Origin of the sequence: Streptomyces yerevanensis, assembly GCF_000716805.1 — a bacterium.
Classification (GTDB): Bacteria; Actinomycetota; Actinomycetes; order Streptomycetales; family Streptomycetaceae; genus Streptomyces; species Streptomyces flaveus.
Window position 1 is genome coordinate 114,278 of record NZ_JNWJ01000045.1, and the last position, 40,729, is coordinate 155,006.

The following is a 40,729-nucleotide window of genomic DNA, read 5'->3' on the forward strand; positions in this document are numbered from 1 at the left end:
GTACCTGGACCGGACACTGCGCCACCACGCCAGGTCCCTGGAGAACGTGGTCTCCGCCTACACTCGCAACGTCGAGCACCGCATGCCGATCCACCCCGAATACCCGGCGTCGATCCTCGACGAACTCGCCGACGACGACGCGGTGTTCACCGTCGACACCGGCATGTGCAACGTGTGGGCGGCCCGCTACATCACGCCCAACGGCCGCCGCCGTGTGATCGGTTCCTTCCTGCACGGCACCATGGCCAACGCCCTCCCGCACGCCATCGGCGCCCAGTTCGCCTACCCCGACCGTCAGGTGATCTCGATGTCGGGCGATGGCGGACTCGGCATGCTCATGGGCGAGTTGCTCACCGTCAAACTGCACAACCTGCCGGTGAAGACGATCGTCTTCAACAACTCCTCGCTCGGCATGGTCAAGCTGGAGATGATGGTCGACGGCCTGCCCGACTACCAGACCGACCACGAGCCGGTGGACTACGCCGCCATCGCCGCCGGGGCCGGAATCCACTCGATCCGCATCGAGAAGCCGGGCCAGATCCGCGAAGGCCTGCGGGAGGCGCTGTCGTACGACGGACCCTGCCTGGTGGACCTGGTCACCGACCCCAACGCGCTGTCGATCCCGCCGCACATCTCCGGCGGCCAGGTGAAGGGATTCGCCTTCTCGGCAGGGCGGACGGTGCTCAACGGGGGCGTGGGGAAGATGCTCGACCTGGCAAGGGCCAATCTGCGTAATGTCCCGAGGCCGTGAACCTGAGATGTCGCACGTAGCACGCGCCTGACTCCTGAGGGGCGTTGATGATGACGTGCACGCTCTCGATCCTTGAGTTCCCTTCGGAAACCATGCCCACGGTCCCGGCGTGTTCGTAACGCGTACCGCCCTCCGTCACACAGGCGCCATGAGGCCTTCCCTGACATTCGGTGCTCTTGGAACACTCACCCCACGCAGATCCCACCGTCTCGCACCACCGTCAGGACAAGAGGTCTCCTGCCCATGTCTGAAGTGAATCGGCGTCGTTTCCTCCAACTCGCAGGCGGCACCGCGGCGTTCACCGCGCTGTCGGACAGCATCGCCAGGGCCGCGGCGATCCCCGCCGGGTATCACCGCGGCACCATCGAGGATGTCGAGCACATCGTCGTCCTCATGCAGGAGAACCGGTCCTTCGACCACTACTTCGGCTCCCTCAGAGGCGTCCGCGGCTTCGGTGACCCGCGCCCGGTCACGCTGGAGAGCGGCAAGCCGGTGTGGCACCAGTCGGACGGCACGAAGGAGGTGCTGCCCTTCCACCCGGAGGCCGACGACCTCGGCATGCAGTTCCTGGAAGGCCTGCCACACAGCTGGCCCGACGGGCAGGCCGCCTACAACGGGGGCAAGTACGACAAGTGGGTTCCCGCGAAGGGCACCACGACCATGGCGTATCTGACCCGCGAGGACATCCCCTTCCACTACGCGCTCGCCGACACCTTCACGGTCTGCGACGCGTTCTACTGCTCGTTCATCGGCTCCACCGACCCGAACCGCTACTACATGTGGACGGGGCACACCGGCAACGACGGCCAGGGCGGCGGACCCGTCATGGGCAACGACGAGCTCGGCTACGACTGGACGACCTACCCGGAGCGCCTCGAGAAGGCCGGGATCTCCTGGAAGATCTACCAGGACATCGGCGACGGCCTGGACGCCGCCGGCTCCTGGGGCTGGATCCAGGACGCCTACCGCGGCAACTACGGCGACAACTCGCTGCTGTACTTCAACAAGTACCGCAACGCGGGGCCCGGCGATCCCTGGTACGACAAGGCCCGCACCGGCACCGACGTCAAGAACGGCGACGGCTACTTCGACGTGCTGAAGGCCGACGTCAAGGCGGGCAAGCTGCCGCAGATATCCTGGATCACGGCCCCCGAGGCCTTCTCCGAACACTCCAACTGGCCCACGAACTACGGCGCCTGGTACATCGCGCAGGTCCTGGACGCGCTCACCTCCAACCCCGAGGTCTGGTCGAAGACCGCGCTGTTCATCACGTACGACGAGAACGACGGCTTCTTCGACCACGTCGTACCGCCGCTGCCGCCGCGGTCCGCCGCACAGGGCAAGTCCACGGTCGACGTCACCCTGGACCTCTACCCGGGGGCCGCGAACCGCGTCGCCGGCCCGTACGGCCTCGGCCCGCGCGTGCCGATGCTGGTCGTCTCGCCCTGGAGCAAGGGCGGTTACGTCTGCTCCGAGACCCTCGACCACACCTCGATCCTCCAGTTCATGGAGCGCCGCTTCGGGGTGCGTGAGCCGAACATCTCGCCGTGGCGGCGCACTGTCTGCGGCGACCTCACCTCCGCCTTCGACTTCTCCCGCAAGGACAGCAGGCCGGCCGCCCTGCCGGACACCGACGACTACGAACCGGCCGACCGCGAGCGCCACCCCGACTACAAGCCGACGGTCCCCGCCGATCCCAGCATGCCGAAGCAGGAGCGCGGTCTGCGCCCGGCCCGCCCCCTGAAGTACGCGCCGAGGGTGGACGGTTCCGCGGACCCGGCGGCCGGCACGTTCACGCTCACCTTCGCCTCCGGCAAGAAGGCGGGCGCCACCTTCCACGTCACCTCCGGCAACCGCACCGACGGCCCGTGGACGTACACCACCGAGGCCGGCAAGAGCGTGTCGGACACCTGGAACTCCGCGTACTCGAACGGCTCGTACGACCTCACGGTGCACGGGCCGAACGGCTTCCTGCGCACGTTCAAGGGCTCCGGCAAGGCGGCCGGACCGGAGGTCACCGCGCGGCATGCCGGGGACGACGTGGAGCTGACCTTCACGAACAAGGGCTCCGGCACGGTGACGCTCAAGCTCGGCAACAGCTATGGCGGGCGGCCCAGGACGTTCAGGGTGCGGCCGGGCGCGACCGTGCGGCACACCGTGGATCTGCGGGCGAGCAGGCGCTGGTACGACCTGACGGTCGTCGCCTCCGACACCGACAGCTCGTTCCTGCGGCGCTTCGCCGGACATGTCGAGAACGGGCGGCCGGGGGTGAGCGACCCGGCGCTCGGTGCGGACAGCGGAATCTGATCGGGAATCTGATCGGGAAGGACGCCGGCCGTACGTCGGTCAGAGCGGCGTGAGGTGTCCCGGCGTGGTCTGCCGGGGCACCAACGCCGGTTCGTACGCCGCCGATTCGGGTTTCAGCGCCAGCACCGCGGCGACCGGGTGCTGCTCCTCGGGCTCCGGAACCGAACGGGGCGAGCGGGACAGCGTCACCACGCCCCGGGCCGCGACCGCCGCCCCCGCGAGCGCGAGCAGCACACCCGCCGCTCCGCCCCGCAGGCCCTCGCCGAGCAGGGCGAGGCCGATGATCGCGGCGGCCACCGGGTTGGCCAGCGTCACCACCGCGAGGGGTGCGCCGAGGCCGCCGCGGTAGGCGGTCTGCGCCAGCAGGAGCCCGCCCGCCGCGAAGGCCGCGACCAGCAGGGCCACCACGATCACCTGCGCGCTGAGCAGCGGACCCGAGCGGTCGGTCGCGGCCACCGTCACGGTCTGCGTGAGCGCGGAGGCGACGCCCGAGGCGAAGCCGGACGCGGTCGCGTGCCGTAGCCCGGGGTGTGCACCCGGCCGGGACAGGGCACCGATCACGACCGCGGTCACGCCCGCGACGGCGAGGGCCTCCGGCACGCTCAGTACGTCGTCGGGCGCCGGCCCGGACGCCGTGACGAGCAGCGCGGCGAGCCCGGCCAGTGTGAGCGCCGTACCGCGCCACTCGACGGCACTGACCCGCCGCCCCGCCACCCGCGCGCCCAGCGGCACCGCGGCGACCAGCGTGAGCGCGCCGAGCGGCTGGACCAGGGTGAGCGGTCCGTACTTGAGGGCGGCCACGTGCAGCAGCGCGGCGGACGCGTTGAGCGCGACCGACCCCCACCAGGCGCCGCTGCCGAGGAGGCGCAGCACACCGGAGTCGGAGGTCCGGGAGGCCAGCCGCTCCTGGGCCACGGCTGCCGCGGCGTAAGCGACGGACGAGAAGAGGGACAGGACCACGGCGAGGACGGTGGCGTTCATCGGACGGCTCCCACGAGTTCCGGTGCCTTGGCCGGTGCCATGGGCTTCGAGGGTTCGTTCGCGGTCGTCGTCCGGTGCGGCAGACGCACCACCGCGAGTACGCCGCCCAGCAGCGCCGCCGCCACGGCCGCGTCGAGCCAGTAGTGATTGGCCGTACCGACGATCACCAGCAGGGTGAGCAGCGGATGCAACAACCACAGCCAGCGCAGGCGTGACCTGGTGGCGACGATCAGGCCGATCGCCACCATCAGCGCCCACCCGAAGTGCAGCGACGGCATCGCCGCGAACTGGTTCGACAGCGAGTCCGCCTCCGGCGAGGCCCCGTACACCGTCGGCCCGTACATCTGCCCGGTGTCCACGAGGCCCGCCATGCCGAGCATCCGCGGCGGGGCGAGCGGGAACGTGAGGTGCACCACCAGGGCGGCGGCGGTGATCGCGGCCAGGGCGCGGCGGGCCCAGACGTAGTGCTTGGGGCGGCGCAGGTACAGCCAGATCAGGAAGGCCGCGGTGGCGGGGAAGTGCACGGTCGCGTAATAGGTGTTGGCGAGGTGCACGAGGGTGTCGCCGTTCAGCAGTGCGGACTGTACGGCGCCCTCGCCGGGCAGGTGCAGGGCCCGCTCCAGGTCCCAGACGTGGTCCGCGTTGCGGAAGGCCTCGTCGGTGTGGCCCGTCGCCAGCAGCCGGCCGAGCTTGTAGACGAGGAAGAGTCCCGCGACGAGCAGGAGCTCACGGAAGAGGGGCGGCCGCTGTATCGCGGTGACCCCGTCTCTTGCAGGCTTGGTTCGCGCTGCCATCCCCGGCCCCTTTGCTGTCCCATGGCTCATCGATACGCCACTGTACCGATACGACTTAGTATCGATACGCCACTGTACCGATACGACTTAGTATCGATACGCCACTGTACCGAAACGATTCTGTTTCGGTACAGTGGCGTATCGATGGACCTACGTCACACTGGAAGCAGGCCACGGAAGCAGGTACCGGGCCCCGGCCACGAGCGAGGAGACGAGCCCATGACGCCGCAGGCAGCGCACGAACCGGAGACGGTCGTCGCAGCGCGCCGCTCCAAGCTCACGCCCGAGCGTGAGCGGGAGTTCTTCGATGCCGCGATCGAGCAGATCCGCGAGTGCGGCTACGACGCGCTGAGCATGGAGGGCATCGCCGCCAGCACCAGGTGCAGCAAGTCCACGCTCTACCGGCAGTGGAAGACGAAGCCCCAGTTCGTGGCGGCGGCGCTGCGCGCCAACCACTGTCCACGGCTCGCGGGCATCGACACCGGCTCCCTCGCCGGCGATCTGCGCGCCGCGGCACGGGCCGCGGGCGAGCGTTCCGACGACGACACCAAGCTGGTGCAGGCTCTCGGGCACGCGGTCATGCAGGACGAGGAACTGCAGTGCGCACTGCGCGACGCGCTCATCGAACCCGAGCGCGCGGCACTCAAGGAGATGCTCCAGCGCGCGGTCGACCGCGGCGAGATCGCCGCAGACCATCCGGCCCTGGAGTTCGTGCCCGCGCAGCTGCTCGGCATGATCCGGGTCCGCCCGGTCCTGGAGGGGCGGTACGCGGACGCCGACTATCTCGTCCGTTACGTGGACGCCGCCCTGATCCCCGCCCTCGGACTGCCGGAGGTCACCTGAGACTCAGGCCGTCGGCTCCGTGGGACGACACCGGACGACGGCCTGATCGCGCCGCACCGTGGGGACGGGGGCGGCGCGCACCCCCGGCCGGGTGGGTGCCTCCAGAGCAGAGAGGCACCCCACCCGGCCGGATCCATGTCAGACCCGCTCCCCGCTGCCGCCACTGCCCTCGGCCTCCTTGATGCCCTTGGTGATCTCGTCGATAACGGACAGCTTCGGGGCCTTCTCGTTCTCGTCGAAGCCGAAGCGGACGATCACGAGCATCTTCGGGTTGGCGGGGGAGGGGAAGGCGAGCGACTCCACATAGCCGTCGTCGCCCTTGCTGGTGACGACCTTCCAGCGGACCGCGTAGCCCTTCTCGCCCGCCACGGTCACCGCCTTGGAGGCGAGTTCGTCATGCGAGGTGATCTTGCCGTAGGTCGCGCCGCCGTACGATTCCTGGGCGTTCTTGGAGATGTCCTCCTTCGCCGCCGCCTCGGCGGTGGTCGCCTTGATCTCCAGGGCCGCGGCTGGCGCCGAGTTGGCCCCGCCGCGCACACACTGCTGAGACGTGTCACCGGGACAGGGGTACGGCTCTGTCGACACCGAGCCTCCGACCTGCCTGGACGTGCCGGTCCAGCCGTCGGGCACGGGAATGCTGATGCCGCTCAGCGCGTCGGTGGCGTAACCCTCCTCGGTCTGCGGTCGTTCGGGCTGCCCCGGAGCCCCGCTCTCACCGCCGTCCGGCCCGCCCTGACCGCCGCCGTCCTGCCCCTGGGGGCCGGGAGAGGTGGGTGCCGGGCGGGCGTTGCTCTGATCGCCGCCGCCCGAACCGTCGCCCGCGGTCAGCGCGTACACCCCGCCGCCTATGCCCGCGAGGACCACCACCGCCGCGGCGATCGCGATGCCCATCCGCAGGCCGCGGCGCGGAGAGCCGGACGGCGGGCCCGGATACGCCCCGGCGGACGGCGCACCCGGGTACGTCCCGGCGTACGCCGCGTACGCCGGCGGCCCCCATCCGGCCGCCGCGTCGGCGGGACGGGTCTGCTCCGTCCACGCCTCTCCGTCCCACCAGCGCTGTGTGGCGGGGCCGTCACTTGTCTGCCCGGGGTCGGGGTACCAGCCGGGAGGAGTCGCGTGGGTCATGGGGACACCGTATGCGGCTCGTGTGAAAGCGGGATGAGAGGACCCGGCCAACAGTCCAATGTATTCGGGCCGACTGCCCGGGCATCCCTCCGACTCTCGCGTGCAGCCCGCCTGTTGACGCTCGACAACATTCGCCGGGCCTGGTCGACGGCCCGTTCCGTCGCCTCTCGTCCGCGACCGTCACCCATGTCGGCAACAGGTGGTCCGACCAGGCGCCAGGACGGCTCGGGGAGGACTAGGCTCGTGGCCTGTACGTCATTTGGGCGACCTGGGGAGGTAGCGGGATGACGGAGTCTCCCCTCCGGGAGCGCGACGCGGAACTCTCCGCGATCGCGGAGGCCGTCGACGAGCTGTGCGCCGGGTCGGCCGCGGGCAGCGTGCTGGTGTTCAGCGGCGAGGCCGGCATCGGAAAGACCGCACTGCTCGCCGAGGCCCGCCGGATGGCGTTGGACCGTCGCTGCACGGTGTGGTCGGCGCGTGGCGGCGAGACCCTCACGTCCGTTCCCTTCAATGTCGTACGGCAGTTGCTGCAGCCCGCGCTCGTCTCGCTCATGCCGGACGAGGCGCGCGAGTACTTCGGCGACTGGTACGACATCGCCGGACCCGCCCTCGGCATAGCCGAAGCGGGCGAGCGCCGGCCCGATCCGCAGTACGTGTGCGACGGACTGGTCGCGGCGGTGCGCAGGCTCGCCCGGCGCGAGTGGCCGCTGGTGCTGCTCGTGGACGACGCGCACTGGTCCGACGAGGAGACCCTGCACTGGCTGGCCGCGTTCACCGACCGCCTCGACGACCTGCCCGTCCTCGTCGTGGTCGCCCGCCCCCCCGCAGGAGCCACCGGCGAGAGCGCCCGCCATCTCGACGCGATCGGCTCCAAGGCCGACCGGACCGCCACCCTGCGCGCGCTGACACCGGACGCCACGGCCGCACTCACCCGCGCCACGCTCGGCGAACACGCCGACACCCCGTTCTGCCGCGAGGTGTGGGCGGTCACCGGCGGCAACCCGTACGAGACCGTGGAACTCCTCGCCAAAGTCCAGGACAGCGACCTCCAACCGGTCGAGAGCTCGGCCACCGAACTACGCGGACTCAACCGGTCGGCGCGCGGCCGAGGCCTGGTCGACCGCCTCGAAGGCCTCGGCGTCGACGCCACCCGCTTCGCCTGGGCCGCCGCGATCCTCGGCACCCGGATCTCCCTCGACCTCGCGGCCGAACTCGCCGGGATGCCGCTGGACGAGGCAGAGCGCTGCGCGGAGCTGCTGGGCGCGGCCCGTATCCTCACCGGCGCCGACCGGGCGAACGGCGAAGTGACCGACGGCGAGCTGGAGTTCGTCCATCCGCTGATCGCCGGCGCCGTCTACCGCTCGATTCCGGACGGCCTGCGCACCGCGATGCACGGCGTGGCCGCCTCGGTCGTCACCGCCTCGGGCCTTGGTGCCGCGGCGGCCTCCCGCCATCTCCTCGAAGTACACCCGGACGACGACCCCGAACTCGTCGAGCAGATGCGCGAGGCCGCCCGCGAGCACCTCGCCGTCGGCGCCCCGGAGGCGGCCCGCCGCTGTCTGGAGCGCGCCCTGCTCGAACCCCCGCTGCCCGAGGTCCACGCGCGCGTGCTCTACGAGTTGGGCTGCGCCACCCTCCTCACCTCACCGGCCACCACGATCCAGCACCTGCGCGAAGCGCTCACCCTGCACGGCCTCGATCGCGAACTGCGCGTGGACGCCGTCTGTCGTCTCGCCCAGGCGCTCGTCCACAACGACCAGTTGGAAGAGGCCGTCCGCACCATCGACGAGGAGGTCACCCGGCAGAAGCCGGGCCCCGACCGGATGCGGCTGCAGGCCGTGCACTACATGTGGGAGGGCCTCCACGCCGGCGAACAGGACGCGCCCGGCCGCTCCCGCCGCCTCGCCGAACTCGTCAAGCCGCTCACCGGCCGCGACAACTCCGAGCGCGCCCTGCTCATCCTGCGCGCCTTCGACGCCACGACCCGCGGGGAGAACGCCGAGGAGGTCGTCGAACTGTGCGACCGCGCCCTCGTCAACGGCCGCCTCGCGCCCGGACTCGGCTGGACCGACACCGAGTGGACCTTCGAGCTCCTGATGATGCTCGGCGTCTCGTACACGCTCGCGGACCGCCTCGACCGCGCCGAGAGCCTCTTCGCCGACGCCCGGCGGTCGTACGAGATCGCCGGCTGGAGCGGCGGCCATCTCGCCCTCGCGCACGCCTACGGCGGCTATGTGCACCGCAGACGGGGCCGCCTGAGGGACGCGGAGGACTTCCTGCGCGAGTCGCTGCGGCTCGTCGACCGTGTGGGCCGGCGCCTGCCCATGCACTGGTCGGTGGTCTGCATGCTCATCGACACGCTGCTCGCCCGCGGCCACGTCGACGAGGCCGAGGAGATCGCCGAGCGGTACGCCTTCGAGCCGCCCCACCCCTCCACGAACGTCACTCCCGACACCCACTCCATCCGCGGCCGCCTCCTGATCGCCACCGGGCGCCTCGAGGAGGGCGTGAACGAGCTGGAGGTCGCCGAGAAAATGGCCGCCTCCCGCGGCGGTCACAACACCGTGATGGCACCCTGGGCCGGCGAACTCGCCCGGGCACTCGCCGCCTCGGACCCCCGGCGCGCCGCGGAGATCACCGCCGACCTCCGCGCCCAGGCCGAGCGCTTCGGCACCGACACGGCCATAGGAGAAGCCCTCCGCTGCGCCGCCGCCCTGGAGACCGGCCCCCGCGCGGTCGCCCTCCACGCCCGGGCCGCCGCCTATCTGGAAGCGTCCCCCTCCTCCTACGAACACGCCCTGGCCCGCGTCGACTACGGCATCGCGTCCCGCTCCGTGTCGGAACTCGAGCATGGCTTGACCCTGGCCCGGTCCTGCGGCGCGGACGGCCTGGTGACGAGGGCGCGGGAGGCGCTGGAGAGGCTGCGCTGACTGTTTTGTCGGCCCGGCCGGGAGGGTCCGGCCGGGCCGAGTGGGGCCGGTGCCGGATTCTGTGCGGTCGGCCCGCATCATCCGGTCAACAAGCCATTCAGCGGCCGAAGTTGAACCAGTTGACGTTGACGAACTCCTGGGACTGGCCGCTGGTGAAGGTGAGGTAGACGTCGTGGGTGCCCGTGACGCCGCTGATGTTCGCCGGGATCGTGCGCCAGGACTGCCAGCCGCCCGTGTTGCCGACGGCGAAGCTGCCGACGGGGGTACTCGTACGGCTGTCGAGGCGGACCTCGACCAGGCCGCTGACGCCCGATGCGGCACCGCTGGCGACGCGGGCCTGGAACTGGGTGGCCGTCGTGGAGCCGAAGGTGACGCCCCGGTAGAGCGCCCAGTCGCCGCCCGCGAGGGCGCCGATGTTCTGGCCGCCGCCCGAGTCGGAGGTGGACTCGGTGCTCACGCCGCTCTGGCTGTCGTACGACTCGGCCTGGATGGCGCTGTACGCGTCACGGTTGCCCGACGGCGGGGGCGTGGTACCGCTCCCACTGGCCGACAGCACCTGGACGTAGTCGACGACCATGGGGTGGCCGGGCTGTGTGTCGTTGTCCAGACCGCCGCCGAACGCGGCCGGGAAGGCGCCGCCCATCGCCACGTTCAGGATGATGAAGAAGCCGTGGTCGGTGGCGTTGGCCCACGTCGTCGCGTCCACCTGGTTCGCCGTGACCGTGTGGAAGTTGGTGCCGTCGACGTAGAAGCGGATCGCCTCCGGGCTCACCGAGCGGTCCCACTCCATGGAGTAGGTGTGGAAGCCCGACTGGCATGTGGTGTTGGGGCACGTCGTGTTGCCGGCGAGACCGGTGGTCTCGTTGCACGGGCCGCCCGGGTTGGTGCCGCAGTGCATCGTGGCCCACACGCGGTTGAGGCCCTGGACGTTCTCCATGATGTCCAGCTCGCCGACGCTCGGCCAGTTCTGGTAGTTGCCGCGGTAGGGCGCGCCCAGCATCCAGAACGCGGGCCAGTAGCCCTCGGCGGCGGTGCCGGTGACGTTCGGCATCTGGAGGCGGGCCTCGACGCGGAGCTTGCCGCCCGCCGGGGGCTCGAAGTCGGTGCGGTTGGTCTCGATGCGGCCGGAGGTCCAGTTGCCGGAGGCGTCGCGGCGGGGCGTGATGCGGAGGTTGCCGTTGCCGTCGAGGGGGCGGCGGGGGTGCGGTCGCCTGCGCGGCCGAGGCTCCGGCCGCGGCCAGGCTCAGCGCGCTGACGAGGGCGAGGAGTGTGCGCCGGAGAGGGCCGCGTCTCGCGGTTCCGGGGGCTGTCGCTCTGAGGGTTGTCCTCATGAATACCTCTTTGTGTACGGAGTGAGGTGCGCGGGTGGTGGTGAGAGCGCCCTGGGGAAGGCCGTTCTTGAGAGCGCTCTCAACAAGAGGTGCGGGGTCAATGTGCTCCCGGTCACGCGAGCCGTCAAGAGGTGAAGCGGTGAAACTTCCTTGCGGGAGGGCGAGTTCAGGTTCTGAAGAAGTCCTCGTTCGCTGAGGGCGGTGGCGTCGCCGGTCTCGTAGGGGACCCTGTTCTGTTACGCGTCGGACACGTGTCCCGTGCCGGGCGCGGGGCCGGGCAGAGTACGGGTATGGGGAGACGCGGGGGAGTTGTGGGATGTGTTGCGAACGGCTGCTTGGTTCTGAATGTTCTCCTGCTCCTCTTCGTCGGCTATGTGGTGACGTCGATCTGGCTGAAGGACCGCCAGGCCGAGGAGCAGGCCGAGGACGAGGTGACCGCCGCCGTGCAGCAGACGCGTAGGCTGCTCTCGCGCGAGGCTGAGGACGGTTCGCTGCTGGGTACGGAGATCCAGCGGGCCGTCGTGAGCCAGCAGCGCCAGGTCAAGGTGCGCAGCGAGGTCCGTCGGGACGGTCGGCGGGTGACCGTGACGGTGTACTACACGGGGTTCGCGGGCGGTTGGTTCGGTCCCTCCGGTGACGACTCCGGCTGTTATCGCTTCGCAGTGGTCCCTGCCGCCGCTCTGCCGCCCGTCTCCGTGAGGGAACTGCCGGAGGAGGAGTGCGGGTTCCGTACGGAGCCCCGCCGCCGTCGCCCGTCGGCGGACGTTGTCGAGGACGTCACCGCCGAGCTGCGGACGGCGGTGGCCGAGGGCGGGCCGGAGGCCGCCGCGGAGGACGACGTCTGGCGGACCGACGGCGTCCGTATCGAGACCACCGAGATCAGGGACGGTCAACTCACCGTCCTGGCCTGGCTGTTCGGGGAAGACGGCATCAGGAGCAAGTACTGCTACGAATTCCGCGCGAGCGACAAACCTGTCACCGTCACGGCCAAGACGCTGGACGAGGCCGGGTGTTATCGCATCGAGCCGAGGGCGGGCCGCCAGGGGTGAAGCGCCGCGGTGCGCGCAGGTCCGCCTGCGGTTCGCGCATCCAGTTGTGACCTTGGGCCAGGGCAGGGTGCGGTGTACTGGACGCAATGGAGCGCCCTCAACTACCGCTTTTGCTGGGGTAGTTGAGGGCGCAGGTCCGTACCGGACAGGGGAGGCCGGTACGGGGGGGGCAGTGTTACTGCCCGTGCGCCTCTCAGTGTCCGCTCGGGGCGGGGGAACTCATCCGCCTCACCCCATCCCGTCCTCCTCGGCCAGCACCCGCTGAGCCACCGCGAACGCCGAGTTGGCCGCCGGCACCCCGCAGTACACAGCCGTCTGCAAGAGCACTGCACCTATCTCCTCGGGCGTGAGCCCGTTGCGGCGCGCGGCGCGGACGTGCATGGCCAGTTCGTCGTAGTGCCCGTGGGCGACCAGCGCCGTGAGCGTGATCAGGCTGCGCTCGCGGCGTGACAGCGTGTCGTCCGTCCAGATCTCCCCCCACGCGTAACGCGAGATGAAGTCCTGGAACCGGGCCGTGAACGCAGACTGCCGGGCCTGCGCGCGGTCCACGTGCGCGTCACCGAGCACTTGGCGGCGTACCTCCATGCCCCGCTTCGCGCCACCGTCGAAGTGCCCGCGCAGAGCGGTGAGTACGGCCTCCGGCCGTTCGGCGGGGGCCAGGTGCGAGGCGCCCGGGATCTCGGTGAGCGCGGCACCGGGCACGGCGTCGGCGATGTCCCGCAGATGTGCGGGCGGGGTCGCCGGGTCCTCGCGGCCTGCGACGAGCAGAGTCGGCGCGCCGATCCGCGGCAGTCGGTCGCGGATGTCGAAGGCCGCGAGTGCGTCACAGCAGGCGGCGTACGCCTCCGGGGCCGCCGTACGGTGGTCCTCGACGAGCTCCGGAACGGTGAAACCGGGCGTGAACCAACGGGAGTTCGCGTTTGCCGCGAGCTCGCCAAGACCCTCCGCGCGGACGAGTGCGGCCCGCTCCTCCCACGGCTTGGAGCCGTTGAAGTGGGCCGAGGAGCAGATCACGGCGAGGCGGTCGATCCGCTCCGGGTGGTACGCCGCGAGTTGCAGCCCCACCGCACCGCCGAGCGAGACCCCCGCGTACGAGAAGCGGTCGATGCCGAGTGAGTCCGCGAGGGAGAGGACCAGCGAGGCCAGGTCGGCGACGGTCGCGCCGGGTCCGATCAGGTCGGCGGGGGAGCTGCCGTGGCCGGGCAGGTCCCAGCGTATGACCCGGTGGGTTATGGAGAGTTCGGGCGCGACCTGGTCCCACAGGGCTGTCGACGTGCCGAGGGATGGGCCGAGGAGCAGCGGGGGAGCGGTGGCGGGTCCCTCGGCGCGGTGGTGCAGTTGCTTACCGGTCGGGGTCGGCTGGGTGGTCAACGTCGCTCCAGGGCACGGTCGGTGAGGGCTCCCGCGGAGCCGGTGTATTCGGTCGGGTCCGTGAGGGCAGCCAGGTCGAGTTCCTTCAACTCGGGCTCCTCGGCGAGGAGTTCGACGAGCGGCCGGTTCTCCGCCGTGGCCTGCTCGGCGGCCCGGGTGAGCAGCTCCTTCGCGCGGGCTCGCCCGAGCACCGGCGCGAGTTCGGCGGACAGCCGCTCGGAGACGATCAGGCCATGCGTGAGGTCCAGGTGGGCGCGCATCACGTCCGCGTGCACGCGAAGGCCTTCGGTCAGCTCGGCCGCATCGCGTGCCGCGCCGCCGACCAGGCGGAGCAGCTCGCGCAGGGGCTCCCACTCGGCATGCCAGGCACCGGCGGGGCGTTCGTCCTCGGCTGCCAGGGAGCCGTATAGCGTCGCGGCGAGCTGCGGCGCACGGCGGGCCGCGGCGGCGATCAGCGTGGCGCGCACGGGGTTCGCCTTGTGCGGCATCGCGGAGGAACCGCCGCCGGAGCCCTCGCTCAGCTCGCGGATCTCCGTACGGCTGAGCGTGAGCACGTCCGTCGCCGCCTTGCCGAGGGCGCCCGCCGTGAACGCCAGCGCCCCCGAGAGATCGGCGACCGGAGTGCGCAGGGTGTGCCAGGGCAACACCGGTGCGGCGAGGCCGACTTCACGCGCGTACGCCTCGACGAGCGCGCCAGTGTCCGAAGCCCCGTATGCGGTGAAGGCCGCCAACGTGCCCGCCGCACCCCCGAGTTGAGCCGGGAGAGTGTCGCGTACCGCCTGGAGGCGATCCCGGGCGTCCAGCACCAGGGACCGCCACCCCGCCGCCTTGAGACCGAAGGTCGTCGGCACCGCGTGCTGCGTCAACGTCCGCCCCGGCATGGCCGTGTCCCGGTGCTCCCGCGCATGCCGGGCGAGCGCAAGCTCCGTACGGGCCAGGTCCGACAGGACGAGGTCAAGGGTCCGCGCGGCCACCAGCATCGTGGCCGTGTCCATGATGTCCTGGCTGGTCGCGCCACGGTGGACGTACGGGGCGTACTCCGCATCCGCCGCGCCGACCGCCGCGGTCAGATCCGCGACCAGCGGGATCACCGGATTGCCGCCGCCCCGCGTGCGCAGCGCGAGGTCATGGACGTCGAAGCGCGCCGCGTCGGCCGCTGAGTCCACAGCCGCTGCGGCCTCCGCAGGCGCGAGGCCGAGCGCCGCCTGCGCACGCGTGAGCGCCGCCTCCGCGTCCAGCAGCGCCTGGAGATAGGCGGTGTCGCCGGTCGCGGACGCGGCGGGGGAGCCTGCCCACCCGGGGGCGAGCAGGCTGTCGGTGTCGCCGAGGGTCACTGGAACTCCAGGAAGACCGTTTCGCCTTCGCCCTGAAGGCGGATGTCGAAACGGTACGTGCGCCGCTCACCGGGCTGCGCGACCAGCGTGGCCCGGCGCCCGTCCGGCAGCGAGTCGAGCAACGGGTCGGCGCCGTCGGCCAGATAGGCCCGCGTGTACAGGTGGTGCAGCAGGCCGCGGGCGAACACGCACACGCTGATGTACGGCAGCCCGGCGTTGCCCGGCGGCAGCGTATACAGCGCGTAGTGCCCGTCGGCGTCCGTGGCGACCCGCCCGAAACCGGTGAAGTCGGTGCCGTTGCGGCCGAGATAGCCGCCGGTCACCGGGTTGCGGCGCAACGAACCCGGCGCGCCCTTCAGGGAACCGTCCGGGGCCGCCTGCCAGAACTCCAGGATGGCGTCCGGGATCGGCTTGCCCTCGCCGTCCAGTACGTACCCGTGCAGCGTGATCTGGTCGGGGTGCCCCTTCGGAGCCACCTGCTCACCCTCGGGGAAGGGCAGTGCGTACCCGTAGAAGGGGCCGACGGTGTGGGAAGGGGTGGGGAGGACTTGCCCCGTGGTGTTCTCGGTCATGCTCAGCGACCTTCCTCGATCCAGGTGGCGGAGGGACCGTCGAGAACGATGTCCCACTCGTAGCCGAGCGAGAACTCGGGTTGCGAAAGGTCGTGGTTGTACTGCGCGACCAGGCGGTTGCGGGCCGACTCGTCGGTCACCGAGCGCAGGATCGGGTCGTACGGGAAGAGCGGGTCGTTCGGGAAGTACATCTGCGTCACGAGCCGCTGCGTGAACGCCGTGCCGAACATCGAGAAGTGGATGTGCGCGGGGCGCCACGCGTTGGTGTGATTGCGCCACGGGTACGCGCCCGGCTTGATCGTCCGGAAGAAGTACCGGCCCTGATCGTCCGTCAGGGTCCGTCCCACACCGGTGAAGTTGGGGTCGAGCGGCGCCGGGTGCTGGTCACGCAGATGCGCGTACCGGCCCGAGGCGTTGGCCTGCCACAGCTCGATGAGCTGGCCGCGCACCGGGCGCCCGTCGCGGTCGAGCAGCCGCCCGGAGACGGTGATGCGCTCGCCGAGCGGCTCGCCCTGGTGCTGCACGGTGAGGTCGTTGTCGATCTCGGTGATGTCGGTCGGACCGAACACCGGACCGGACAGCTCGACCGTCTCCGGGTCGCCGCTGTTCACCGCGACCAGCGGCTGCTTGGGGTGACGCAGCACGGAGCTGCGGTACGGGGCGTAGTCGCGCGGCGGGTGGTGCTGGACCGGGGCGCCGCCGGCGACGGCCTTGTCGTACGCGTTCTGGGCGTCGTTGATCTCGATGTCGATGTCTGACTGGGTGAGCGTCATGAGGATTCCGATTCCTACGGGTCCTGGGCGGTCTTAGCGTTCGAGGACGAGGGCCAGGCCCTGGCCGACGCCGATACAGAGGGTGGCGACGCCGACTCCCGAGCCCTTGCGGGCGAGTTGGTGGGCAACGGTCCCGGCGAGCCGGGCACCGGAGGCGCCCAGCGGGTGGCCGAGGGCGGTCGCACCGCCCTGCGGGTTGAGGATCGCCGGGTTGAACTCGGGCCACTCGGCTACGCAGCCGAGGACCTGGGCGGCGAACGCTTCGTTGAGTTCGAGAGTTGACAGATCGCCAAATCCCTTGCCCGCCTTGGTGAGGGCGCGGTTGACGGCCTCGACAGGTGCGAGCCCGAAGTAGTGCGGGTCGATCGCGGAGACACCGGAGGCGGAGACGCGGGCGAGCGGCTCGCGGCCGGTGGCTCGCAGGCCGTCCTCGTCGACGAGCAGCAGGGCCGCGGCCCCGTCGTTGAGCGGCGACGCGTTGCCCGCCGTCACCGTCCCGTTCTCCTTGCGGAAGGACGGCTTGAGCTTCGCCATCGCGGCGAGGGACGCGTCTGCGCGTACGCATTCGTCGGCGCCGAAGACGACCGGGTCGCCCTTGCGCTGCGGGATCGACACCGGGGCGAGCTCGGCGTCGAACAAGCCGTCCGCCTGGGCGCGGGCCGCCTTCTGATGGGAGGCCAGCGCGAACTCGTCCTGCTGCTCCCGGCCGATCTTGTGCTTCTCGGCGATCAACTCCGCGCTCTCGCCCAGCGGGACGGTCCACTGCGGGTCCATCTTCGGGTTGACCATGCGCCAGCCGAGCGTCGTCGAGTACAGCTCGGTGTGCCCGGCCGGGAAGGGCTTGTCGCTCTTCGGCAGCACGTACGGAGCGCGGGTCATCGACTCGACACCGCCGGCCAGGGCGATGGAGGCGTCGCCGAGCGCGATGGCCCGCGCGGCCTGGATGACGGCTTCGAGCCCGGAGGCGCACAGCCGGTTGACGGTCACCCCGGGCACGGACGTGGGAAGGCCCGCGAGGAGGGCGGCCATCCGGCCGACGTTGCGGTTCTCCTCGCCCGCGCCGTTCGCGTTGCCGAAGTACACGTCCTCAATCCGGGACGGGTCCAAGTCGGGCGTACGGGCGAGGAGTTCACGGATGGCGTGCGCACCGAGGTCGTCCGGGCGTACGCCTGCCAGCGAGCCGTTGTACCTGCCGAACGGGGTGCGGACGGCATCGACGATGTAGACGTCCTTCATGCGATCTCCTCGGGAGTGCGAACCTTCGCGGCGGTCTTCGCGACGATCTCCTCGGTCTCGACACCCGGCGCGGTCTCCACCAGCATCAGGCCCTCGTCCGTCACGTCCAGCACACCCAGATCCGTGATGATCCGGTTGACGCACGCCTTGCCGGTCAGCGGCAGCGCGCACTCCTCCAGGATCTTCGGCGAACCGTCCTTGGCCGTGTGCGTCATCACGACGATCACCCTGCGGGCGCCGTGCACCAGGTCCATGGCACCGCCGATGCCGGTGATCAGCTTGCCGGGGATGGCCCAGTTGGCGAGGTCCCCGCCGGCGGACACCTGCATGGCGCCCAGTACGGCGACATCGATGTGGCCGCCGCGGATCATCCCGAAGGAGAGGGAGGAGTCGAAGTACGAGGCGCCGGGCAGGACCGTGACGGTCTCCTTGCCGGCGTTGATGAGGTCGGGGTCGACCTGGTCCTCGGTCGGGTACGGGCCGGTGCCGAGGATGCCGTTCTCGGACTCCAGGATCACCTCGACGCCCGGCGGGAGGTAGTTGGGGATCAGCGTCGGCAGTCCGATGCCGAGGTTCACGTACTGGCCGTCCTCCAGCTCGCGCGCGGCGCGGGCCGCCATCTCGTTACGCGTCCAGGCCATCAGGAACTCACCGTCCGCTGTTCGATCATCTTGGCGTTCGCCTGCTCGGGGGTCAGGGCGATCATCCGCTGTACGAAGATCCCCGGCAGATGCACCGCGTCGGGGTCGATCTCGCCCGGCTCGACGAGTTCCTCGACCTCGGCGATCGTCACCCGGCCCGCCATCGCGGCGAGCGGGTTGAAGTTGCGGGACGACTTGTTGAAGACCAGGTTCCCGTGCCGGTCGCCCTTGGCCGCCCGTACGAGCGCGAAGTCGGTGCGGATGCCGTGCTCCAGCACGTACTCCGTGCCGTCGAACTCCCGCACCTCCTTCGGCGGAGAGGCGAGCGCGACGCCGCCCTCACCGTCGTACCGCCAGGGCAGTCCGCCGTCCGCGACCTGCGTGCCGACGCCGGCCGGGGTGTAGAAGGCGGGGATGCCGGCGCCGCCTGCCCGCAGCCGCTCGGCCAGCGTGCCTTGCGGGATCATTTCGACCTCGATCTCGCCGGCCAGGTACTGGCGGGCGAACTCCTTGTTCCCCCCGATGTACGACCCCGTGACGCGGGCGATGCGGCCCGCCGCCAGGAGTATCGCGAGCCCCGACTCCATCGCCCCGCAGTTGTTGGAGACCACGCTCAGATCGGAGACCTCCCGCTCGTACAGAGCCTGGATCAGAACGTTCGGCACACCGCTCAGCCCGAAACCACCGACCGCGAGCGACGCACCGTCGGGTACATCGGCCACCGCCTCGGCGGCTGTGGCGACCACCTTGTCCATCCGTGAAGCCCCATCTCTTCCGAGCGGTCGGCGCCCTTATAGCGTCTATTACTCAGGGCACTGACTATTTATGCGAGGTTTCCCTCACGCTGCCACTCGCTGGTTCGGTCGTCAAGGTTTCATACGTACTGGCAGGTGAGGTGTGGGTCTCTCTGCGCAGACAGCGGTGTGGGGTGAGCGGTATCGTTCAGTGCACCGACGAATCCGAGGAGCGCACATGGCCGCGGTGGACCTCACCACCCACCCCGGGCACCTGGCCCGGCGGCTGCAGCAGGCGCACTACCTGCTGTGGAACACGATGGTCTCCGAGGAGATCACCTCGCCGCAGTTCGCGGTGCTGAACGCGCTCGTCGCCGAGCCGGGGCTTGATCAGCGCACCGTGGGGGAGCGGGTGGGTCTTGACCGGTCCACCATCGCCGAGGTGATCAGCCGGCTCGGCCGCCGCGGCCTCCTCGACAAGGTCCGCGACCCGCAGGACGGGCGCCGTTTCCTGCTCCGCCTCACGGACGAGGGGGCGCGTACGCATCGCAAGCTGACGGTACGGACGGCTCGGATGAACCAGGTGTTCCTGGCTCCCTTGTCCGCCGAGGAGCAGGCCGTGTTCTTCGAGCTGCTCCAGCGGGTGTCGGACGCGGCGGAGGGGCTTCGTAATCCGGGAGAACCGCTGGTCACGCAGCGCTGACCGGCGTCACGGTCACGCCTTCGCGTACACCACCCAGACCTGGCCCCGGGCGAACGGCAGCGGCTCGCCGTCCTGGGTCGTGAACCGCGTTCCGTCCTCGGCCGACGGGCGGCTCCAGTCGGCGTCGAAGGCGCGGCCGTCGCGCAGGACCGTCGCCGTGCCCGAGCCCACGGTCTCGGTGTACGGGGTGTTGTTGCCCAGGAAGTCCTTGAACCGGGACTTGCGGATCTTCACGTACTGCACGACCACCGTCGCGGCGGCCATCCGCGGTCCGTCGGTCGTCTCGGCCGGCCTGCCGTCCATCGACACCAGCCAGCGGTCCCGGCTCTGGGACCAGGTGAAGGTGAAGCGGGCCGAGGGGAAGCGCACGGTGTGCGAGGCCTCGGCCTTGCCGCCCGCGGGCAGCGCGCCGTACTCGAAGCCGGTGGTCAGCGCGTCCGCTCCGGGGGCGGACTTCATCAGCCGCTCGGGGCGCAGATACAGGTTGTGCGGGGCGGATCTGTCGGTGCCTCGGTAGTACGCCTTCGAGTCCGACTCCGGCGGTGCCGCCTTCAGCGGGGCCTTGTCGATCAGTGGCAGCAACTTGCCCTGCGCTCCCGAGAAGGCGAGCGTCGGCTCGTCGAACTGGCGCAGCAGCTCCAGGTCGGACTCGCGCGCGCTGCGCACCGGCCCGATCGCCTTCGGGAACTTGGTCGCGTACACCGCCATCAGCCGACTGAGGCCGCCCTCCACCTGCTCGGCGTACACGATGTCCGCCGCGTCGATGCCCGTGTGCGGCCGGGCCCGGCTCGCGTTGTCGATCTTCACGGCGAGTACGGAATCGGCGCCTGTGCCGTCGTCCCGCCCGCGACCGTCGTCGGTCTCCTCGGGCGTACAGCCCGCCATGGCGGAGCCCGCCAGTAGCGCGGCCAGTAGTGCCGTCACCAGCGTGGTGCGCCTCGTCCGACCCTTCAGCCCCGTCCGCCTCACACCTACACTGGCCACTGTGCCCCGTTTCGCCGCTTTTTCGATTTGGGATTCAATCAGGTCCTACCCAATCGGCCAAGATCGAAGGCGGTTCAATCGGCCGTGCGGGTAACGCTGTGCGGGTAACAGGGAACAGGCGCGGATGGGCGGTCCTGTCGGTCCTACGGCCCCAGGACCTCCTCGAGGTTGCAGCGAACCGGCTCCTCCAGCTGCACGTACGTGCAGTTCTCAGGCGTCCGGTCGGGGCGCCAGCGGCGGAAGCGGGCCGTGTGCCGGAAGCGCTGGCCGTTCTCCAAGTGGTCGTACGCCACCTCACGCCCGCTCCGGCCTGAGCGGCACCCAGGACAGGTCCTTCTTGCCCGACGCGAGCGAGGGCTGATCCGGCGCGGCGGGCCCCGGCCCTGCTCTCAGTTCCGAGCAGTACCGGGGCCCGCCGTGTGCTCAGGAGGTCCGGTGGACGAGCTGGCTGGTCAATTCGTATCGCGCGCCGACTATGACCAGGTCACCCGTGGCCACCTTGGCGGCGAGATCGGGCTCCGCCGCGAGCCGGGAGCGGACGAGTCCGACATTGGCATCGATCGTCGCGTCGATGCGAGCGTCGCCCTCCTTGCTGTGGTCGATGGCCGGGCTGATCTGATCAGCCAGGTACTGGATGTGGGCGGGCAGTTCCTCGCCGGACTCGTCTGCCTGGACCGCCGCCTTCACAGCGCCGCACGACTGGTGCCCGAGCACCATGACCAGCGGTATGCCCAGTTCGAGCACCCCGTACGCGACGCTGCCGAGCACGGCCTCGTCCAGGACCTCGCCCGCCGAGCGCACCGTCATCAGGTCGCCGAGGCCCTGGTCGAAAACCAGCTCCGGCGGTACGCGGGAGTCGATGCATCCGAGCACGACTGCGAAGGGGTGTTGACCCGACGTCAGCGCCAGCCGGACGGTCGGCGACTCGTCGGGGTGTCGTTCGCGGTACGTGCGCCAGCGGAGGTTGCCCGCCGCCAGTTCCCGCAGGGCTTCCTGCGCGGTGGTCGGCCGGGGGCGCGTGCTGCCGGTGGGAGTGGCGGCGGCGGAGGGGGCGCCGGCGGCGAGACCGGCACCGAGGGCAGCGGTGCCGGTCAGCGCGGCGCGGAGCAGAGAGCGCCGGGCGGGAGCGACCCTGCCGGCGGATGCCGTCGACGCGAGGCCGACAGCTCTGTGAGGTGGGATGTCAGAATTCACAGGGAGGAACGTACGTCTGGATCTGGCCGAAGATCGTTCACGTGGCCGGTTCTTGACGCTCCATGAACCAACCTTGGGTGAATCCATCCCGGATCGTTGTCGGGTCTTGTGACAACCAGGGTGATCGCTTCCAGCCATGTCCTGCGGGACCGTCCGCGCGTCGTGGAGTCCGAGTACCCGAGTACCGGATGGCTGCCGTCACCGACCGTCAAAGCCTGTCGATCTCGTCCGTCGTGCGCCCCAGACAGGTGACCGGCCCGGGGTCCGGCACCTCGATCTCGTGGAAGCCCAGACGGTCGTAGAAGGCCCTGGCCGGGGTGTTGGCCGTCACCATGGTCAGATGGACGGCCTGCACGCCACTGTCCCGCAGAGCCCGCAGGAAGCTCCGCATCAGTGCACGTCCGTGGCCGCGGCCCTGCCATTCGGGGAGCAGGTCGATGTGCAGGTGAGCCGGATACGCGGCGAGTTCCGGGACGACCATCCGCTCGGGGTGGTGCAACAGCCGGACCATCGCCTCGTCCGGGGTGCTTGGCGGACCACTGGGCTCCGGAAAGCGGTCCGCGACCAAGGGCAGCCACTTCGTGCGGAAGGCCTCGGCGAACCGGGGAGTGTCCGCGGTGCCGAGGATGTAGCCGACCGCTTGTCCCTGCCCGTTGTCCAGCACGAAGGCCAGCTCCGGCTCCAGATGGACATACGGAGCCGCGAAGATCGTCGGAAAGATCGCGGGATTCGCGTAGACGGGCCGGCTGTCCTGGCCGTTGTGCGCGGTGCGGACGCAGATGTCGTCGAGGGACTCTCGGTCCTCGGAGCGGTACGGGCGCACGGTGGGAGTCGGAGTCACCGCAGCATCCTGCCTCGTCCGGAGCGCTCCCACAATCTTCCGCCCACATGCGAAGCCAGCCCGGCACGCCTACCGTGGCTCGCATGGTGAAGTGGTGGAGCCGGCGGCGGGCGGGCGAGCCGAAGCGGGTACAGCCGAGCCGGGCGAAGAAGGCGGCGCCTCCACCGGAGGCGCCGCCCGCGGAACCTACAACTCCTTGATCCGGATGTCCCGGTACGAGATCACATCCGTCGTGCCGTGCACCTGGAGCCCGATGTAGCCGGAGGCGAACCGCCGCCCGTCCGTGCCCGGGTCGTCCGAGCGGGGCGGGGTGAAGTCCTGGCCGCCGATGTTGTCGAACTCGTTGATCAGGACGCCGTTGCGGTACACCGAGTAGTGCTGGTCGACCACACGGATCTCGTAGTCGTTCCAGGTGCCCTTCTGGGTGACGCCCGCACCGGCCAGGCCCACGCGGTCGAAGCCGTAGACCGAGCCGGACTTGTACATGTCGCCGTCCGGGCGGTCGTTGATCTGCAACTCGTGCCCGTACTTGATGGCGACCCACTCCGGACGCGACTCCTCCGGATGGTCGTGGACCCACGGGAAGCGCGCGAACACACCCGCGTTGGCGTTCCCGGTGCCCGGCGCGTCGTCACGCCACTGCAACTTCAGCGAGAAGTCGCCGTACTTGCGCTCCGGGAACCACAGCATGCCCATGCCCGAAACCGTGGTGCTGCTGGTCATCGAACCGTCCGCGTTCACCGCGAACCTGCCGCCGCCGACCTGCTGCCACTTCGCGAACGACTCCTCGGAGCCGTCGAAGAGCGTGCGATAGCCCTCGGTCTGGCCTGGCTTGCCGATGCCCGACTGCTTGGCGGCCTTGTTGATGAGGTTGTACTCGCGCTGGACGATGACGCCTTCCTTGAGGAGCGCGTCCAGGACGGTCTTCACGTGCTTCAGGAACAGCGCGTGGGACGTCCACTCCTTCTCGTCCTCGATCAACTCGTTGATGCGGCACCGGTTGTTGGTGACCCGGTTCGGCACACCCGTGTCGACCGTGCCGACGATGACGGTCAGCCGCTCGTCGTACTCGGCGCAGGCGGGCGCCGGCACCCCGCCGCCCGAGGCGACCGTGAAGCTCACGGTCCGCGCGTCGGAGGTGTTGCCCGCCTTGTCGCTCGCTCGGTACGCCACCCTGTGCGCGCCCGCGCGATCGACCACGACGGGCGCGGTGTACGCGAGATACGGCCCGCCGTCCAGCGAGTACTCGATCGTGGCGACCCCGGAACCATGGTGCTCGTCCGTCGCGGTCACCGTCACCTTGGCGCTGTTGATGTAGGCCCCGGAGGAGTTCTTCGTGCCCTCGACGCTCACGCCGGTCACCGGAGGAGTCTTGTCCTCGGCGGGCGGCGCGACGACCGTGAACGAGACGGACTTCTCCGCGGCGACATTGCCCGCCTTGTCCGTGGCCCGGTACCGCACCTTGTGCGCGCCCACCTCGTGGACCATCACCGGAGCCGTGTACGGCTGCCAGGCACCGGAGTCGCCGAGCGCGTACTCGATGGTGTTGACGCCGGAACCGTTGTCGGAGGCCGTCACGGTGACGGTCGCCATGGAGAGGTACGCACCCTCCGAGTTCTGCTCACCGGTCACCGAAGCCGACGTCTCCGGAGCCGTCGTGTCGTCCGTCGACGGCGACGCCACCGTGAACTCCTCCGCCTTCTCGGCGGCGACGTTCCCGGCCTTGTCGACCGCTCTGTAGCGGACCTTGTGGCCGCCCACCTGGTCGATCACCAAGGGCGTGGTGTACGGCTGCCAGGCGCCCGCGTCACCGATCGCGTACTCGATCCGGTCCACGCCCGAGCCCTCGTCGGTCGCGCTCAGCGTCACGGTCGCCGAACCCACGTACGCCCCGTCCGCGTTCTGCGTACCGCTCACGGCCGCCGAGGTCTCGGGCGCGGTCGTGTCCTCGCCGGTGCCCTCGGTGACCACGAGGATGCCCTGCATCTGACCGTGGCCCGGGATGGTGCAGTAGTAGCGGTACCGGCCGGGCGTCAGCGTCACCTCGGCCGTGTACTTGCCGCCCTGGTCGTCGTTCGGATTGGCCAGGATGTTGAGCGGGACGTCGTTGTTGTACTCCGGGTCGGAGACGTCGAAGGTCAACGTGTGCGGCATACCTGTGGTGTTGCCGGTCGCCGTGCTGTTCTCGAAGACGATCGTCGTCGTGCCGGCGACCGCGGTGGTCGGCGCCGACAGGTACTTGTCGATGTCGTTGCCGGCCGTCCACGTCAGCGTCTGCGCGGCAGCGCCGGCGGCTGCCGACGGGGTGCCGGCTCCGTCGGTCTGCCCGGAAGCCGACGTGGACGTCAGCCCGAGCACCATCAGCAGCGACGCCAGAAGCGCCGTCCACAGGCGCGCAGTTCTTCGCCCTCCTATGCGTACGCCCGTCACTGTGCCTCCCTGGCCAGCTGATCGGCGGCCGGCGTCGGAGCGCCGCCCTTGTAAGTGACCTGCCACAGCGCCGACTTGGCGTCCGAGGTGAAGAAGCCGCGGCCGTAGTCGAGGGCGTACAGCGTGCCGTCGGGGCCGAACTTCCAGTCCATGAGGTTCTTGATGCCGTCATTGCCCACGGGGATGATCTTCTTCAGGGACTCGGCGTGCACGGGAATGCCGCCCTGGCCCACGGTCTTGGGGTCGAGCAGGACCGCGTGACGCGGCTGGTCGGCGTCATAGAAGTCACCGACGAACCACTTGCCGTCCCAGTACGACGGCCATGCCCCCGCACCCGCGGATGCCGCGTCATAGCGGTAGACGGGTCCGTTCATCGCCGCCTGACCGCCGCCCTTCAGCCACGGCAGCAGGAACGTCTGCTCCTCCGCCTTGTACGACGGGACGCCGTTCGCGTCGCGCGGGAAGTCGGGGCCGCCGCCCTGGGGCGAGTACCAGATGGTGTTTCCGGTGACCGGCGGCAGGTTGACGAGGCCGTCGTTGTTCGGCGACTCGTTCTTCGGGGCGTCGCAGTCGTACCAGCCCAGCGGCTTCGACGGGTCGGGCAGGTTGCGGTCCCGGTAGGGCTGCTTGTTGCCCATGCAGTACGGCCAGCCGTGGTTGCCCGGCTTGGTGATCGCGGCGAACGTGTCGTACTTCGCCGGGCCCCAGGTCGTCGACGGGTTTGACGCGTCCGGGCCGACCCAGCCCGCGTACAGCGTGTCCGTCTTCTTGTCGACAGAGATGCGCGCGGGGTTCCTGACACCCATCACATAGATCTCGCCGCGCGTCTTGCCGCCGCCCTCGTCGGTCTCCTTGCCGGTGAAGAGGTTGCCCTGGGGCAGGGTGTAGGTGCCGTCCGGCTCCGGGTGGATGCGCAGGATCTTGCCGTTGAGGTTGTTGGTGTTGCCCGACGTCCGGCGCGCGTCCGCGAAGGAGACGCCCTTGTAGTTGGGCTGCGGGTTGTTGCCGGAGTAACCGTCGCTGAAGCCACTGGAGTTGTTGTCGCCCGTGGCGATGTAGAGGTTGCCCTTGGAGTCCCACGCCATGCCGCCGCCCGCGTGGCAGCAGCTGTGGATCTGCACCGGCCACTTCAGCAGGACCTTCTCACTGCTCAGGTCCAGCTTGTTCGTGGCGAGATCGAGCGTGAAGCGGGAGACGCGGCGCTCGGCCATCCGTGTGTCGCGGTTGATCTGCGCGTGCGGTGTGTAGTGCAGATACACCCAGCCGTTCTGCTGGAACGCCGGGTCCAGCTCGATGCCGAGCAGTCCCTCCTCGACCTTGATCAGCTCACCGCCGCCGCCCTTGTTGCCGAACACGGTGAGCGCGCCGGCCAGGGTGACCTTCTTGGTCTTCGGGTCGTAGACGTGGATCTCGCCCTTGCCCTTGCCGATGTCGGGGTTGTTCCAGTCCGTGACGACGGGCGCCGAGGCGTCCGCACCACCGCGGCCGATATAGATCACGCGCCCGTCGGGGGCGGTGACCAGGCCGTGCGGCTCGCCGATCTGGTCGTTCTGACCCGGCTGGTTGGGCTGGGTCAGCCGCTCCGCCTTGTAGTTGGCGTTGATCGCCGCCTTGCAGTCGGCACGGACGAGCCGCGTCGTCCACAGCAGCGCCCCGCGCAGATGCGCACGGAAGTCCGTTTCGTCGTACGAGGCGACCGTGCCGCCCATGCCCGTGTAGAAGGAACGTCCGCCGTCGTAGTCGCGGCACCAGGACACCGGGTGGTCGGCGCCGTTCTTGCTGTCGCCCGGCTGGTACGTCGACTCGCGCACCCGCGCCACGGTGTGCACGTCGCCAGAGGGGTTCTTGACCCAGTTCAGCCAGGCGTCGGGGCGCTTCCACTGAAGCGGCAGATCCTTCGTGGCCGGGTGCTGCCGGTCGCCCACCTCAACGGTCGCCCGCTGCACGGCAGTTGGGCTCGACGCGGCGGGACGGGCACCGACGAGTCCCGTGAACCAGTCCGAGTACGGCTCGGCACGGGCCGCGTCATGGACGCCGAGGAAGCCGCCCCCCGCCTCCAAGTACGCCTCCAGGCCCGCCTCCTGCTCGGCGTCGAGGACGTCGCCGCCGCCGGTCAGGAAGACGACCGCGTTGAAGCGGCCGAGCTTCGTCTCGTTGGTGAACACGGAGGCGTCGTCCGTGGCCGTCACCTTGAAGCGCTGGTTCGCCGGTCCGGTCAGCCCGATCTCCTCGATCGCCTCGATCCCGGCATTGACGACGGGCGACTCGTCCCCGCCCGCCGCGGAGCCGTGGAAGAGCAGCACCCGTACGTTGGCGCCGCCCGGCGGCGACTTGATCGACATCGTTGTCAGCGGCGGTTCGGGGGCCTGGACCGCACTCGCGGGACCGCCGGAGAGTAGCCCCGCGGTGACGAACCCGGCGGTCAGAACGGCCGCCCAGGCCCGTCTCTTCGCCCGTCTGTTTGTGGTCAACTCGCCTAAGGACAGGGATCTTTGATGCGACGCGAACCGCATGGGGTCATCCACTCCTCGTCGGTCACAGCAACAGCGCCAAGGAAGCTAGACCTCTTTGCCCGTCCCGCCAATAGGTACGACCGGAATGGCACGAACTTTGTCCTGAGTGTGGAAAAACGAATGCGGTGCCGCTACCGTCTCAGCGGTTCATCTCCGTAAATTCCGTACCAGGGTGGGGAGTTCGGCATGGACAGACGCGGCTTCAACAGGCGCGTACTGCTGGGCGGTGCGGCCGCCGCGACATCGTTGTCTCTGGCCCCCGAGTCCGTCGGCGCCGCGGAGCCGACGAAGACCGCTCCGGCCGGCGGCGAGGTCAAGCGCATCAAGCTGTACGCCGAGAAGCTCGCCGACGGCCAGATGGGTTACGGCCACGAGAAGGGCAAGGCGTCGATCCCCGGCCCGCTCATCGAACTCAACGAGGGCGACACCCTGCACATCGAGTTCGAGAACACCATGGACGTGGCGGTGAGCCTGCACGTCCACGGCCTCGACTACGAGATCACCAGCGACGGCACGAAGCAGAACAAGAGCGATGTCGAGCCGGGCGGGACGCGTACGTACACCTGGCGCACCCACGCACCCGGCCGCCGCAAGGACGGCACGTGGCGTGCGGGCAGCGCGGGTTACTGGCACTACCACGACCATGTCGTCGGCACGGAACACGGCACGGGCGGCCTCCGTAAAGGGCTGTACGGTCCGGTGATCGTCCGTCGCAAGGGCGACATCCTCCCGGACGCGACCCACACGATCGTCTTCAACGACATGCTGATCAACAACAAGCCGGCGCACAGTGGCCCCAACTTCGAGGCGACGGTGGGCGATCGCGTCGAGTTCGTGGTGATCACGCACGGCGAGTACTACCACACCTTCCATATGCACGGGCACCGCTGGGCCGACAACCGCACGGGGATGCTGACCGGCCCCGACGACCCGAGTCAGGTGCTGGACAACAAGATCACCGGGCCTGCCGACTCGTTCGGGTTCCAGGTGATCGCGGGGGAGGGCGTCGGGGCGGGGGCGTGGATGTACCACTGCCATGTCCAGAGCCACTCGGACATGGGGATGGTGGGGCTGTTCCTGGTGAAGAAGGCGGACGGGACCATCCCGGGGTACGAGCCACATGAGCCGCACGAGCACTGAGCGCGCCGCCGGCGGTGCTGTCTACGTCTACGCGAGAGCCCTGCCGGTTCCTTTCGCAGGGCGGCAGGGCTCTCGCGGTCGTACGAGCGTCAGGCGCCCTGGCCCTTCGAGTCCGGCTTCCAGTCCTGGACGAGGAGCCCGAGCAGCACCTCGTCCAGGAACTCGCCCATCACCCAGGCCGAGGAACGCAGCACGCCCTCGCGGACGAAGCCGTTGCGCTCGGCGGAGCGCAGCATCGCGGCGTTGTCCGACAGCGTCTCGATCTGCAGCCGCTGCAGGCCGCGCACGACGAAACCGTAGTGGCACAGCACCGCGACCACGTCGGTGCCGTAGCCCTTGCCGCGGGAGGACGGCAGCAGCCCAAGGCCGATGTGCGCGGACCGGTTGTGGTTGTCGATGTTCGATAGCACCGCGCTGCCGACCAGCGTGCCGTCGTCCAACTCCACCACGGAGAACGGGACGTGCCGCTGCTCCGTGTCGTCCACCACGAACTGCGCGTCCTTCGAGCCGGGTGTGCTCGGCCGCCACGCCCCGCCTACGGCCCGCGAGTAGTTGACCACGTCGTCGTGGAGCTCGGCCTGCAGGATCGGGATGTCGTCCTCGTGCCGGGCCCTGAGCCCGACCTTGCTGCCCATTAGCATGCAAGCTTCCTATCCGACCGGGCCGGCCGGCGGCAAACCAATAAAAGATCGCCTCAGTGACTGCGATGGCCCGGTGGACTCAGTGGAGGCAGAGACAGAACGGATGGCCGGCCGGGTCCGCGTAAATCCGCCAGTTGGCCTCCGGACGGAGCTGATCCGTCCGCTCCAGCACGGTCGCGCCGAGGGCGAGCGCCCGCTTCTCCTCTCCCTCGAGGTCGTCCACGTCGAAGTCCAGGTGGAGCTGCTGCGGGCGCTCCTGGCTGGGCCATTCGGGCGGTCGGTAGCCGTCCACCCGCTGGCAGGCCAGCGGCGTCCCCTCGAACCCGTGCACCTCGACCCAGTCGGAATCCTCCGGATCCGCGACCACCCGCCCGCCGAGCAGCTCCGCGTAGAACTCCGCGAGCCGTACCGGATCGGCGCAGTCCAGCGCGACCGCCTGCAGCTTTCGAATCACTTCCGACACCCCTCGCTCTTCGGCCGCTTCCGCGACGCCCCCGTACGGGAAGGGTCGTACCCGCCGCGGCGGTCGGCATGCGCGGCGGTACGCCGGACCGCCGCCGGGCTTCACCGAAAGGGGAGGCGGCGGCAGGATCCGCCATCCGGTATGGCGGCGGCCGCGAAGGCGTCGCCCCACGGGGAGCCATGAGCATCAAGGACAGCCGGGCGTTGAGTGGAACACTCGACTCCAGTGAGTCAGGCTGGTGGCCATGCGGTCACTTTTCCGCGCATCCAGCCCATCAGGAGCGGGCGGTCACAGCCGGGTCCTCTTCCGACTCGGGCAGTGTCTGCCGTTCGTGATCATACTGTTCGCGCTGGGCATCGAACTCTCGCCCGCACACGAGGTGATCACCGGTCCCATCCTCGCCGCGATACCGGCACTGGCGGCGCTGACGATGGGCCCGAGAGGCACCCTTGCGGCAGCGCTGGGAGCTTTCTCCGTCACCGTGATCACGGCCACCCTCCACCAGAGCTGGGGTGGCCAGGTCTACAGCAATCTCCTGTCCCTCATCGTGGTGTCAGTAGCCAGCATCACGATGAGTAGTGCCGTACGTGCGCGCAGACAGGGCGAACTGGACCAGGTTCGCCGGATCGCCGAGGCCGCACAACGAGTCCTGCTGAGACGTGTGCCGCCCCGGCTGGGGCCGGTGCGGATGGCCAGCCTGTACCACGCGGCAGAGGCGGGGGCGCAGATCGGCGGCGATCTCTACGCGGTGTCGCAGACCCGGTACGGGGTCCGGATGATCGTGGGTGACGTCCGCGGCAAGGGGCTGCCTGCCGTGCGCCTGGCCGCGGTCGTACTGGGTGCCTTCCGCGAGGCCGTGCACTACGAGGACGAACTGGTGGAGGTGGTGAACCACTGCGCGGCCGCACTGGAACGGGAGTGCGCGGTGCCGAGCGCGATCGATCCGACCGCTGCGGAACACGAGGCCGAGGATTTCGTCACCGCGGTCGTGGTCGAGGTGTCCGACAGCTTCGCGGTCCAGGTGATCAACCGAGGCCACCCGCCGCCGCTGCTACTGCGCCGCGGCAAGGTCGAGGCCTTGATGCCCACCTCGCCGCTGCCGCCCCTGGGACTGGAGGAATTCATCACCGCTCATCCCGCCAAGGCGGAGAGCTACCCGTTCACGCCCGGTGACCGTCTGCTGCTGCACACCGACGGCGTGATCGAAGCGCGCAGCCCCGACGACGGTTTCTTCGCCCTGCCCGAGGCCATGGAAGCGGCGCATAGGTGCAGCACGCCGGAGTTCCTGGAGCAACTGCACCAGGGGCTGATCCGCCACACCGGCGGCTACCTGGCGGACGATGCGGCGATGCTCCTCGTCGAACGGCTCGACGTAGGGGATTGACGGTCGGCGAGCGGGATGCGTCAGGACACCAGTCCGTCCAGTTCCTCACCGATCACCTCGCGCAGGGCGTCGTGCTGAGGACCAAGCGCATACCGCTCGTCGCTCCACCACTCTCGCGGATACAGCCACACGGGCCTCCACACGAGATCGGCCGGCTCCCAGTCGAACCGCGGCCACACATGCGCATGCAGGAACGGGTCGGTGTTCCCCAGAATCTCCAGGTTGACGCGGCGAAAGGCCGGGTCCAGCCGCTTGCAGACGCGTTCGACAGCCTCACCCAGCCTGTCCATGTCGGCCAGGAACGCCAGCCGCTTGCCCCGGGGCAGCTCCGACAGCCGCTGCACCGCAGGATCGTCCGCGAGGAGCACCGAGTATCCCGGGAGGAACTGAACGTCCCCGATCACCGCGAACCCGGCTTCCAGCCTCCGGAGCACCGTGGGATTCCCGCCCCGAAGCGCGCTGCCGATCCGGTCGCTCCGCCAGTCATCAGTCATGATCGGACCCTGCCCCCGACGGGGCCACCCGATGTGGATCCGGCAGGATCGGGGAGCGCTCTCAGCGATGCGGCGACCAGGAGTTATCCTGGCCCGGAACCGCTGCCCTGAGGAGTTCCGAGGTGTCCGAGTCGTCGACCGCGTCGCGCCCCACGTTGGAGGCGGTGGCGGCACGGGCGGGGGTCTCCCGGGCCACCGTGTCGCGTGTCGTCAACGGTGGTGACGGGGTGCGAGAGCCCCTCGTCGAGCGGGTCAGGCGGGCTGTCGAAGAGCTCGGTTACGTCCCGAACCAGGCCGCGCGCAGCCTCGTCACCCGGCGGCACGACGCGGTCGCCGTGGTGATCGCCGAACCCGAGACCAGGGTCTTCGCCGACCCCTTCTTCGCGCTCCAACTCCGGGGTATCAGCAAGGAGTTGACCGCCCACGACTCCCAGCTCGTACTGCTGCTCACCGAGGGTCGCGACGACCATGCGCGGGTGGGCCGCTATCTGGCCGGCGGCCATGTCGACGGCGCGCTCGTCTTCTCCCTGCACCTCGACGACCCGCTGCCCGAACTGATCCACGGCGCCGGCGTGCCGACCGTGTTCGGCGGGCGGCCCGGCTGGGGCGACGGGACGCGCAGCGCGGTCTACGTCGACAGCGACAACCGGGGTGGCGCACGCGAGGCCGTACGCCATCTCGTCGCGCTCGGCCGTACGCGCATCGCCCACATCACCGGCGCCCTCGACCAGACCTCGGCGGTCGACCGACTCGACGGGTTCCGTGACGTCATGGTGGACGCCGACCCCCGGCTGATCGCGGAGGGTGACTTCACCCCGGCGGGCGGCGAGCGTGCGATGCGTCAACTTCTGGACGGTTGCCCGGACTTGGACGGCGTGTTCGCCGCGAATGACTTGATGGCTTCGGGGGCTCTGCGGGTGTTGCGGGAGCGGGGGCTTCGGGTGCCCGAGGATGTCGCGCTGATCGGGTTCGACGACATGTTGCCGGTCGCGGAGCAGACCGACCCATCTCTTACGACGGTCCGTCAGGACATCGAGGAGATGGGTCGGTTGATGGCTCGGCTGCTGTTGCGAGGGCTGAACGCGGGTTCCGCTGGCGCAGGCTCGCAGGAGGGCGTGGGCGCGCCCTCCAGTGTCGTGCTGCCGACGACCCTGGTGCGGCGCGCGTCCGCGTAGGGGCTCGCGGACGCGTCTGCCTGGCAGGGTAGTTGGGCGGCTGCGGGCCCGTTGTGGCTGGTCGCGCCGTTCCCCGCGCCCCTTGGGGGCCTGCGGCCCCCTCGGGGTGCCCCTGACCGCTGCCTACCAGGGCTAGGAACCCACCGTCACCGTGAACCGGCGCGGGTTGCCGTCATGCGCCGCCCCCGATACATCGGGCTCGCCGTCCGGGCGTACGTCGTCGTACGGAAAGGCGTAACCGATGGGGGAGTTGGCGTGCACCACACGCGACCAATGGTTCGTGATCTCGCCCTTGTAGTAGTCGGCCGCCGTTGCGCCGTTCGGCTGGCTGGCGTGCGTGAGCATGATGGAGCGGTTGAAGCCGGCGGCGAGGCGGGCGAGGAGGCCCTTCTTGTCGTCGGGGTCGCTCGGGTTGTTGGTGAACGGGCCGTGGTTGCAGGTGAAGATGTCCTTCGACGTGGGCTTGGCGAAGGTGTGGCCGCCGTTGAAGGTGAGGGTGTCGCCGCTGACCCGGCCGGTGAACACGCCCCGCCCGCCCTGGAGATCGATCTTGAGGTCGGTCGTACGGTACTTCTCCCAGACCTGGTCGATGTAGCTGTTCCAGACGTCGCGGAACGGCATCTCGGCGGGGCGGTCGAAGTAGGGCGCCATCAGGTTCTGCGGGGAGATCACCCGGAGTACGGCACCACCGTCGCCCCGGATGACGAGCTTGTCCCAGGGCTGTCCGTCCTTCGCCGACTGCGCCGCGAGGTCGGAGGCGATCTTGTCGACGGCGCCGTCGGGCAGCGGGGCAACGGTGTGCGTGGCGTCGCCCTCCAGGGTCAGGCCGATCGGTAGGGCGGTCACCAGGTCGACGTAACTGATGTTGGCGAAGAGCTGCTGGGAGTTGAACGTGAACTCGCAGAACGACCAGGTCTTGCCGTAGTTCGCGTCGGTGGGCGTGGCGAAGGCCGGTTCCACCAGCCCGGGTCCCGGGTTGAGGAAGAAGTCAAGCGTGTCGTCGCGTACGAAGTAGACGCGGGCGCCGTACATCTGAGGCAGCGTCAGCACCTTCGGCGCGGAACCGGCGGCACCGAGCGGGATGGCGCAGTCGACGGGCAGCGGGGTCTGGGGCGCCGAGGGCGACTCGGGCCGGTAGACGCCGCCGTCGGCCCGCAGCAGCACCCAGTTGCCGGTGGACTGCTCGTGCCCGGTGACGTATGCGCGCACCGTGCCCGGCAACGAGGCGTTCTGCAGGGCGAGTTCGCAGGTGGCGGGGGCAGCCTTGGCATCAGGACTGAGAGCGCTTCCCCAAACGGGGTAGCTCGCAGCGGTCCCTATAGCGGCAGCAGTGGTCAGGAACGTTCTACGTGAGATCACGGAAGGTCTCCTGGGGTGTGGGGGGTTGCCGAGCGGGCCGATGTGTGGGGATCGGCTCCTGCGGTCTGCACCAATGTCCCCAGGGGGAGTTGAGTCGTCAAGGGTTACGACTGAGAGCGCTCCCAAAATCTTCACTCGTTCAGAAGTTGACCGCACCCCGGAAAAGCCCGCACCCCAGCCACGATGTGCCCGCACCCTTCCTCCGGCGGGAGGGGTCGTGGGCCGGTGTGTCGTATGCCCGTCGCTTAGCTCCGGTCTCGGAGGACCAGGACCTTGTACCGGGCCAGGGTCGTATGCCCGCCCTGCGACGGGCTGACGCACCGGCCCACGACCCCGCACCCCCCACCCACCCCAGGGGCGCGGGGAACGGCGCGACCAGCTGTGCGAGATGCGGTCCGCCTGCCTCCAGTACGCGCTCGCCAACGACGAACGGTTCGGCGTCTGGGGCGGCCTGTCCGAGAAGGAACGGCTCAGTCTCCGGCGGACACACCAGCAGTAGTCAGAGCTTCGTTTCTCGAAATTCAGTCCACGTGGCGGCCATGAGCATGCAGAATCCAGCGCATGCTCAGCACCCCGCAGCACGAGGCCGAGAGCTTGCTGAATGTCCTCGACCCGCTTCCGTATCCGCAGCGTATGCGCGAACTCGCCGCGCGCGTAAGGGACTTCCGCCACCCGCTGCGGCCCGTGCTGGAGGCACTCGAAGCCCGCGGCCCCTACGAGCGCGGGATCGCCGTCGTCGCGGCCTCCGTCGCCCGTGACGCCGAGTGGATCGCCGCACGCGTCGCCGACCCCGATCCGTACGTCCGGGGACACGCGTTACGCGTCGCCGACAGCCTTCAAGTTGCCGACTCCGTCTACGAGTCGGCGCTCGAGGACGCGCCCGAGGCCGTCCGCCGCGAGCTGCTGCGCGCGATCGTGACCGGTCGGCGCACCGCGCTCGCCGACCGGCTGATCGACGGGCTGCGACGTGACTGGGGCGATGCCGAAGCGGCCCGGCTGTGATGGCGCTTCTTGGAAATCACCACCCGCGCTCGGGGTGTTCGGCAAACCTGCTCAGTTGATCTCTCCACCCCTTGTGTGATCTCGCCCGGCGTGTCGAACTCGCGTCGGCGTGTTGTGGACAGCCTGCGTGCGCTTGAAGGTCGGCCTGTTCGGGGCCCGGATGCTCACACGGGAGGAAGACGTGGACGCTCATGCTCTGCGTCGTCAGGGGTGGACGATCTCGGCGATCGCCCGTCATCTGGGCCGTGATCGTCAGACGATCCGCGACTATCTGAACGGTAAGACGATGCCGGGGCAGCATCGACAGGCGCCGGACGCGTTCGTGCCGTTCGTGGAGTACTGCCAGCAACGGCTGGCCGATGATCCTCATCTGTGGGCGACCACCCTGTTCGACGAGGTGCGTGAACTCGGTTATCCGGGCGGCTATTCGACCTTCACGCGGGCTTTGCGCCGCTTTGAGGTGCGTCCGCACTGCGAGCCGTGTCACGGAGCCAGGGGCAGGGATGTCGCGATCATCGCGCATCCGCCGGGCGAGGAAATCCAGTTCGACTGGGTCGAGCTGCCAACTCCGCCAGAATCATGGGGAGTTGGTGAGCATGCCCATCTGCTGGTCGGGGCGCTCGCGTACTCGGGGAAGTGGCGGGCGGTGCTCTCGGAAAGCGCGGACTTCCCGTACCTGGTCCAGGCGCTGGACGCGGTGGTGCGCAAGCTGGAGGGGACCGCCCGGCGGTGGCGGTTCGACCGCATGTCCACCGTTTGCTGTCCCTCCAGCGGTCAGATCACCGCGGCGTTCGCGCCGGTCGCGAAGTACTTGAGGTTCCCCCGCTGCGCGGGAGTGGCTGACTAGCAGGTCAGGGCGGGGTGACGTGTTTTCAGCGCACGCCGTGGGAGGAACTGCGCGAGGCCCACCTCGCCCGGCTCGCTGCCCAGCGCCCGGCCGTCGCCTGATGGCCCCACGCGGCCGCCGTTCCCGGATCGCCTTCTCAGACTCCGCCGCCAAGCAGCTGGACTCCATCGCCAGCGAAGCCGAGCTCCACGCCCTGGACCGCGCCCGGGTCGTCATCTCCGTCGACCCCGACGTGGGCGAACCGCTGCCCGGCGACAGCACCGGCCCGCGGCTGCGCCAGTACGCCGACGACGTCGAACGCGTCCGGTTGCTGTACTGGGTCAGCGCTATGCGCACCGTGTCGTCGTCGCCTTCATCGAGGTCTAGCTGTAGCTCCGTGACTCCTCGGCGGCCTCAGGAGTTCCAGCCGCTCCCTCGACGGCTTTTTCGGAAGGCGGATAGGCGTCGCGCAGACGTTGCATGGTCGCCGTCACGACGGCACGGACGTCCGCCTCGTGCAATGGGGCGGAGAACAGCGCTGAACTGAACGAGAAGCCCTCGATCAGGGCGACCAGCAGGAGCGCCTCGCGGTGCAGTGCCTCCTCGTCGATCGCGCGGTCGGCCAGCGCATCGCGCAGCAACGAGCGGATGACCTCCGCGCCCGCGAGGGACATGGCAGCGATGTCGGCCGCGAGCTCCGCGTCCGTGCGCGCCATGACACGGTATTCGACGAGAGCGATGTTCTCCCGGCGCTCCTGCTCGCTGGTCGGAGCGGTGAATGCGATCACATCCACGATCCGTGCGACCGGGTCGTCGGACATCGTCGCGGCGCGGCGCGCGGCGCGCTGCATGAGGACGCCCAACGTGAAGCGCATGACCTCGCGGACGGTGTCGCCGAAGTAGTGTCGGATGCTCCCGATGGCCAGGCCGGTGCGTGCGGAGATCCGGGCGAGGGTCACCGAGCGGATCCCGTGCGCGGCGATCTCCTCGATCACGGCGTCGGCGACCTGCTCTCGGCGGACATCCGGGTTGGCTCTCTTGGACATGACCCCATCCTAGTCATCCTTTGGCATGCCCGTGCTACTTTGTCTAGCACGGGCATGCTAGAAAGGCGTCGTGGCGGTGCTCTGCCCCGTCACGACCCCGGACAGGGGAGACATGAACGACCGGCACGATCCCTGGACCGGTGCGGCGCGGAAGGATCCTTACGGCTTCGACGGGCTCGACGGCGATGCGGAAGCGTGGTCGACGCCCGCTCCGGAGCCGGGCTCACCGTTGCCACCGTTCCGCCCCTCCTTCTCACTGCAGCGCACACGATTCGCGATCGACCTCCCCGATGCCTCGACGGCGACGGTCGATGTCGATCACATGTCGGGCCGGGCCTCGCTCTACCGGGACGACCGGCACGTGCAGAGCTCCGACATGCCGGTACGGTTCGCGCTCGGAGCGGACAGCATCGAGGTCGCCGCGAGCAGGTACGGCATGCGGCGGATTCACCTGATCAGCGCGGACGACAGCCGACGACGTCTCGATCCCGCGCCGGGGACGCCCGAGCACTGGCGCGCCCAGCTCTCCCGCCGGCACCCCGGGGTCGGGCGAGCCCTCTCTGCCTGCGCCGTCATCGTGCTGACGATGAATCTGCTGATCCTCGCCCCGCAGCTGCTCGAGCTGGTTACCCACCTGCCGCTCTGGGCTGATCGCTTCACCCCGTTCGCCTCGCCCATCGACCTGCCGGCATGGGCGAACACGGTTCTCACCATCACGGCCGGCCTCGCGGGGATCGAACGAGCACTCACCTTCCGCCATCACCGGCTCCTGGACGCCGAGACCGACGGGATCGAGAGCTGACACCCCCGCACTGACCGGTCACGTTGCCGCCCTGTCGGCCACCTCAGCGCCCCGACCGAGAACAGTCCGTCAACCACCGCCGCACCCTCGCGCACGACCGCGGCTCGGCACAGGAGAAACGCATGCGCTCAGACCCTCGATCCCGATACCGCGAGACCGTGCTCGGCGCGGCCGCCACGGCTTTCCTCCTCCTGCTCGCCGGATGCGCGCCCGCCGCTCCTCCACCGGACTCCGGCGCGGATGCGGACCTCGGCGCCTATCTCGGGCAAGAGCTCGACTGGGTCGGGTGCGAGGACACCGCGACGAGCGCGACGGACGCCGAGCTGTCCGCGAACCCGGCGCTCGAGTGCGCCTCGGTCGAGGTACCGCTCGACTACGACAAGCCGGAGGGCGAGAGGGCGCACATCGCGCTCATGCGCCTCCCCGCCGCGGGCAAGGCCGAGGGCTCGCTGCTGCTGAACCCGGGCGGACCCGGAGGATCCGGCACCAGCCTCGTCGCGTCCACCCTGCCGTTGTGGCAGGCGAGTCCCGTCGCCGAACGCTTCGACATCGTCGGCTTCGATCCTCGCGGGGTCGGGTCGTCGACCCCGGCCCTCGACTGCTACACCGACGAAGAGTACGACGCAGGCGACGTGCCGCGATTCGGCGCGGTGTACGACATCACGAGCGCCGAGGAGGCGGGCGAGCTCGCAGAGCGCTGCACAGACGGCTCCGGCGGCATCGCGAACCTCGTGAACGCCGGGTCCACCAACGTCGTGCGCGACATGGACATCATGCGACAGGTGCTCGGTGACGACCAGCTGACCTACCTCGGCTACAGCTACGGCTCTGAGCTCGGCGCCATGTACGCCGCGACCTACCCCAAAAAGGTCCGCGCGATCGTGCTCGACGGGGCCGTCTCGCCCGACCTGACGGCGAGCGAGTCCCGCCTCTCCTCATTCACCGGACTGCAGGCACGGTTCGACGACCTCGCCGCACACTGCACAGAATCGCCCGACTGCGTTCTCGGCCCCGACCCCGCGGCTGCGAACAACCGCCTGCACGAGATCGTCCAGCCGCTCGTCGAGACACCAGCACCGACCACCGACGGCCGGGACCTGAGCGTCTGGGACGTCTACCTCGGCATCAGCGGCGGACTGTACTCCGAAAAGAAATGGCCCGACGTCATCTCCGCCCTGACCGCGCTCGAGGCAGGGAACGCCGACGAGATGCTCGCCCTGCGCGACACCTTCTACGCCCGCACGGCGGACGGCGCCTACGGCCAGGACTTCGACACGAACATCGCTGTGCGCTGCATGGACTCGCCCCGTCCGACGCCGGAGGAACAGACTGCGCTCGCACGCAAGATCGGGGAGGTCGCGCCAATGTTTGACCTCGACGTGTTCACGGCGGGCAACCACCACAGCGAATGCGAGGCGTGGCCCGCGCCGCCAACACGCGACGAGCCCTGGCTCGCCGATGTCGAAGGCCTCCCCGAGACGCTCGTCGTGTCGGTCACCGGCGATCCTGTGACACCGCACGAGGGCGGCATCGCGATGGCGCACGCTCTCGACGGAAGCCTACTCACAGTCGACGGCAAGCAGCACGGCGCCTACCTCCTCGGCGGCAGCAAGTGCGTCGACGACGTGGTCAATGAATATCTCCTCGACCTCGAATCCCCGCCCACCGACGCCCGTTGCAGCCTGTGACACGCTCGACTCCCCCGTAGCTGCCCCGGCCGGTGCTGGTGACTCGCGGGCCTGACCCGACAGGCCGCATGCCGGTTCGCAACCATGCCGCGGAATGGCGGGTACGGGTGATCGGCGGGCCGAGAAAGGGCTTCCCGGCTGAGTGTCGCGCTCGGGACGGCTTGTTCACCCACCGGTGGTGGGGGCATGTCGCAGCGGGTGACTTCGCCACGCCCACGGGATGACCTCACCCTTCTCCGAGAGCCTTCTCGAAGTGCTGTCCCGCAGTCATGCCGCCGACGAGGCGCGCCGGATGGCCGCGACGCTGCGCGAAGGCGGCAGCCGGGAGATGCGGGTGCTGGGCTTCGAGTCCTTCCTGCCCGGCGCCGAGGTCCGCGAACAGCTCGTCGAGGCTACCTGGCGTCCGGCCGCCGAAGACCGCGCCGAGGCCTGGCCATTCCTGATCCGCAACGCGGACCGCTCCGGCGACCCCGAGGCCGTCACCGCCGTACTGGAGGAGATGGGGCGGCTGCGCAACGAGCAGGACCCGGTGCGCGAGGCGGCCCTCGGAGCGCTCGCCCGGGTCCGGCCTGCCCTGTTCACCGAGGACGCGGAACCGCACCTCGACCGCATCGCCGTCCAGGCCCTCGACTCCTCGTCCGATACCCGGTACCACCTGAGTCGGCTCGCCGTCGGTGTGCTGCGCGAGCACGCGGCAAGCGGGCGGCGGGAGTTGGTGAACTGGGCGCTGCGCACCCTGGTGCGGATCTCCGGCAACACCGGCGCCGCCGATTTCGGCCGCCTCGACCACACACTGCGGCGCGGCCAGGAGCACCAGGTGTACGAGGCGCTGCGTCCCTGGATCAAAGCGGGTGCCGAGAAGTCCGACTACAGCGTCTCGGGAACTCTGTGTGTGCCTGAGGGTTTCAGGCTTTTCGGGCGCGGCGTGGCCGTGTGCCGCCGTGGTGGGGTCCGAACCTCGGGGTGAGGGGGTGGACCTCGGTGGCGTGCACGTGGTGGAAGCCGGTCCGCTGGGCGGCGCGGGTGCGCCGCCGACAGGTTCCGCGGGAGAGCCGCCCCCTTCCGCCCGGAGCAGGCTCCGGCCGGTTGTCGGGGGCGGGCACTCCATGACCTGACGCCGGACCATGAGGGTTCGGTGTCTGGGTGTCATGCCCCGCCGGACGCTTTACCACCCCGGTGGGGGTGGTGGCGGGGACCGTACGCACCTCGGGCATACGGCGGGAAGTCTGAGACCGGCCGGCCGGGGAGGGCCGGGCCGGGGTGGGGCGGGCC

34 protein-coding genes and 4 pseudogenes (1 of these 38 only partly in view) are annotated in these 40,729 nt (G+C 69.8%); 16 read left to right on the forward strand and 22 right to left on the reverse strand.

From position 1 onward, the window contains the following. Nucleotides 1-751 carry the 3' portion of a pyruvate dehydrogenase gene (locus OP79_RS35485; RefSeq protein WP_033326087.1) on the forward strand. The gene continues 989 nt to the left of window position 1, outside the view, so only the last 751 of its 1,740 coding nucleotides appear in the window; its start codon lies off the left edge, out of view; it ends in the stop codon at nt 749-751. 243 nt (nt 752-994) lie between these two features. After that, nucleotides 995-3,058, forward strand: a complete 2,064-nt coding sequence (locus OP79_RS35490) for a phosphocholine-specific phospholipase C (protein ID WP_033326089.1) — start codon at nt 995-997, stop codon at nt 3,056-3,058. A 39-nt stretch (nt 3,059-3,097) separates the two neighbouring features. Here OP79_RS35490 and OP79_RS35495 read toward each other — a convergent pair whose 3' ends face one another. Further along, a complete protein-coding gene (locus OP79_RS35495) occupies nt 3,098-4,039 on the reverse strand; it encodes a DMT family transporter (RefSeq protein ID WP_033326090.1) in 942 nt (313 codons plus the stop codon). After that, nucleotides 4,036-4,833, reverse strand: coding sequence for a phosphatase PAP2 family protein (locus OP79_RS35500; RefSeq protein ID WP_033326092.1), 798 nt, complete (start codon nt 4,831-4,833; stop codon nt 4,036-4,038). The genes OP79_RS35495 and OP79_RS35500 overlap by 4 nt, the downstream gene beginning before the upstream one ends. Before the next feature lie 219 nt (nt 4,834-5,052). Between OP79_RS35500 and OP79_RS35505 the strand changes: the two genes are divergently transcribed. Continuing rightward, nucleotides 5,053-5,676: a TetR/AcrR family transcriptional regulator gene (locus tag OP79_RS35505; protein ID WP_033326093.1), complete on the forward strand. Its 624-nt coding sequence runs from the start codon at nt 5,053-5,055 to the stop codon at nt 5,674-5,676. 138 nt (nt 5,677-5,814) lie between these two features. Here the strand turns inward: OP79_RS35505 and OP79_RS35510 are convergent, their stop codons facing one another. Then, on the reverse strand, nt 5,815-6,801 hold the full coding sequence (locus OP79_RS35510) for a DUF2510 domain-containing protein (protein WP_033326095.1): 987 nt from the start codon (nt 6,799-6,801) through the stop codon (nt 5,815-5,817). A gap of 284 nt (nt 6,802-7,085) precedes the next feature. Here OP79_RS35510 and OP79_RS35515 point away from each other — a divergent pair, with 284 nt between their 5' ends. After that, the gene (locus tag OP79_RS35515) at nt 7,086-9,731 is read left to right on the forward strand and encodes an ATP-binding protein (protein ID WP_033326097.1); all 2,646 of its coding nucleotides are present in this window, start codon (nt 7,086-7,088) and stop codon (nt 9,729-9,731) included. A gap of 97 nt (nt 9,732-9,828) precedes the next feature. On the opposite strand, the pseudogene OP79_RS35520 reads toward OP79_RS35515, so the two are convergent. Further along, nucleotides 9,829-11,062: pseudogene (locus OP79_RS35520) on the reverse strand (carbohydrate-binding protein). A gap of 335 nt (nt 11,063-11,397) precedes the next feature. Between OP79_RS35520 and OP79_RS35525 the strand changes: the two are divergent. Continuing rightward, the gene (locus OP79_RS35525) at nt 11,398-12,111 is read left to right on the forward strand and encodes a hypothetical protein (RefSeq protein ID WP_033326099.1); all 714 of its coding nucleotides are present in this window, start codon (nt 11,398-11,400) and stop codon (nt 12,109-12,111) included. Nucleotides 12,112-12,339: 228 nt separating this feature from the next. Here the strand turns inward: OP79_RS35525 and pcaDC are convergent, their stop codons facing one another. From pcaDC to OP79_RS35560, 7 genes are read right to left on the reverse strand one after another with little or no spacing between them, the layout of a single operon-like run. After that, nucleotides 12,340-13,482 (reverse strand): bifunctional 3-oxoadipate enol-lactonase/4-carboxymuconolactone decarboxylase PcaDC, encoded by a 1,143-nt coding sequence (gene pcaDC, locus OP79_RS35530; RefSeq protein ID WP_078492199.1) that lies wholly within the window; start codon nt 13,480-13,482, stop codon nt 12,340-12,342. Beyond that, nucleotides 13,479-14,816 (reverse strand): 3-carboxy-cis,cis-muconate cycloisomerase, encoded by a 1,338-nt coding sequence (gene pcaB / locus OP79_RS35535; protein ID WP_033326101.1) that lies wholly within the window; start codon nt 14,814-14,816, stop codon nt 13,479-13,481. The genes pcaDC and pcaB overlap by 4 nt, the downstream gene beginning before the upstream one ends. Beyond that, the gene (gene pcaG / locus OP79_RS35540) at nt 14,813-15,388 is read right to left on the reverse strand and encodes a protocatechuate 3,4-dioxygenase subunit alpha (protein ID WP_033326103.1); all 576 of its coding nucleotides are present in this window, start codon (nt 15,386-15,388) and stop codon (nt 14,813-14,815) included. Before pcaG ends, pcaB begins: the two co-directional genes overlap by 4 nt. 2 nt (nt 15,389-15,390) lie before the next feature. Beyond that, on the reverse strand, nt 15,391-16,161 hold the full coding sequence (pcaH, locus tag OP79_RS35545; RefSeq protein ID WP_033326105.1) for a protocatechuate 3,4-dioxygenase subunit beta: 771 nt from the start codon (nt 16,159-16,161) through the stop codon (nt 15,391-15,393). A gap of 33 nt (nt 16,162-16,194) precedes the next feature. Next, nucleotides 16,195-17,397: a thiolase family protein gene (locus OP79_RS35550; protein WP_033326108.1), complete on the reverse strand. Its 1,203-nt coding sequence runs from the start codon at nt 17,395-17,397 to the stop codon at nt 16,195-16,197. Then, nucleotides 17,394-18,038 (reverse strand): CoA transferase subunit B, encoded by a 645-nt coding sequence (locus OP79_RS35555; RefSeq protein ID WP_033326110.1) that lies wholly within the window; start codon nt 18,036-18,038, stop codon nt 17,394-17,396. The genes OP79_RS35550 and OP79_RS35555 overlap by 4 nt, the downstream gene beginning before the upstream one ends. Continuing rightward, the gene (locus tag OP79_RS35560) at nt 18,038-18,793 is read right to left on the reverse strand and encodes a CoA transferase subunit A (RefSeq protein WP_033326112.1); all 756 of its coding nucleotides are present in this window, start codon (nt 18,791-18,793) and stop codon (nt 18,038-18,040) included. Before OP79_RS35560 ends, OP79_RS35555 begins: the two co-directional genes overlap by 1 nt. 217 nt (nt 18,794-19,010) lie before the next feature. Here OP79_RS35560 and OP79_RS35565 point away from each other — a divergent pair, with 217 nt between their 5' ends. After that, entirely contained in the window at nt 19,011-19,475 is a 465-nt protein-coding gene (locus tag OP79_RS35565; protein ID WP_033326114.1) for a MarR family winged helix-turn-helix transcriptional regulator, read from the forward strand. A 12-nt stretch (nt 19,476-19,487) separates the two neighbouring features. Here the strand turns inward: OP79_RS35565 and OP79_RS35570 are convergent, their stop codons facing one another. The 6 genes and pseudogenes from OP79_RS35570 to OP79_RS35590 form a co-directional block, all read right to left on the reverse strand. After that, entirely contained in the window at nt 19,488-20,399 is a 912-nt protein-coding gene (locus OP79_RS35570; protein WP_245685558.1) for a DUF3048 domain-containing protein, read from the reverse strand. Between the two features lie 203 nt (nt 20,400-20,602). Continuing rightward, a pseudogene (locus tag OP79_RS52490) lies at nt 20,603-20,825 on the reverse strand (ATP-dependent DNA ligase); the annotation flags it as partial. A gap of 57 nt (nt 20,826-20,882) precedes the next feature. Next, nucleotides 20,883-21,653: a carbonic anhydrase gene (locus OP79_RS35575; protein ID WP_033326116.1), complete on the reverse strand. Its 771-nt coding sequence runs from the start codon at nt 21,651-21,653 to the stop codon at nt 20,883-20,885. Between the two features lie 208 nt (nt 21,654-21,861). Next, nucleotides 21,862-22,494: a GNAT family N-acetyltransferase gene (locus OP79_RS35580; protein WP_033326118.1), complete on the reverse strand. Its 633-nt coding sequence runs from the start codon at nt 22,492-22,494 to the stop codon at nt 21,862-21,864. 186 nt (nt 22,495-22,680) lie between these two features. Then, nucleotides 22,681-24,885, reverse strand: a complete 2,205-nt coding sequence (locus tag OP79_RS35585; RefSeq protein ID WP_033326185.1) for an OmpL47-type beta-barrel domain-containing protein — start codon at nt 24,883-24,885, stop codon at nt 22,681-22,683. Nucleotides 24,886-24,920: 35 nt separating this feature from the next. Further along, a complete protein-coding gene (locus OP79_RS35590) occupies nt 24,921-27,437 on the reverse strand; it encodes a ThuA domain-containing protein (protein ID WP_078492201.1) in 2,517 nt (838 codons plus the stop codon). A 186-nt stretch (nt 27,438-27,623) separates the two neighbouring features. Here OP79_RS35590 and OP79_RS35595 point away from each other — a divergent pair, with 186 nt between their 5' ends. Continuing rightward, nucleotides 27,624-28,577 (forward strand): multicopper oxidase domain-containing protein, encoded by a 954-nt coding sequence (locus tag OP79_RS35595; protein WP_033326122.1) that lies wholly within the window; start codon nt 27,624-27,626, stop codon nt 28,575-28,577. 89 nt (nt 28,578-28,666) lie between these two features. Here the strand turns inward: OP79_RS35595 and OP79_RS35600 are convergent, their stop codons facing one another. Further along, nucleotides 28,667-29,218 carry a GNAT family N-acetyltransferase gene (locus tag OP79_RS35600; protein WP_033326124.1) on the reverse strand — a complete coding sequence of 184 codons (552 nt, stop codon included), beginning with the start codon at nt 29,216-29,218 and terminating at the stop codon, nt 28,667-28,669. Nucleotides 29,219-29,297: 79 nt separating this feature from the next. Continuing rightward, complete coding sequence (locus OP79_RS35605; RefSeq protein ID WP_033326187.1) at nt 29,298-29,672, reverse strand: VOC family protein; 375 nt, start codon at nt 29,670-29,672, stop codon at nt 29,298-29,300. Between the two features lie 340 nt (nt 29,673-30,012). Between OP79_RS35605 and OP79_RS35610 the strand changes: the two genes are divergently transcribed. Next, nucleotides 30,013-31,065, forward strand: a complete 1,053-nt coding sequence (locus OP79_RS35610) for a PP2C family protein-serine/threonine phosphatase (protein ID WP_342669571.1) — start codon at nt 30,013-30,015, stop codon at nt 31,063-31,065. Nucleotides 31,066-31,085: 20 nt separating this feature from the next. Here OP79_RS35610 and OP79_RS35615 read toward each other — a convergent pair whose 3' ends face one another. Beyond that, nucleotides 31,086-31,559 carry an HIT family protein gene (locus tag OP79_RS35615; protein WP_033326125.1) on the reverse strand — a complete coding sequence of 158 codons (474 nt, stop codon included), beginning with the start codon at nt 31,557-31,559 and terminating at the stop codon, nt 31,086-31,088. Nucleotides 31,560-31,681: 122 nt separating this feature from the next. Between OP79_RS35615 and OP79_RS35620 the strand changes: the two genes are divergently transcribed. Continuing rightward, nucleotides 31,682-32,734: a LacI family DNA-binding transcriptional regulator gene (locus OP79_RS35620; RefSeq protein ID WP_033326127.1), complete on the forward strand. Its 1,053-nt coding sequence runs from the start codon at nt 31,682-31,684 to the stop codon at nt 32,732-32,734. Between the two features lie 132 nt (nt 32,735-32,866). On the opposite strand, the gene OP79_RS35625 is transcribed toward OP79_RS35620, so the two are convergent. Continuing rightward, nucleotides 32,867-34,093 carry a glycoside hydrolase family 64 protein gene (locus OP79_RS35625; protein ID WP_033326129.1) on the reverse strand — a complete coding sequence of 409 codons (1,227 nt, stop codon included), beginning with the start codon at nt 34,091-34,093 and terminating at the stop codon, nt 32,867-32,869. 382 nt (nt 34,094-34,475) lie between these two features. Here OP79_RS35625 and OP79_RS52495 point away from each other — a divergent pair. The 4 genes and pseudogenes from OP79_RS52495 to OP79_RS57350 form a co-directional block, all read left to right on the forward strand. Then, nucleotides 34,476-34,592 (forward strand): annotated as a pseudogene (locus OP79_RS52495) (WhiB family transcriptional regulator); the annotation flags it as partial. Between the two features lie 62 nt (nt 34,593-34,654). After that, complete coding sequence (locus OP79_RS51095) at nt 34,655-35,095, forward strand: hypothetical protein (RefSeq protein WP_063742060.1); 441 nt, start codon at nt 34,655-34,657, stop codon at nt 35,093-35,095. Between the two features lie 133 nt (nt 35,096-35,228). Further along, the gene (locus OP79_RS35635) at nt 35,229-35,942 is read left to right on the forward strand and encodes a transcriptional regulator (protein WP_245685559.1); all 714 of its coding nucleotides are present in this window, start codon (nt 35,229-35,231) and stop codon (nt 35,940-35,942) included. A gap of 100 nt (nt 35,943-36,042) precedes the next feature. Next, nucleotides 36,043-36,308: pseudogene (locus tag OP79_RS57350) on the forward strand (hypothetical protein). Here OP79_RS57350 and OP79_RS35640 read toward each other — a convergent pair. Next, complete coding sequence (locus OP79_RS35640) at nt 36,305-36,967, reverse strand: TetR/AcrR family transcriptional regulator (RefSeq protein ID WP_033326131.1); 663 nt, start codon at nt 36,965-36,967, stop codon at nt 36,305-36,307. The pseudogene OP79_RS57350 and the gene OP79_RS35640 sit on opposite strands and share 4 nt — an antisense overlap. A gap of 112 nt (nt 36,968-37,079) precedes the next feature. On the opposite strand from OP79_RS35640, the gene OP79_RS35645 reads away from it, so the two are divergent. From OP79_RS35645 to OP79_RS35655, 3 genes are all read left to right on the forward strand, one after another. Then, complete coding sequence (locus OP79_RS35645; RefSeq protein ID WP_051745158.1) at nt 37,080-37,769, forward strand: hypothetical protein; 690 nt, start codon at nt 37,080-37,082, stop codon at nt 37,767-37,769. Nucleotides 37,770-37,891: 122 nt separating this feature from the next. Further along, complete coding sequence (locus OP79_RS35650) at nt 37,892-39,457, forward strand: alpha/beta hydrolase (protein WP_033326133.1); 1,566 nt, start codon at nt 37,892-37,894, stop codon at nt 39,455-39,457. Between the two features lie 220 nt (nt 39,458-39,677). Next, nucleotides 39,678-40,424, forward strand: coding sequence for a hypothetical protein (locus OP79_RS35655; protein ID WP_033326135.1), 747 nt, complete (start codon nt 39,678-39,680; stop codon nt 40,422-40,424). Nucleotides 40,425-40,729: the final 305 nt, after the last annotated feature.

Bases quoted from the DNA above. Each gene is read 5' to 3' on its own strand.
- OP79_RS35490 (WP_033326089.1), top strand. From the start codon at position 995: ATGTCTGAAGTGAATCGGCGTCGTTTCCTCCAACTCGCAGGCGGCACC.
- OP79_RS35495 (WP_033326090.1), bottom strand. From the start codon at position 4,039: ATGAACGCCACCGTCCTCGCCGTGGTCCTGTCCCTCTTCTCGTCCGTC.
- OP79_RS35500 (WP_033326092.1), bottom strand. From the start codon at position 4,833: ATGGCAGCGCGAACCAAGCCTGCAAGAGACGGGGTCACCGCGATACAG.
- OP79_RS35505 (WP_033326093.1), top strand. From the start codon at position 5,053: ATGACGCCGCAGGCAGCGCACGAACCGGAGACGGTCGTCGCAGCGCGC.
- OP79_RS35510 (WP_033326095.1), bottom strand. From the start codon at position 6,801: ATGACCCACGCGACTCCTCCCGGCTGGTACCCCGACCCCGGGCAGACA.
- OP79_RS35515 (WP_033326097.1), top strand. From the start codon at position 7,086: ATGACGGAGTCTCCCCTCCGGGAGCGCGACGCGGAACTCTCCGCGATC.
- pcaG (WP_033326103.1), bottom strand. From the start codon at position 15,388: ATGACCGAGAACACCACGGGGCAAGTCCTCCCCACCCCTTCCCACACC.
- pcaH (WP_033326105.1), bottom strand. From the start codon at position 16,161: ATGACGCTCACCCAGTCAGACATCGACATCGAGATCAACGACGCCCAG.
- OP79_RS35550 (WP_033326108.1), bottom strand. From the start codon at position 17,397: ATGAAGGACGTCTACATCGTCGATGCCGTCCGCACCCCGTTCGGCAGG.
- OP79_RS35555 (WP_033326110.1), bottom strand. From the start codon at position 18,038: ATGGCCTGGACGCGTAACGAGATGGCGGCCCGCGCCGCGCGCGAGCTG.
- OP79_RS35560 (WP_033326112.1), bottom strand. From the start codon at position 18,793: ATGGACAAGGTGGTCGCCACAGCCGCCGAGGCGGTGGCCGATGTACCC.
- OP79_RS35565 (WP_033326114.1), top strand. From the start codon at position 19,011: ATGGCCGCGGTGGACCTCACCACCCACCCCGGGCACCTGGCCCGGCGG.
- OP79_RS35590 (WP_078492201.1), bottom strand. From the start codon at position 27,437: ATGCGGTTCGCGTCGCATCAAAGATCCCTGTCCTTAGGCGAGTTGACC.
- OP79_RS35595 (WP_033326122.1), top strand. From the start codon at position 27,624: ATGGACAGACGCGGCTTCAACAGGCGCGTACTGCTGGGCGGTGCGGCC.
- OP79_RS35600 (WP_033326124.1), bottom strand. From the start codon at position 29,218: ATGCTAATGGGCAGCAAGGTCGGGCTCAGGGCCCGGCACGAGGACGAC.
- OP79_RS35615 (WP_033326125.1), bottom strand. From the start codon at position 31,559: ATGACTGATGACTGGCGGAGCGACCGGATCGGCAGCGCGCTTCGGGGC.
- OP79_RS51095 (WP_063742060.1), top strand. From the start codon at position 34,655: ATGCTCAGCACCCCGCAGCACGAGGCCGAGAGCTTGCTGAATGTCCTC.
- OP79_RS35640 (WP_033326131.1), bottom strand. From the start codon at position 36,967: ATGTCCAAGAGAGCCAACCCGGATGTCCGCCGAGAGCAGGTCGCCGAC.
- OP79_RS35645 (WP_051745158.1), top strand. From the start codon at position 37,080: ATGAACGACCGGCACGATCCCTGGACCGGTGCGGCGCGGAAGGATCCT.
- OP79_RS35650 (WP_033326133.1), top strand. From the start codon at position 37,892: ATGCGCTCAGACCCTCGATCCCGATACCGCGAGACCGTGCTCGGCGCG.
- OP79_RS35655 (WP_033326135.1), top strand. From the start codon at position 39,678: ATGACCTCACCCTTCTCCGAGAGCCTTCTCGAAGTGCTGTCCCGCAGT.